This is a genomic window from Chitinophaga arvensicola, from assembly GCF_900110835.1.
In the GTDB taxonomy this organism is placed as follows: domain Bacteria; phylum Bacteroidota; class Bacteroidia; order Chitinophagales; family Chitinophagaceae; genus Chitinophaga; species Chitinophaga arvensicola.
In genome coordinates, this window is the sequence record NZ_FOJG01000001.1 from 3,132,897 (window position 1) to 3,190,567 (window position 57,671).

43 protein-coding genes (2 of these 43 cut by a window edge) are annotated in these 57,671 nt (G+C 48.3%); 25 read left to right on the forward strand and 18 right to left on the reverse strand.

Annotation, left to right across the window (positions count from 1 at the left end; genetic code table 11):
- The 3 genes from aspA to BMW79_RS13005 all read left to right on the forward strand — a co-directional run.
- A protein-coding gene (aspA, locus tag BMW79_RS12995) for an aspartate ammonia-lyase (RefSeq protein WP_089895345.1) crosses the window boundary here: on the forward strand, positions 1-789 show its 3' portion. It extends 615 nt beyond the left edge of the window; 789 of the gene's 1,404 nt are visible here — the last part of the coding sequence; its start codon lies beyond the left edge, outside the window; it ends in the stop codon at positions 787-789.
- 142 nt (positions 790-931) lie between these two features.
- A complete protein-coding gene (locus BMW79_RS13000) occupies positions 932-2,275 on the forward strand; it encodes an anaerobic C4-dicarboxylate transporter family protein (protein ID WP_218150308.1) in 1,344 nt (447 codons plus the stop codon).
- 41 nt (positions 2,276-2,316) lie between these two features.
- The gene (locus BMW79_RS13005) at positions 2,317-3,480 is read left to right on the forward strand and encodes a porin (protein WP_089895347.1); all 1,164 of its coding nucleotides are present in this window, start codon (positions 2,317-2,319) and stop codon (positions 3,478-3,480) included.
- 157 nt (positions 3,481-3,637) lie between these two features.
- On the opposite strand, the gene BMW79_RS13010 is transcribed toward BMW79_RS13005, so the two are convergent.
- Positions 3,638-6,094: an MG2 domain-containing protein gene (locus BMW79_RS13010; protein ID WP_089895349.1), complete on the reverse strand. Its 2,457-nt coding sequence runs from the start codon at positions 6,092-6,094 to the stop codon at positions 3,638-3,640.
- Positions 6,095-6,215: 121 nt separating this feature from the next.
- Here BMW79_RS13010 and BMW79_RS13015 point away from each other — a divergent pair, with 121 nt between their 5' ends.
- On the forward strand, positions 6,216-7,454 hold the full coding sequence (locus BMW79_RS13015) for a BaiN/RdsA family NAD(P)/FAD-dependent oxidoreductase (protein ID WP_089895351.1): 1,239 nt from the start codon (positions 6,216-6,218) through the stop codon (positions 7,452-7,454).
- Positions 7,455-7,509: 55 nt separating this feature from the next.
- Here the strand turns inward: BMW79_RS13015 and BMW79_RS13020 are convergent, their stop codons facing one another.
- Both BMW79_RS13020 and folK read right to left on the reverse strand, forming a co-directional pair.
- On the reverse strand, positions 7,510-8,139 hold the full coding sequence (locus BMW79_RS13020; protein WP_089895354.1) for a deoxynucleoside kinase: 630 nt from the start codon (positions 8,137-8,139) through the stop codon (positions 7,510-7,512).
- A 10-nt stretch (positions 8,140-8,149) separates the two neighbouring features.
- Positions 8,150-8,641: a 2-amino-4-hydroxy-6-hydroxymethyldihydropteridine diphosphokinase gene (gene folK, locus BMW79_RS13025; RefSeq protein ID WP_089895356.1), complete on the reverse strand. Its 492-nt coding sequence runs from the start codon at positions 8,639-8,641 to the stop codon at positions 8,150-8,152.
- A gap of 86 nt (positions 8,642-8,727) precedes the next feature.
- Between folK and sppA the strand changes: the two genes are divergently transcribed.
- From sppA to BMW79_RS13050, 5 genes are all read left to right on the forward strand, one after another.
- Entirely contained in the window at positions 8,728-10,482 is a 1,755-nt protein-coding gene (gene sppA, locus BMW79_RS13030; RefSeq protein ID WP_089895358.1) for a signal peptide peptidase SppA, read from the forward strand.
- A 147-nt stretch (positions 10,483-10,629) separates the two neighbouring features.
- Positions 10,630-11,736, forward strand: a complete 1,107-nt coding sequence (locus BMW79_RS13035) for an ABC transporter permease (protein WP_089895361.1) — start codon at positions 10,630-10,632, stop codon at positions 11,734-11,736.
- Positions 11,737-11,775: 39 nt separating this feature from the next.
- Entirely contained in the window at positions 11,776-12,300 is a 525-nt protein-coding gene (locus BMW79_RS13040) for an SRPBCC family protein (protein ID WP_089895362.1), read from the forward strand.
- Positions 12,301-12,316: 16 nt separating this feature from the next.
- Positions 12,317-12,847 carry an SRPBCC family protein gene (locus BMW79_RS13045; protein ID WP_089895364.1) on the forward strand — a complete coding sequence of 177 codons (531 nt, stop codon included), beginning with the start codon at positions 12,317-12,319 and terminating at the stop codon, positions 12,845-12,847.
- A 103-nt stretch (positions 12,848-12,950) separates the two neighbouring features.
- Positions 12,951-13,445, forward strand: a complete 495-nt coding sequence (locus BMW79_RS13050; RefSeq protein WP_089895366.1) for a DUF2911 domain-containing protein — start codon at positions 12,951-12,953, stop codon at positions 13,443-13,445.
- A 61-nt stretch (positions 13,446-13,506) separates the two neighbouring features.
- Here BMW79_RS13050 and bioA read toward each other — a convergent pair whose 3' ends face one another.
- The 6 genes from bioA to BMW79_RS13080 all read right to left on the reverse strand — a co-directional run bounded on the left by bioA (position 13,507) and on the right by BMW79_RS13080 (position 23,475).
- Positions 13,507-14,787 carry an adenosylmethionine--8-amino-7-oxononanoate transaminase gene (bioA, locus tag BMW79_RS13055; RefSeq protein ID WP_089895368.1) on the reverse strand — a complete coding sequence of 427 codons (1,281 nt, stop codon included), beginning with the start codon at positions 14,785-14,787 and terminating at the stop codon, positions 13,507-13,509.
- A 74-nt stretch (positions 14,788-14,861) separates the two neighbouring features.
- On the reverse strand, positions 14,862-17,333 hold the full coding sequence (locus tag BMW79_RS13060) for a hybrid sensor histidine kinase/response regulator (RefSeq protein WP_089895370.1): 2,472 nt from the start codon (positions 17,331-17,333) through the stop codon (positions 14,862-14,864).
- A 159-nt stretch (positions 17,334-17,492) separates the two neighbouring features.
- The gene (locus BMW79_RS13065) at positions 17,493-19,442 is read right to left on the reverse strand and encodes an LTA synthase family protein (RefSeq protein WP_089895372.1); all 1,950 of its coding nucleotides are present in this window, start codon (positions 19,440-19,442) and stop codon (positions 17,493-17,495) included.
- A gap of 52 nt (positions 19,443-19,494) precedes the next feature.
- A complete protein-coding gene (locus BMW79_RS13070) occupies positions 19,495-21,480 on the reverse strand; it encodes a TonB-dependent receptor plug domain-containing protein (protein ID WP_089895375.1) in 1,986 nt (661 codons plus the stop codon).
- 50 nt (positions 21,481-21,530) lie between these two features.
- Positions 21,531-22,793, reverse strand: a complete 1,263-nt coding sequence (locus BMW79_RS13075) for a sensor histidine kinase (protein WP_089895376.1) — start codon at positions 22,791-22,793, stop codon at positions 21,531-21,533.
- 10 nt (positions 22,794-22,803) lie between these two features.
- On the reverse strand, positions 22,804-23,475 hold the full coding sequence (locus BMW79_RS13080; RefSeq protein ID WP_089895378.1) for a response regulator transcription factor: 672 nt from the start codon (positions 23,473-23,475) through the stop codon (positions 22,804-22,806).
- 232 nt (positions 23,476-23,707) lie between these two features.
- On the opposite strand from BMW79_RS13080, the gene BMW79_RS13085 reads away from it, so the two are divergent.
- Positions 23,708-24,097 carry a hypothetical protein gene (locus BMW79_RS13085; RefSeq protein ID WP_089895380.1) on the forward strand — a complete coding sequence of 130 codons (390 nt, stop codon included), beginning with the start codon at positions 23,708-23,710 and terminating at the stop codon, positions 24,095-24,097.
- Between the two features lie 96 nt (positions 24,098-24,193).
- Here BMW79_RS13085 and BMW79_RS13090 read toward each other — a convergent pair whose 3' ends face one another.
- A complete protein-coding gene (locus BMW79_RS13090; RefSeq protein ID WP_089895382.1) occupies positions 24,194-25,459 on the reverse strand; it encodes a glycoside hydrolase family 71/99-like protein in 1,266 nt (421 codons plus the stop codon).
- A gap of 262 nt (positions 25,460-25,721) precedes the next feature.
- Positions 25,722-28,631 carry a two-component regulator propeller domain-containing protein gene (locus BMW79_RS13095; protein ID WP_089895384.1) on the reverse strand — a complete coding sequence of 970 codons (2,910 nt, stop codon included), beginning with the start codon at positions 28,629-28,631 and terminating at the stop codon, positions 25,722-25,724.
- A gap of 245 nt (positions 28,632-28,876) precedes the next feature.
- On the opposite strand from BMW79_RS13095, the gene BMW79_RS13100 reads away from it, so the two are divergent.
- The 7 genes from BMW79_RS13100 (at position 28,877) to BMW79_RS13130 (ending at position 40,567) form a co-directional block, all read left to right on the forward strand.
- Positions 28,877-30,640, forward strand: coding sequence for a glycoside hydrolase family 9 protein (locus BMW79_RS13100; protein WP_089895386.1), 1,764 nt, complete (start codon positions 28,877-28,879; stop codon positions 30,638-30,640).
- Between the two features lie 34 nt (positions 30,641-30,674).
- Complete coding sequence (locus BMW79_RS13105) at positions 30,675-31,847, forward strand: DUF5009 domain-containing protein (protein WP_089895388.1); 1,173 nt, start codon at positions 30,675-30,677, stop codon at positions 31,845-31,847.
- Positions 31,848-31,866: 19 nt separating this feature from the next.
- Positions 31,867-33,735, forward strand: a complete 1,869-nt coding sequence (locus BMW79_RS13110; RefSeq protein WP_218150309.1) for a glycosyl hydrolase family 18 protein — start codon at positions 31,867-31,869, stop codon at positions 33,733-33,735.
- 211 nt (positions 33,736-33,946) lie between these two features.
- Complete coding sequence (locus BMW79_RS13115; protein WP_089895389.1) at positions 33,947-37,027, forward strand: SusC/RagA family TonB-linked outer membrane protein; 3,081 nt, start codon at positions 33,947-33,949, stop codon at positions 37,025-37,027.
- A gap of 18 nt (positions 37,028-37,045) precedes the next feature.
- Positions 37,046-38,620, forward strand: a complete 1,575-nt coding sequence (locus tag BMW79_RS13120; RefSeq protein WP_089895391.1) for a RagB/SusD family nutrient uptake outer membrane protein — start codon at positions 37,046-37,048, stop codon at positions 38,618-38,620.
- A gap of 70 nt (positions 38,621-38,690) precedes the next feature.
- Positions 38,691-39,452 carry a ThuA domain-containing protein gene (locus tag BMW79_RS13125; RefSeq protein ID WP_089895393.1) on the forward strand — a complete coding sequence of 254 codons (762 nt, stop codon included), beginning with the start codon at positions 38,691-38,693 and terminating at the stop codon, positions 39,450-39,452.
- Between the two features lie 11 nt (positions 39,453-39,463).
- Positions 39,464-40,567, forward strand: a complete 1,104-nt coding sequence (locus BMW79_RS13130; RefSeq protein WP_089895395.1) for a redoxin family protein — start codon at positions 39,464-39,466, stop codon at positions 40,565-40,567.
- Here BMW79_RS13130 and BMW79_RS13135 read toward each other — a convergent pair.
- The 7 genes from BMW79_RS13135 to BMW79_RS13165 form a co-directional block, all read right to left on the reverse strand.
- Positions 40,523-41,665 (reverse strand): serine hydrolase domain-containing protein, encoded by a 1,143-nt coding sequence (locus tag BMW79_RS13135; RefSeq protein ID WP_089895397.1) that lies wholly within the window; start codon positions 41,663-41,665, stop codon positions 40,523-40,525. The two genes, BMW79_RS13130 and BMW79_RS13135, sit on opposite strands and share 45 nt — an antisense overlap.
- Positions 41,666-41,669: 4 nt before the next feature.
- Positions 41,670-42,467 (reverse strand): PhzF family phenazine biosynthesis protein, encoded by a 798-nt coding sequence (locus tag BMW79_RS13140; protein WP_089895399.1) that lies wholly within the window; start codon positions 42,465-42,467, stop codon positions 41,670-41,672.
- Between the two features lie 5 nt (positions 42,468-42,472).
- A complete protein-coding gene (locus BMW79_RS13145) occupies positions 42,473-43,669 on the reverse strand; it encodes an MFS transporter (RefSeq protein WP_089895400.1) in 1,197 nt (398 codons plus the stop codon).
- A 71-nt stretch (positions 43,670-43,740) separates the two neighbouring features.
- On the reverse strand, positions 43,741-44,325 hold the full coding sequence (locus BMW79_RS13150) for a TetR/AcrR family transcriptional regulator (protein ID WP_089895402.1): 585 nt from the start codon (positions 44,323-44,325) through the stop codon (positions 43,741-43,743).
- A 211-nt stretch (positions 44,326-44,536) separates the two neighbouring features.
- A complete protein-coding gene (locus BMW79_RS13155) occupies positions 44,537-44,749 on the reverse strand; it encodes a hypothetical protein (protein WP_089895404.1) in 213 nt (70 codons plus the stop codon).
- A gap of 46 nt (positions 44,750-44,795) precedes the next feature.
- Positions 44,796-46,559, reverse strand: coding sequence for an ABC transporter ATP-binding protein (locus BMW79_RS13160; protein WP_089895406.1), 1,764 nt, complete (start codon positions 46,557-46,559; stop codon positions 44,796-44,798).
- Complete coding sequence (locus BMW79_RS13165; RefSeq protein WP_089895408.1) at positions 46,543-48,285, reverse strand: ABC transporter ATP-binding protein; 1,743 nt, start codon at positions 48,283-48,285, stop codon at positions 46,543-46,545. Before BMW79_RS13165 ends, BMW79_RS13160 begins: the two co-directional genes overlap by 17 nt.
- Positions 48,286-48,462: 177 nt before the next feature.
- Between BMW79_RS13165 and BMW79_RS13175 the strand changes: the two genes are divergently transcribed.
- The 8 genes from BMW79_RS13175 to BMW79_RS13210 all read left to right on the forward strand — a co-directional run.
- A complete protein-coding gene (locus BMW79_RS13175; RefSeq protein ID WP_089895412.1) occupies positions 48,463-49,161 on the forward strand; it encodes a hypothetical protein in 699 nt (232 codons plus the stop codon).
- A 3-nt stretch (positions 49,162-49,164) separates the two neighbouring features.
- A complete protein-coding gene (locus BMW79_RS13180) occupies positions 49,165-49,611 on the forward strand; it encodes an AAA family ATPase (RefSeq protein ID WP_089895414.1) in 447 nt (148 codons plus the stop codon).
- Positions 49,601-50,359, forward strand: coding sequence for a tRNA(His) guanylyltransferase Thg1 family protein (locus tag BMW79_RS13185; protein ID WP_089895417.1), 759 nt, complete (start codon positions 49,601-49,603; stop codon positions 50,357-50,359). Before BMW79_RS13180 ends, BMW79_RS13185 begins: the two co-directional genes overlap by 11 nt.
- Positions 50,360-50,361: 2 nt before the next feature.
- Positions 50,362-50,973 carry a GNAT family N-acetyltransferase gene (locus BMW79_RS13190; RefSeq protein ID WP_089895420.1) on the forward strand — a complete coding sequence of 204 codons (612 nt, stop codon included), beginning with the start codon at positions 50,362-50,364 and terminating at the stop codon, positions 50,971-50,973.
- An 87-nt stretch (positions 50,974-51,060) separates the two neighbouring features.
- Positions 51,061-51,696, forward strand: coding sequence for an RNA polymerase sigma factor (locus tag BMW79_RS13195; protein ID WP_143059146.1), 636 nt, complete (start codon positions 51,061-51,063; stop codon positions 51,694-51,696).
- Between the two features lie 362 nt (positions 51,697-52,058).
- Positions 52,059-53,249 carry a FecR family protein gene (locus BMW79_RS13200; RefSeq protein ID WP_089895424.1) on the forward strand — a complete coding sequence of 397 codons (1,191 nt, stop codon included), beginning with the start codon at positions 52,059-52,061 and terminating at the stop codon, positions 53,247-53,249.
- 251 nt (positions 53,250-53,500) lie between these two features.
- Positions 53,501-56,710, forward strand: a complete 3,210-nt coding sequence (locus BMW79_RS13205) for a TonB-dependent receptor (RefSeq protein WP_177192151.1) — start codon at positions 53,501-53,503, stop codon at positions 56,708-56,710.
- A gap of 38 nt (positions 56,711-56,748) precedes the next feature.
- Positions 56,749-57,671, forward strand: the 5' portion of a protein-coding gene (locus BMW79_RS13210) for a RagB/SusD family nutrient uptake outer membrane protein (RefSeq protein ID WP_089895428.1). Its footprint extends 469 nt past the window's final position; 923 of the gene's 1,392 nt are visible here — the first part of the coding sequence; the start codon lies at positions 56,749-56,751; the stop codon falls past the right edge of the window.

Consider the following 57,671-nt stretch of genomic DNA (forward strand, 5'->3'; position numbering starts at 1 on the left):
ACTACCCTCCATGAAGAATTATCCAGGGTAGAAGAAAGCAAACGGCTGATCTCTGAAATCAATATGGGCGCCACTGCTATTGGTACCGGTGTGAATGCACCACAAGGGTATTCAGAACTGGTGACCAAACACCTGGCCGCTATCACCGGTCTTGATCTGATACTGGCAGCAGACCTGATTGAAGCAACCGTAGATACAGGTGCTTATGTGCAATTGTCCGGCGTATTGAAACGTACCGCCATCAAGGTATCTAAAATATGTAACGACCTTAGATTGCTTTCTTCCGGACCACGCACAGGGCTGAACGAAATTAACCTGCCTCCCATGCAACCCGGCTCTTCTATTATGCCAGGTAAAGTAAACCCGGTAATTCCGGAAGTGGTGAACCAGACCGCCTTCTATGTGATCGGCGCCGATCTGATGGTGACTATGGCTGCAGAGGCAGGACAGCTGCAACTCAATGTAATGGAACCAACCATTGCTTTCGCGCTGTTTACTTCCATTACTTATATGAGCAACGCCTGCACCACCCTGAAAGATAAATGTGTAGTAGGTATCACCGCCAATGCAGACCGTACAAAGGAAATGGTGATGCAGAGCATCGGTATCGTAACACAACTCAATCCGATCATCGGGTATGAGAAATGTTCTGCCATCGCCCGGGAAGCACTGGAAACAGGCAAGTCCGTTCACGATCTGGCCGTAAAAGAAAAGAAGTGGGTAACCCAGGAAAAGTGGGATGAAATCTTCACTTTCGACAACCTGATCAGACCCCAGTTTATTCAATAAAAATCGTCACTGCTTACCGGGAATAAAAACTTCCGGTAAGCAGTGATACCCTTGCAAACTCACTGCTGCAGCCTCGCAGCAGGAAGCATAAGACAGGATATATTTTGCCGGTTATTCACCTCTTGAGCTATACTATCTACTTATGATTATCTGGTTACAATTTGCTGTTTTATTAGCCGCTATTCTTGTTGGTGCCCGCATGAAAGGTATCGGACTTGGTGTGATGGGTATGGTGGCGCTGGCTATCTATATCTTTCTTTTCCGGATGCGCCCTGCAGATCCGCCGATTGATGTGATGCTGATCATCCTGGCAGTGGTGACTACTGCCGCTACCCTGCAAGCAGCCGGTGGTATGGATTACCTGGTACGACTGGCAGAAAAGATCCTGAGAAGTAAACCCGCATTGATTGTATTGCTCGGCCCGCTGGTAACGTATATGTTTACCCTGTTTGCCGGTACCGCGCATATTACGTATTCCCTTTTACCCATTATCGCAGAAGTATCTACCAAAAAAAGAATACGCCCTGAAAGAGCCCTGAGCATTTCTGTAATTGCTTCCCACCTGGCGATTACGGCCAGCCCTATTTCGGCCGCTACCGCAGCTATTCTTACTATATTAAGCGGTAAAGTGGAATTGCTGGAAATCCTGAAAGTGTGTATTCCCGCCACGCTGGTGGGTACATTGGCAGGAGTCGCCGTCTGCTGGAAGCAGGGGAAGGACCTCGATAAAGATCCGCTGTTCCTGGAGAAAATGAAAGATCCCGAATTTGCCAAAAGCATTAATGCAGATACAGAAGCGGCACAGGCGCCCTTGCAACCCGGCGCCAAAACTTCGGTGCTGATCTTTGGATTGGCGGTGCTGCTCATCGTGCTGGTGGGTGCTTTCCCGGATATGTTACCCTCTTTTGGGGAAGGCCTCAGTAACCTGGCGGTAGATGCTGCCGGGCGTATTAAAATGTCGGCCATTATAGAACTGGTAATGCTGGCCGCCGCCGCTGCTATCATGCTGTTGTGTAAAACATCCGCCGCCTCTGTGGCAAAAGCCTCTTTGTTTACTTCCGGTGCACAGGCCGTAGTATCTATCTTTGGCGTGGTATGGATGAGCGCCACTTTTATGCAAACAAATACCGCTGTCATTGAACATACCCTGGGCGATATGGTGCGCTCTGCTCCCTGGACATTTGCCATCGCATTGTTCCTGCTCAGTATCCTGTTGTTCAGTCAGGCTGCCACTACCAAAGCACTGATGCCGCTGGGCTTATCACTCGGCATTATTCCGCCCCACCTGGTGGCCATGTTCCCTGCGGTGAACGGCGATTTTGTATTACCCGGATATCCTACCCTGCTGGCTGCTATCAATTTCGACCGTACCGGCAGTACCCATATAGGTAAGTATCTGGTGAACCATAGCTTTATGATCCCCGGTCTGGTCAGTGTCAGTGTTTCTGTAGCCGTCGGGTTCCTGCTGGCTGGGATATTGTGGTAGCATCGGTTACCGCATATTTTAACTTCCGAAATCTAACAATTATGCATATCCGCAAATTGCTCATGGTGGGTGCACTGCTGTGCACATTTACTGCAACTGCACAACAGCAGGAAGCCGCCAATGATACGCTGCACACCCCGCTGATACCGGTCCCGAAACAATCGTTGCTCAATAATGTGGATGTAATCGCGAACATGCGCTTTGCTTTCCGGAATGACTTCGAAAACGGCACCTACACGGGGTCGCGGTTTGTGAATGAACAGTTCCGGCTGGAGATCAAAGGAAAGGTCGCTGATAAGCTGTATTTCCGTTTCCGCGATCGCTATACCCGCGACCCGGTGACCCAATCGGTCGATAACCTGAGCCGTTCTACTGATCTGGCTTTCCTGCGTTTCGATCCAAATGAAAAGTGGAAGATCTACGCAGGTAAATTGTGCGCCGACTGGGGCGGTTATGAATTCGATGCCAACCCCATCGACATTTATGAATACTCCGACATAATTGAATATGCGGATAACTTCCTGACCGGCGCCGGTGTTGGCTTTATGGCCAGCAAAAATCATGAATTTACTTTCCAGCTGTTGAACAGCCGCACCAAAACTTTCGAAGAACTATATGATTCCATCCCCGGCATCAATGAAAGCAAGTTTCCTTTTGCTGCCGTAGTTAACTGGCGGGGTAATATGTTTGACGGTAAGTTCAGCACCATCTGGTCTTACAGTGTTTTTAAAGAAGCGACGAGCCAGTATATGAATTACATCGCGTTGGGTAACCAGTTGTCTTTAGGCCGTTTCCGGCTGCAGTACGACTTTAAACTGAGCCTGGAGAACCTGGATCGCAAAATGATTGTGAGTAGCTTTACGGCCGATAAAAAGGCCGTGCAGGGGGTGCGGTATATGAGTCATTGGTTAAGCGCCGATCTGCAGATCAGCCGCATTGTACACCTGGCCTTTACCGGGATGGTGGACTATGCTTACTGGGATGGCAACCCCGATCCCAATAAAGATAAAAAGCTGCGGACTGCCTGGGGATATATTCCCGGCGTAGAAGTGTACCCGTTAAAAAGTGTGAACCTGAAAGTATATGCGAATATGATCGGCAGGATATACCGTTACACCGATTATGCGAAAACGGCGTTGGGAATGGTGAACAATGATAATTACCGTTTCTCTGTAGGGATTGTAACGCCGCTGCTGATATTGTAGGAGTACGCCTCCGGCACCAGCCCAATCCTTATTTGATGATCATCTGGTTTAAAAGATCCGGGGAGATAGAAGCGAATTTATCCGCTTTTATCTCCCCGAAATATTTAGCAACAAAAGGCAGGAGCGGCAAGACAAATGCCAGCGGCGCTCCCTTCACCTAGAACTCCTGCTCCAGGCGGCCTACACTGCCGTCTTCACCAATACCTTCCACGACTAAACGAAAACGTTTGGTAAAGTCATTGTTGTAGAACTCGACTCTGGCGGTATGCGTCAGGGTATCGATCGCTACGTTTGGATTCCAGTAAAGGGTGAGGCGTTTATCAGGTAGTGCATGTACTTCTTTCTTTACTGAATAATCAGGAGAATAGAATTGTTTTACTATCTGGTAGCCTGCTTTTTTATACAGTTTGAAACCACGGATGCTCGGATCATTTTTCGGTGTATTGTCGCCACCTTTTTTGGTGTATACCGCAATGGCGCCATTTGCGCCGCCTGCGCCGCCCATAAATGGAGGACGGAATACTTTGATGTACGCAATATCCTGGATGGAGAGTGTGCTGATCATACTCACGTCCGACTGCATTTCATTCAGATATAACCCCGGTGCGCCACCGCGCCAGGAGAGTGATGGATTGTTATAATCGCCGGTGATCTGCAGACCCGCCACTTTGGATTGCAGGTATTGGAATACGTTTAGTGCAATCGGTGTTTCCTTGGTGAGGTCAAAAGAGTAACCATCACCACCGGAGAACATGCCGGAAGCATAGCGTTTGTCGGTGGTTTCTTCCGGTTTTACTTTCTTCGCATCTACGTTTACTTCTTTGAGGTACACCGTTTTGTTATTGATAGAGCGGTTTACCTTATTACCTTCCGACGCATTGGCCAGGAATTGCTTCAGCGCATTGTTATCCACTGCCGGTGGTACCCTCAGTGGATAAGGAATTTTAACCTGGGTAGGACGTTCAAAGAAGTGATTGTCGAATTTCACATTCACATCTACGCCTTTTTTCACGAGATCATTTCCCTGGTAGTAGATATATGCCGTATCCGGGAATACCATGTTCGCCATTTCAAACTGTCCCTTATCATTGATCGGGGTAGAGGCAAACATGGAGGAGCTGTCTATCGGGAGACGGATAATCATATCCAGTTTACCGGTAGGCATCGGGCGGCCATTGAGCATGGTGGCCAATCCTTTCATTAGCAGTCCCTGCTCATAAGGGAACCTGATTTCAGGGAATTCGTTATTGAGGATCTTTTCCCAGCTGAAACGTCTCCATCCGTTGGTGAGCATGATCAGGTCCAGCCCTTTGAGCGTAGAATCCGCCTCATTGCGGAAATACCAGGATGGATTGTAGATATAGCCTTTCAGGTCGGAGGTGAGCAGGAAGGTAGAGATGATATTATTGGAATTTTTATCTACCGGTACAGCATCTGCATCTGTAATAGACATGGAGATGTTGGTTTGCATGGTATCCGGTAACCTCAGTTCAATGGCATTTTTTGCCCTGGGTTCCTTGTGGGTGTCGGCATCCAGTACATCCATCTGCATCAGGTCATTTTTGCGGACGAAGGCAAGCCTTTCTGCCAGCGGCTGACCGGATTTAGCGAAGAGGGTGATCTGGATGATACCGGAAGGAAGATGATCTGCGGGGATAAAGCCGCTGATACGGCCTTCACCGATATCGAGGTTTGCTTTATACACCAGTTGTCCGCCCATCTGTGCGATAATCACGAGATCATTGAAAGAAGTATCCGTTACATTTCCGGGAACGGCCTGGTAGAAGATGCGGTTGCCTTTATTGAATACTTTCAGGGATGCGCCTGTGGCAACGGCTGCCGGCAGGGCAATGGTTTTCGTTTGTCCTTTTGCGCTTTTCACCACGGCCTGGAATGCATCCTGTGCATCGGCAGGGGTGATGTCGATGGTACCCATACCATCGTGAATGCTTTTAAGGGGAACGGTTACACCTTTACTGTTTTTTACGGTACCGGATACTTCAATGGGATAGCCGTTGTTGTCGATGGCTTTAAAAGCCACTACGTTTGGCTGCCCCACGATGAGGTTACCGCCTTCGGGGAAAAACTGTACGGCAAAGTCGGGAGTGGTAACGCTGTCGGCGTCTGCCTGTGTTTTCTTTGCCGGATCAAAAATTTCTATGTTCCGGTTATAGGTGAATGCGGGATCGAAATTGAGCATCCAGGCAGTATAGGCACGGAGCTGGTATACGCCGGGCTTCTGCGTTTCGGGCAGGTCGAAATTACCCGGTGCGCCGGCATTACCTGCGGCAAACAGTTTCTTCTGTACAATGTTATTATTCTTGTCCAGCAGTTCTACGTAAAGGTTGGTGGCCGAAGTGGAGGGCATGCCCTGCAGGGTGATATATGCTTTGAACCAGATGGTTTCTCCTGCGGCGTAGTAATCTTTGTCGAGATGCAGATACACTTTTTCAGCCGGGAAGCGGCTGCTATGGGTCTGCAATGCTTTTATGATGCGGTCGGACCAGTCATTCGGATGTGGAAATATAGCCAGTGCACTCATTGCGCCGGTTAACATCACGGCTGGTATCATCCATTTCAGGTAACGTCGCTTTTTCTTCAGGTACGATTGCATGCAATATAGTTTGAGCGGGTATAATATATGTCAAAAATATAAACTTTGGAAGATTAATCAGTAAGATTACGGCAGGTTTGTTATTATTGCGTGGTCAAGCGACGGTTTTAACAAGATTTTAATGAGTTCAGGACAGAAACGTTTAGTGGTTGCTGGTGGCGGTGCTGCCGGTTTTTTTTGTGCGGTAAACGCGGCCCGCTTATGTCCGCAGCTGGAGGTAATACTACTCGAAAAAACAGGTAAGCTGTTATCAAAGGTAAAAGTAAGTGGCGGCGGCCGGTGCAACGTAACCCACAACGCCCCCGATATTACGTACATGGCTAAACGCTATCCCCGTGGACAGAATTTTGTAAAAAAATCGTTTTCCAGGTTCTTTGTTCCCGATACCATCTCCTGGTTTGGGGAAAGAGGCGTGAAGCTCAAAGCGGAAGATGACGGTCGAATGTTTCCGGTAACAGATAATTCCCAGACGATCATCGACTGCCTCCTGCGGGAAGCAGATAAATACCATTTGAATATCCGGACTAATACCGAAGTGACTGCCTTTAAAAAGGGCAGCGACGGCCGCTGGCAGCTGGAACTACAGCAGGGACCTGCACTTAAGGCCGACTACCTCTGCATCGCTGCAGGTGGTTATGCGCAGGCTGGAAAATTTGCCTGGCTGGAACAGAGCGGTCATACCGTTGTGCCACCGGCGCCGTCCCTGTTTACCTTTAATATGCCGGGTAATCCCATTACCAGCCTGATGGGCGTAGCCACTACCGCACAGGTAAAAGTGGCAGGCACCAAATTGTTGGAGCAGGGGCCGCTGCTGATCACCCACTGGGGCATGAGCGGTCCTGCAGTGCTGCGTTTGTCGGCCTGGGGTGCGAGAGAATTGCAGCAAATGCAATATACCTTCACCGCCATTGTGAACTGGCTGCCGGATTATAACGAGAATACCCTGCGGGAAGACTGGCCCAACCTGCGTTTAGAACTAGGCAAACAGAAATTATATAATAAAAATCCATTCAGCCTGCCACAGCGCCTGTGGCAGTTCCTGCTGCTACAGGTAGGTGTTACCGAAGAAATGCGCTGGGCAGATCTGCCGGCGAAAGACCAGAACCGCCTGATGAAATTACTGGTGAGCATGGAATTTCCGGTAAAAGGGAAAACTACTTTCAAGGAAGAATTTGTGACCTGCGGAGGTATTACCCTCAGCGAAATAGACCCGGCCACCATGGAGAGCCGAATAGTACCCGATTTGTATTTTGCCGGGGAAGTGATGGATGTGGACGGTATCACCGGAGGGTTTAATTTCCAGCACGCATGGACCAGTGGTTTTGTGGCTGCTAAAGCAATTGCACAAAAATCAGCATAATAAGGATCGTATAAAAGGGAAGGCAGACCATTGGTCTGCCTTCCCTTTTTATAGGTTACAGCTTGAGGTAGTGAACCCCTGGCGCATACTCTTTTTCCAGTGCTTCCAGCAAATGCTCAAAATCTTCCGGCTGCCGGAGAAAATCTACTTTGGTGGTATCTACCACGAGGGTACGTACCGGGTGCTGTTTGATATACTGCATGTAGGTATCATGTACATTCAGCAGGTATTCGTCCGGGATCTGCTGCTCATAGGAGCGATTGCGGTGACGGATGTTTTCCTGGAGCTTGTTGACCGGTGCATTGAGGAAGATCAGCAGTTCAGGTTGTACCAGTTGCGGGTTGATAATATCGAATAACTTCTGGTACAGGGAATATTCTTCTTCCGGGAGATTAATTTTGGCAAACAGCAGGCTTTTGATAAAGAGGTAATCAGAAATAATCACATTGCTGAAAAGGTCCTGCGATTGCAGCATTTCTTTCAGTTGCTTATAGCGTTCCGCCATAAAGAACAGTTCCAGCGGGAAAGCGTATTGCTGGGGGCGGTCATAAAAAAGCGGCAGAAACGGATTGTCGGCAAATTCTTCGAGGATCAGTTTTGCAGAGAAGTGTTTGGCCAGCATATTGGCCAGTGTTGTTTTCCCGGCGCCGATGTTTCCTTCTACCGTAATAAATTTATAGTGCATGAAGTAATGTTTAAAGTGAATGCCGGTAACGGCTTACCGGAAGTGTGTCGGGTGTGCTGGCAGCCAGTTCCCGGACAGTTTTATGCAATACCGGGTGTACATAATCCGGTACGATTTCCAGTAAAGGAACCAGTACAAATTGCCGTAAGTGCATACGTGGATGTGGTACCTTCAACTCCGCAAGGGAATGAACCTCACCGTTAAAGAAGATCAGGTCTATATCGATAACCCGGGAGCCCCATTTTTCCTGCCGGATACGGCCAATCTTTCTTTCTATCTCCAAAAGTGTATGCAATAACGTTAGTGCATCCAATGATGTGCGGATCTCCACTCCCTGGTTCAGGTAGTCTGGTTGATCCACGGCTCCCCAGGGAGCGGTCTGGTACAAGGCGGAGGTCTGTAGCACCTCTCCGGCGTTTTCAGCAATCAATTGTACCGCCTTTTGCAGGTTCCCGGTACGATCACCTAAATTGCCACCTATAAGTAATATTGCTGTATTCATGTATATTTCGAGCCCCAAAAGTAGCCATATTCCTTATTTTTGAAAAAATGTATCTTTCCACCTCAGTTTCATCTTAACCAAAAAGTATGCGTTTCTTCAAAGTTTTCCTGGCCGCTTTCCTGGCATTTGTAGCATTTTCCCTGCTATGTTTATTCATAGTAGTGTTCATGATAGGAAAGGCCCTCAGCTCCTCAGAGAAGGTAGCAATAGCCCCTAATGGCGTACTGGTACTCGAAACAGGGCAAACTTACAATGAGCAGAAGCTCGTTAACCCGCTCGGCGCCCTGATGAACAACGAGCCTGGAGAGGTACCCGGATTATTCCAGACCGTTCGCCTGATCAACAATGCTGCCGGTGATGATAACATCAAAGGCATCTACCTGAAAGTAAATGGTAACCCCAATGGCTTCGCCAGCACAGAAGAATTGCGTAATGCCATTCTCCGCTTCCGGAAGTCCAAAAAGTTTGTAGTAGCCTATGGCGAAGTGATGGACCAGAATGCCTATTACCTCGCCAGTGCAGCAGATAAAGTATACCTGAACCCTAAAGGCGGGGTAGACTTTACCGGTTTTGCCAGCCAGGTAATGTTCCTGAAAGGTACCCTCGATAAACTCGAAATCAAACCTGAAATCTTTTACTGCGGAAAATTCAAAAGCGCTACAGAGCCACTGCGCGAAACCCAGATGACAGAAGCCAACCGCATCCAGACCACCCAGTTTCTCGGTGAACTGTACGGCAACTTCCTGACAGGTATCAGCAGTACCCGTAGTATTGATACCGCCACTCTACATGGCTATGCCAACGAAAACCTGATCCAGGAACCGGCAGACGCCCTGAAATATAAGCTGGTAGATGGTCTGAAATATGATGATGAAGTAGTGGCTGAACTGAAAAGCAAAACAGGCGTAAAAGGCGATGACAAGGTGAACCTGGTCACTCTCGGAAAATATAACAGCGGCACAGAACTGTCGCCCGGCAGCGGAGAAGGCAGAATTGCCATCATCTATGCACAGGGAGATATCATCGGCGGAGAATCTGACCGGGATAATACCATTGCCAGCGAAAACTATATCCGCGAAATCCGTAAAGTACGCGAAGATAAAGACATCAAAGCCATCGTATTTCGTGTGAATTCAGGTGGAGGCAGCGCCCTGGCATCAGAAGTGATCTGGCGCGAACTGTCGCTGGCCAAAAAAGTGAAACCGGTAGTAGTGTCTATGGGTGATTATGCCGCTTCCGGTGGTTATTACATCTCCTGTATGGCCGACAGCATTTTTGCAGAACCTAATACCTTAACGGGTTCTATCGGTGTGTTTGGCGTAATGTTCAATATGCAGGACTTCTTCAAAAATAAAGTGGGCGTTACCTTCGACGCGGTGAAAACAGCACCTTATGCAGACCTGGGTTCTGTAGGCCGTCCGCTGAATGAAGCAGAGAAGCGTTTTATCCAGAACGGGGTGGACAGCACCTATGCATCCTTTAAATCACGCGTAGCTGCGGGCAGAAAGCTGAACCTGGCGGTGGTAGACAGCATTGCCCAGGGGCATGTATGGAGCGGTATCCAGGCAAAAGAACTGGGTCTGGTAGACCGTATCGGTGGTATCAACGAAGCCCTGGCCTGCGCTGCACGCCTGGCGAAGATATCAGAGTACCGCTTAAGGGAGTACCCGGAAGTAAAAGACCCGCTCAGCAAACTGATGAAGACCTTTGGCGCCGATGTAAGCGCGAAACTGGTAAAGAAAGAACTGGGTGTAAACTACGACATGTACCAGCAGATCAAAGAAGTACAGCAGTTACATGGCGATATCCAGGCAAGAATGCCTTTTAAGTATAACTTTTAAGTAGTTTTTAATATACCATAAGAAAGCAGCGGAAAGGGTGGAAATGCCACTTTTTCCGCTGCTTTTTTGGTGAATACGGGAAAGTAAAAGCTAAAAGCTGGAAAAACGTTGTAGTTTTACCGCCGGTTTTTAAAATAGCAGAATCAGATGAATGGAGCGAAGTACAGTCAGTTGAGGGCCATGCTGGCCATTACAAAAGGAAGTTTAAGGGGAATTTTCCGCAGTCCTTCCGCTGTAGTGTTTAGCTTAGGTTTCCCGCTGGTATTTATCCTGGTGTTTGGGTTTATCGGTAAAAGCACGGTGTCCGTAAAGGTAGGGGTAGACCGCCGCACGGATATCACCAGCAAGTATTACCAGGAACTGGCACATGCCGGTACCCTCAAACTGGTAACCGATCAGCCGGCAGCCGAAATGGAAGACGATCTGAAGAAAGGCCGCCTGGTAGCTATTCTGAATATTGTGCCTAAAGAAGGGGCAGACCATGTAACGGCATACGATATTAATATCCGGACTTCCACCGCTTCTGATGCGGCTAAAAAGGTGACTTTGATGTCCGTGCTGAAAAGCATTGCCGGTAAACTGGACGATGAAACCTATAAACGTCCTACGGTAGCCACTTTCACCCAGACGGAAGTACCTGGCCGCGAATTTAAGACCATCGATTTTATTTTACCCGGACAGCTGGGCTTTGCCCTTATGAGCGCCGCCGTATTCGGTACCGCTTTCCTGTTCTATAATATGCGCCAGACGCTGGTGCTCAAACGTTTCTTTGCTACACCTATCAAGCGTACCTATATTGTATTGGCGGAAGCCCTCAGCCGGATGATCTTCCAGCTGATCAGTTCTGTGGTGATCATTGCCCTCGGACATTTTGCTTTTGGCTTTACCCTGGTGCATGGTTTTGCTACCTTCCTGGAAATGCTGGTGTTGTCTGTATTCGGTCTGCTGGTTTTCATGGGCTTTGGCTTTGTGGTAAGCAGCCTGGCTAAAAATGAGAGCACTATTCCGCCGTTGGCCAACATTGTTACACTGCCACAATTCCTGCTGGCAGGTACCTTTTTCCCGATAGATTCCTTCCCCGGTTGGTTACAGCCGATCTGTAAGATTATGCCGCTGACCTACCTCATCGATGCCCTCAGAAAAGTGGCCTTTGAAGGCCTGCACCTGTGGCATGTGGGCTGGGATATTGCTATCCTGACCCTGTGGGGTGTTGTCGTATATGCGGTAGCCGTGAAAGTATTCAAGTGGGAATAAGGCGTTTTCGTTAGCTTTGTAGGATCTAAATCCAGTCAGATGCAAGCCTTTTTCATTATTCTGGGTGCTTTTATCGTCCTTGTACTGGGGCTTTTCATTTTTACTTTATTCCTGTCTTCCACCGTGAAGGTGGAACGCTCACTGGTGATACCAGCTGCCCCGCAACGCATTTTTCCCCTGATCAATGTAGTACGCAACTGGGAGCTATGGTCTCCCTGGCACGACCTGGACCCCAATATAAAGATTACCTACGGGGAAAAGGAAAGCGGCGCCGGCGCGGGTTATAGTTGGGAAAGCCGCAACCGGAACGTAGGTACCGGGCATATGACCCTCACCGAATCCAGGCCGGATCAGTATATCGCCACCAATACCGATTTTATGGGAATGGGACTGGCCAAAGGCTATTTCCGGCTCGATCCGGTGGATGCCGGTACCCTGGTTACCTGGGGAATGACCTGCGATATGGGACAGCATCCTATCCGGAAAGTAATGGGACTGATGATGGATAAGTGGGTAGGCAACGATTTTGAAAAAGGACTGGACAAAATGAAGCGCCTCCTTTAATGATAATATATCTGTTATGCGTTTGTTGAAGTTATTACTGATCAGTGTGATCATTTTAGGCGGTTTGATTTTCGGATTGTCGCTTGTTTTTCCCTCTACCGCAGTAGTAGAGCGTACTGGTGTGATCCATGCGCCCATTGATACGGTATATGCCCACATCAGTAACCTGAAAGCCTGGGAAAACTGGAATCCCTGGACCCGCCCGGATACCACCGCCACCCTCGTATATTCAGATCCACCATCCGGTGCAAATGCCTGGTATAGCTGGGATGGAAAGCTGAACAGCGGAAAAGTAACCGTACTCGACAGCGATCCGGCGAAAGGCATTCACTACCTGCTGGATATAAAGAGCGTACGACCGGTAAATGGTGGTATAGAATTAAAGCCTACGGCCGATGGAAAAGCCACCGCGATCTTCTGGCATATGGAAATTAAACTGGGCATGCTGCCCTGGTGGAAGCTGAGAGGATTTGTGGCCGACAGGATCTACGGACCTGCCATGGATAGCGGCTTAACAAAGCTCAGCCGCATTTGTGAAGGCAAATAATATGGAGTTATTTTACCATTGATCCAATAGTTTTGTTTGCACTGGTTTTTATGATTTAAATTGTTGTAGTATCTCAACACTTCTTACAGAAAAAACTAAAAAAATGAAACATTTCTTTTTGGCAACCTTATTTCTGGCCATGACCAGCCTCGTTTTTGCGCAGGAAAAACCACGTAAAAGCCCTCACGTTACAGCAGAAGCCAACGGTATTAAAGTAGTTTACGGACAACCTTCCAAAAATGGCCGTGTTATTTTTGGTACCCTGGAACCATTCGGTAAAGTATGGCGTACCGGCGCGGATGAAGCGACCGAAATCACCTTCAGCAAGGATGTGGTTTTTGGTGGTAAACCAGTAAAAGCAGGTACTTACACGCTCTTCTCTATTCCTGATCCTAAAACCTGGACCGTTATCCTGAATGGTAAACTGGGACAGTGGGGCGCTTATGACTACGATAAGAATAAAGGAGAAGATGTAGTTCAGGTGAAAGTTCCCCGCCAGAAATTATCTACCCCGGCAGAAAAACTCACTTTCACTTTACCCGCTAACGCTGTGGTATTTGAGTGGGACGATACTAAAGTTTCCGTACCGGTAAAATAATCCGGGCACCGTTTTTTACAGCAGGAGGGCTGACCGGTATACTGGTCAGCCCTCCTGCTGTTTATGCCAGTTGTTGCAGCAGTTCGCGGATACTGCCGTATACCTGGTCCAGTTGCTCATCGGTGATGCAGTACGGCGGCAGTATATAAAGCGTGTTCCCCAGCGGGCGCAGCATGATCCTCCTGGCTTTGAAGAAACGATGCAGTTCATCGGCCAGTGAATTCGTGTATCCATCTGCGTTAGCCGTCACTATTTCAAATGCCAGGATGGTCCCCAGCAGTCTTGGATTCTTAATAATAGTATGTGTGGATAGTTCCGCGAGAAAAGCCACGTGCTTTTCGTGTATGCGTTCGCGGTTAGCCGCACAGGCCGGATCGATAAACAGGTCCATGCTGGCCAGTGCTGCTGTACAGGCCAGCGGGTTGGCCGTGAAGGAATGGCCATGGAACAATGTTTTAAGTTTATCGGCAGAGAGAAACGCTTCGTAAATGGCGGCAGTGCTGGTAGTAACGCCCAGCGCCATGGTACCACCGGTTAGTCCTTTCGACAAACAGATAATATCCGGCTGCGTTTGTACATACTCCATAGCGAAATTCTTCCCTGTTCTGCCAAAGCCAGTCATCACTTCATCTGCAATCAGCAGGATATTGCTGGCAGCGCAGAATTGCAGGAGTTGTTCAAATACACCAGCGTCGTACATCACCATTCCCCCGGAGCCCTGTAGCAGCGGTTCAAAAACGAAAGCGGCGATATCTTCCGGGTCCAGTGCTTTAATATCGTTAATAATCCGGGAGATATTTTCCGCAGTGGGCACTTCCAGGAAATGAACATCAAACAGGCGGTCATCAAATACCCGGGTGAACACACTTCTGCCGCTTACACTCATGGCGCCGAAAGTATCGCCGTGATAAGCATTTTGGAAGGCCAGTAATTTATTTCTGCGGGTGCCTTTGTTATCCCAGTACTGGATCGCCATTTTGAGGGCTACTTCGATCGCCGTGGAGCCGTTGTCCGAATAAAAAACGCGGCGTTGATTATCCGGGAGGATTTTCAGCAGTCGTTCTGCCAGGTTTACTGCCGGCGGATGCGTGTACCCGGCGAAGATGCAGTGTTCCAGTTGTCCGGCCTGTAGGGCCAGCTGCTGCGCAATATGCGGATGCGCATGGCCATGGATATTGACCCACCAGCTGGAAGTAGCATCTATATAAGATTGATTGTTTTCGTCGAAAAGTAATGCGCCCTGACCCCGCACGATACCTATTGGTGCGGGCGCTGTCTGCATTTGTGTGTAAGGATGCCAGATCACGTCCAGATCACGGGCCGACAAAGAAGTTGTTTGCATAATTGCTGGCTGTTGGTGCAGGCGCGAAGGTACTATAAAAGCACCATGCAATGAACCCGTTGTGATGCATATGGTTATCCGTTACTGTATTGCGCCAGCATATTCAGCAGATCTTCTGCCGCATAAGGTTTGGGCAGCATATCCTTTATCTGTAGCCGCGCCAGCCGCGCTGTTACTTCCGGCATAATATCGGCGGTGAGTACAATGATAAATGCGTCCGGCTGTAATTGCTGGATATGCGGAATGGTTTCATAACCGTTCATTTCCGGCATATGCAGATCCAGGATGATGCCATCGAATGGTTGTTGCTGGATTTTTTCCAGTGCCAGCCGGCCATTGCTGGCGGTTTCTATCAATGCACCGGAATTTTTCAGTTGAAGTTCCAGAACACGGATGTTGATGGAGTTATCTTCCACTACCAGCAGTTTCATGTTTTTCAGGAAACCCGGAGGGCGTTTGTTTTTGCTACGGACAAGTGTATGTGCTGCTTCCGGTATGCTAAAATCAATCTGAAAACGGAAGGTGGTGCCTTCATTTTTTTTACTCTCCAGCATGATGGTACTTTTATGAAGGGCAACCAGTTTTTGGGTGATAGCGAGACCAAGCCCGGTGCCGCCGTGGTGGCGCGTGGTAGCAGAATCTTCCTGTACAAAACTATCAAATATTTTATCCTGCATTTCGGGAACGATGCCAACACCGGTATCTTTTACAGTAAAGAGCAGTGTACAGCTGGCGGCGGTAAGGGCTTCTTTTCTTATTTCCAGTTTTACCGCACCTTCACTGGTAAATTTGATGGCATTATTCAGCAGATTGCTCAGGATCTGGGACAATCTGACCGGATCGCCTTTGAGGGTAGCGGGGAGGAGATCCAGCCGGGTGATCAATTCAATCCCTTTGCTCTCCGCCATTGGCTGATAGTTACGGGCTATGCTGCGGAACAGTGCATCCGGATCAAACGGGATGTCTTCCAGTTCAATTTTACCTGCTTCCATTTTACTGAAATCGAGGATATCATTGATCAGGCCCAGCAGGTGTTGGGCAGAAAACTGCAGGTTTTGCAGGGATTCCGCCTGGTCAGGGACCGGATGATCTTCCAGGATACCAGCGATACCGATAATTGCATTCAAAGGTGTCCGTATTTCATGACTCATAACAGATAAAAAGTCACTCCTGGATTGTGCTGCTTTTTGTGCATGGTCGCGTGCGGCCATGAGCGCCAGTTCTGCATCTTTTTTATCAGTGATGTCCATAATAATGCCCCTGAAATGGGTAAGCTGACCGTTGGTATTAAATACTGCACGGCCGATACTGCGCACCCATATTTCTTTGCCTTTGGCGGAAACATGCCGCAGTTCCAGGTCGTAGGGCTTTTTTTGGTGGTATAGTTCGTCGCGCGCTTCAATAAAAGCGGGCTGGTCTTCCTGGTGATAAAAGCTGGCGGCCGAATGAAAAGTGATGGGGAAATCGTAAGGCACTTCCCTCATATCATATATTTCGCGGGTCCAGTAAGTTTCTCCGGTGGCGGTATTGAATTCCCATCCACCCATTTTGCCCATCTGCTGGCAAATACTGAGCAGCTGGTTACTCCGCCGTAGCTCCGACTGGGCTTGCAGATAGCTGTTATTTCTTCTTTCACTTTCCGAAATATTCCGGATCATCAGAAGGATACGCTTAGGCGCCGGGGCTTTATCCCGGATCAGGCGCATCTTGAGCTGGTACCAGTTCTGCGGGTCCTGGCGGATATCGGGGTAAACATATTCCTGGTCTTCCCCGGTCTGCAGCAGTTTGTCTGCCATCCGGTTGAAGGCGATGGCATGTTCGCCCAGTACTTCGGTAATGGTTTTGCCGATCACTTCTTCCCGGGGCCTGAACAACAGGTTTTCCTGACTACACCATACATGGGTGAAGATCTTCTGGTCATTCATCTCAAACAGGATGTCATCGAGCGTGAGCATCAGGGAATCCCATTCTGTTTTGAGGCGGGTGAAAGCGGTATGTAACTGACGGCTGTTCATTTCCCGCAGGGAATGCCGGTATATATGTCCAAGCACGGATAGGAGGGGCTGGAGAAAAGGAATGGTATCCGGTGCATATCCACCAGTGTTTCCGGCCAGGCCTATCACGGCCAGTATCTGTTGATTGTAAACGACGGGCAGCCCTATAAAGGGGGCGGGATTATCCGGCGTAACGGGCAAAATGGCTGCTTGCCCTTTTCCTGCCACCATTTGCAGGGCAGGTGTAAAGTTCCATCCACGCTCCGGCACATGATTGATAATGTTAATAGTATGAAGCTGGGAAGCGGGAGGGCCGGTTTTTATCTCTCCGATAAAACCCCAGGAGCTGCCGGTAAGTTCCATCAGTTGTTGCAGCAGCTGTTCCATGGCATGCGGGGGATGTTCGGGTGTAGTATCATCTGTAGGGAGACTACTAATGATGTCCAGCAGTTTTTGCTGGCGCAGTAGTTTATCCTGCAGGGAAGTATCCGCCGGATGCGTGTCACCGCCTGAGTCATTTTTGAGGGAACCAGTAATAGTATTTGCCAGCATGAGCAATGTTGGTGTTTATTATTGGTTGCTGAATAGAAGGCCAGGTTATGAAGCCGGTACGCGGTATTATTAGGGACCGGGGGGATAAATTTAGGGAATAAACCGGATAAAATGAATTAGGATTTACCGGGGATCGACCATAGTCGATCCCCGGTCCGTTTATTTGGCCATGCCTCCGTTTCTGAACAGGGAATAGGCTGTCTGATAGGTGGCAATACTGTTTTTCAGCAGTGCACTGTCCATCGGCGCAGCATGTTGTTCATTCTTCGCAGCATTCCAGCTAAAACATTCTGCTTTTTGCTGCGGGCTCAGAATGAGCAGTTTGCCTGGCTCCAGGTAGCCCAGTTTCTGGTAGGTGCTCACCATAGCGCGTGGCTGATAGCCCGGTTCCAGTACATTCCGGCCATATAACTTGCTGTTGTAGGTCCAGTGCAGCATGCCCAGCAGGGTAGGATAAATATCTATCTGGGAACACATCACATTTATTTCCTGTGGCGCTACATTGGGCACATTGTACAATATAGCCGGAATATGGTACTTGCTGATTTCAATTTCATTTTTACCGGCACTGCTGGCGCAATGGTCGGCCACAAAAATGATCACCGTATTTTTATACCAGGGTTTGGTGCTGATCTTTTTCAGGAACTGGCCAATGGCATAGTCGGTATATTTTACGGCGCCTTCCCGGCTGGTACCCGAAGGAATATCTATTTTGCCCGCCGGATACGTAAATGGCCGGTGATTGGAAGTGGTCATCACGAAATCGTAAAACGGTTTGCCGGCTGCATATTTTTCATCTGCACTTTTAATGGCTGCTGTATAGATATCTTCATCACATACGCCCCAGGCATTCTCAAATTGCACGGCGCTGTCGGGAATATTGGTACGGGTGGTGGTGATATGATCGTCTACCAGCTTATGACGCAGGCGGTCGGTAATATCATAGCCATTGTTGCCAAAGTATTTGTTCATGTTGTCGAAGTACCCGTCGCCACCATAAAAGAAAGTACTTTCATAACCAGCCTGTTCAAAAATGTGACCGATGGAATACAGGTTCTCATTCTTTTTACGGCGTACAATGCTTTGTCCGGGGGTAGGCGGCACTGCCAGGGTGAGTGCTTCCATACCTCTTACGGTACGGGTGCCGGTAGCATACATATTGGTAAACAGGATGCCCTGTTTTGCAATGCTGTCCAGCACCGGGGTGATATGACCGGTATTACCGAAACGCTCCATGAAGTCGGCACTGAAACTTTCAATGGTGACCATAATGACGTTAGGAGTTACACGTGTAGTCGTGTCAGTTATACTGCGAAAAATACTGTTCCCGTTTTCCAGGTAGTGGCTGTCGGGCGACTGCATCATATTACGCAGCCGGTTGAATGCCGTCGGCTCATCTTCCATCAGGTAATATTTATCATATGCCAGCTCATTGTTGAGATAAGCAGATACAAAGGAATATACACCTGCTTTGGCCAGTTCCTGTGCATAGCGGTTCTTGCCTTTTTCTGCCCAGGTATTGTTTACCAGGAAGATATGTAACAACATCAGTCCCAGTAATACTGCAAAGGTGAACAGTCTTTTGAAGAAAGGGGTGTTCGACTGGAAACTGCTGCGGAACGTGCCCCTGCGGCTCAGCCACCAGGTAACGAAGGCGGTAAACAGTAACACGCCGCCAATCAGTAAGGGGAGGGGGTACGACTGGTTAATATTGCTGATCACTTCATAGGTGTAAATGAGATAGTCGACGGCGATAAAATCAAACCGGCCGGCATATTCTCCCCAGAAAGTAAATTCGGCAAAGAAGGAAAATACCAGGATCATCGTGGCCAGGAAAAAGCCGGTGTAGGTGAAGGTCCGGTTAAATAAAGTATTGTTGAGCCGCTGTGGCAATATCAGCAGATACAGTGCATAGCCGATGGTAAAGAACAACGCGACCCCGATATCATACACGAGTCCCTTTAAATAAATAGCCGGTAAATCGGATATGTGCATGCCTGATTGCGGGAAGGCCCAGATCAGCAATGCGGTTCTAACGAGGAATGACAGTAACAGCAGTACAGTGCCAAAACCAAACAGAACGGCGTACCTGTTTTTTACAGATTTCATGGTGTATAGAAAATTAAAGACCGCGAAGGTACGCCGTTCCGGAAGAATTTAACTATAAGTTAACTTTTACAGACATATTAATAATTCTGCCATCAATGGGACCCCACAGCGGCGCGAATTCCGGGTGGGTCACCGTACCGGTGTAAAGCGGTGTATTTTTTCCCTGCCGGGCATCAAAAACGTTCTCAGCATTTAATACCAGGGTCACATGCTCGCCCAGTTGCCGGGAAACCATGGCCGCCCAGAACCAGTAGTTCGGGGTGCGTTGGTTCTGGTCATCGTATTGATGGCCTATCCAGCTGTTTTCGATGCCAAAGCGCCATTTTTCTTCGATTTCGTACGCAAGGGTGCTGGCAAACTTATCCTGTGGCGCAAAGGCTATGTTGGTATGTCCGTTATTATCATAGCGGGAAACGGTATGGTTATATCCCAGGTAGAGTTCCAGGTGGTCCAGTGCAAAACGCAGATAGGTATCTGTACCCAGGCTGTTGACCGCATAAGGCATATTCCGGAGCAGGTACATGCCTTCGGGGGCTGTTACCGGCACAATCGGATCTTTGATATGGGTATAATAAAAGGCCTGGTTCAGCGTCATGTCTACCTTGCCCAGGCTGGTATGATAGTTACCATCGAAATTAATGCCCTGGCTTCTTTCCGATTTAATACCTGCGCTCAGTGGTAAAAGGTTGCGGTAACCGAGGGTTTGCGTTTGCGCGGTAAAGATGGCAGGCGATTTATAACCGGTACCTGCGCTGAGGCGGAGGGATAGGTCGTCTATAGGTTTATATACAAAGGCGAGGCGTGGTAAAACATACCAGCCGAATTCGTTGTGATGGTCGGCCCGTAATCCGGCTTCGGCCATGAACTGATCGGTGATATGAAAACCATCCTGTACAAAAGCGCCTATGGTGTTGTATTGGTAATTATTCAGCAGGGTGCTGTCGCCTTTGGCGCGGTGGTATATTTCACCGGTGTTGTTGATACCGGCTACCCAGTCGTGCCGGCGGCTGCTTTTATGATAAGCTGCTTCCGCATAGGTGCTGGTCTGATTACCCAGTAGCGAAAACGTGTTCACGTCATTTTGCAGGTGAAAGAAACTGCCCACACCTTTTATGGTGAGTGTGCCGCCGCCCAGGTTTTTCTGTGTGTATTGTAAATCAACGCTATGGCGTTCACTGTTGTTTACTTCGGTATATTGGTGGATGGCATCTGCATGATGGTCCAGCACCTGCATATCGCCACCTTCCCTTTTTTCGATGGTACCGGTATATCCTGCTACAAAGGTGGTTTGCGGGTTCAGGTACCAGAAGAAGCGCGGATGCAGCAGGTACTGGCGGAGCCGGGGTACATCGCTGAACCCGTCTTTATTTACGTCGGTGGCATTTTGTGTGGTAACGCCCGCAAACAGGGTTAAGCCGGTTTTGCCATATTTTTCCGCGTAATAGGCGTTTACGTTGGTTTCTTTCAGCGTACTACGATTAACCAGTACCGTTAGTTCCGGTTTACTGCCGGGAGTTTTGGCTACGAAGTTGATGATACCGGCAATGGCGCCGCCGCCATAGAGCGTAGATACGGAGCCTTTGATGATTTCCACCTGTTTGAGATCCAGGGGAGGAATAGATAGTACGCCAAAGTTGCCGCTGAGGCCTTCATACACGGGTACGCCGTCGCGGAGTAACTGGGTGTATTTGCCGTCCAGTCCCTGCATACGGATGGCGTTATTACCGCTTACGGCGGAGGTGTTCTGAATATGGATCACGGAAAGATCGCCCAGGATACTGGATACGTTTCCTGGTTTAATGCCGCTTTCTTCTATCATTTCTTCTTTGCCAAGTACTTCCACTTTCATGGGGAGGTCCTCGATCCGGCTGTTGTTGCGGGTAGAGGAAATGATCACTTCTCCCAGGTCGGATACTTTACTGATGGTATCTTTAGGCGGCTGTTGCGTCGTGTCTTTAACGGCAACGGGTACACGATTCTGTGCCATCCCGGTAGCGCCTGCGCTGATAATGAATGCTGCCAGTATAAATTGTTTCATAGATTCCTTTATGCTGCAAAGAAAAGCAGAGAATCTGGAGCAAATCTGAGTTAGGCGCCTGTCGTGAAGGTATGTTCCCCGTTTTGATATTGATAGGAGAGATGGAAATGGTAGGAATCTGCCATTTTTTTCACAATGGCCAGTCCCAGTCCGTTGGAGTTGGTATAACCGCTGCTGTGTTTTTTAAACCGTTGAAAGAGCTCATTGGCGGGGATCTCCGGCAGCTGGCTGGTATTGGTGACAGAGAAGGTATCGGTGGTAATCTTTATCCGGATTTTGCCCTGTGGATAATTGTATTTGATGGCATTACCCAGCAGGTTGCTGACCAGAATGTCTGTGAGCGCCGGATGCAGGGGCCAGGGCGCGGTATCAGCCATATCAGTATGGATGTCCAGTTCTTTTTCTTTGATCAGTTCTTCAAAAAGCGATAAATACTTTTCCACTACTTTGCAAAGGTCCGGTGCTTCGGTGACGGGAAATTGCTGGTTTTCTATTTTGGCCAGCAGGAGCAGGTTATGATTCAGGCGCGACAGGCGTTGCAGTTCATCATAGCTGGTGAGGATGCTTTGTTGCTGGGATTCAGACAGGGTATCATCCTGCAGCAGTAATTCCAGCTTGCTCTGTGCAATGGCCAGCGGTGTTTGCATTTCATGCGCGGCATCTTCGGTCAGTTCCTTCATGCTGGTATAGTCCTGGTGAATGCGGCTGGTCATGCTGCCCAATGCGGCATTCAACTGGTTAAATTCATGCGTGGCAGTACGTTCAAACACAAGTGCCTCCAACTTATTGAGCTGCAGTTTTTGTATCTGGTCGAGCGATCTGTAAAACGGTTTCCAGATCCGTTTGCTGATCAGCCAGTTCGAAAGCAGTACAAAGGCGAGCAGTCCGCCGAAAGCGGCCAGCATTACATGTACAATATTCCTGATCAGGTCATCTTTTTCGATAAGGGATTTACGGAGTACGAGTTCGTAGTTTTTATTGTTGAGAGTAATCACCTGGGTGAGCTGACGGAAAGGCGCGTAGGTGTTTTCCGGCTCCTGATAAATACTTACGCCTTTTAGTTTATGTTTTGACTGGGCAGCTTTTTCGGTGGGCTGCAGGTTAAATTCGGGGGTATTGATGCTGAACACGGGATTATTTACACTGGCGCTATCCAGGTAGCGCATCCATTGCAGCTTATCATTCACCAGTTCTTCATCCGTTTCATGCTTTATTTCCTTATTGAACTTCGTATACAGGTAGAAGGCGCCTGCGGTGAAAACCGGCAGCATAATCAGCAGGAAGTATACGGTTGTTTTAGTCAGCAGTTTCATTGTATTGATTTTACCCGAACCGGTAACCCGTTCCGTATACTGTTTTGATATAATCTTCTCCACCTGCTTCCAGCATTTTTTTCCGGAGATTTTTGATGTGGGTATAAATAAAATCGTAGGATCCTGCCTGGTCGTACTCGTCCCCCCAGAGATGTCCGGCCAGTGCGGATTTGGTGACTACCCGGTGTTGGTTGGCAATGAAGTACAGCAACAGCTGGTATTCTTTTCCTGTGAGGGTGATTGATTTATTATGTACCAGCACTGTTTTCGATGCAGGTTTGATGGTGATTTCGTAGAAACTGACCGTTGTATTTCCCTCGAAATTTTTACGGCGTAAAATAGCGTTTACGCGGGCATTGAGTTCTGAGAGATGAAAAGGCTTGGTGAGATAATCGTCGGCGCCCAGTTCCAGGCCCTTGAGCTTATCTTCCAGTGAGTCTTTGGCAGAGATGATGATGATACCTGCCTTGGCTTCCAGGAACTTCAGTTCTTTGACGATATCGAGGCCACTGCCTTTTGGCAGGCCGATGTCAGCCACAATACAATCGTAGTCAAATTCATTGACCTTGTCAATGGCCTGTGGAAAATCCGCTGCCAGTTCACACACGTAGCCCTGGTGTTCCAGGTATTCCTGTATGCTGGCCCTGAGCGCAGGTTCATCTTCTATAATCAACACTTTCATGCGCTAAAAGTAGGGATAATTCCTAAAGGAATTCTGTAGTAGTTATTTTGGCTGTAGATGCCCGTTAATACTATGTTTTCGGCTGTTATGGTTAGGTATCCGTATTATGATATCGATTTGCAGGTACTATGCCTGCGGTTGCTTGATCATTTTCTTACCGGCCGGAAAACTATGCATGCTTGTATATCGTAGATACATTACCGATATCAAAACTATTCATACAAGCGTTCTTATGAATACTTATTTCAAAACGATGGCGGATAGGCTGTTACAGAAAAAAGCGCCGGAATTGACCACCAGCAGGCGACAAACATCAGATGATGATACGAGTGAACTTTTTGCATTAATGGATAACATACCGAATGCCAAATCAGTAGCGGCCATGTATCAGCAGATGATACGTACAGGCACCATGACCGCGCATTTCAGCAAGGGCGATCCTGGCAGGAGATGGTTGGAAATAGAACAGTTGATCCTGGACAGAGAAAGCCGGCGTAAAGGAAACCGCCGCAAAATAATGTGGATGCTGATTGTTTTTATGCTGGTAGGCGTGGCCTCTTATTTTGGTGGGGTTTACTTCCTGACAAAAGGAAAATACCTCGCCACACAAATGGCCGGATAAGCGTATTTATTACACCTTTTTTCATTATTGATAGATGCAAAAAAAACGTCCCATAGCAATATGCTACTGGGACGTTTTTGTTAGATATCACTTATATTATTTTCTTTCGGGCATTTTAACGCTCAGCGGTTTTTCATTCCGCAGCATCTTCGCCGCTTCTCCTGTTAACCAGAGATAATGATCTGAAGGTTTACCATCTAAATTAATAAAGGGAGTCGTGCTGCTTACCGGCGGCTGATCACTGCCTTTGAATATAGCGGTGGCTTCATTTACTTCGTCAAACATGGCTACATACAGCATAGTGGCACCGGCAGTTAAGGCAGTGGAAATTTGCTGCCAGTAGAAACGGCCACCCTGGCGTGGGATAGAACCTACCGGTTTTACATCATCCGGGAATTCGTAGCGGCTCAGGTTATGCCAGCTGAAACCGGGATAAATGCAGGGCACATATTCCAGGTGGTTGGCGCGGCACCAGGCCTGATCGTCAATGAGGGCGTCGCGGAAACGGTCCATATCGTTGTGCAGCAGCGGGGAGTAACGCTGTACATTCCATGGCAGCACAATATCCGCCTGTTTGATGATGGTATGCAGATAAGGGTCCGGAATACAATCGGCATTCAGTGTGCGCCATGCGGTAGGTACACCCAGCATCACTGCGCAGCCACCATACACCGGATCATTCTTCAGAAAATCGATCAGTTTTTCCAGTCCGATATTCCGCAGGTTATAAGGGCGGTCAGGGAAACCAATACCCCAGATAGCTACCACCGGTTTGCCATTCTGCTGCAGGTAGGTTTTAGTACCCGGCTGATTGGTTACTTTTAATTGATCTACCAGGTATTTCCAGTCGGCGATGATAGCAGAGCAATCTTCGTTGGTAGCGCTCAGGCCGGACAGGTCGTACATCACTGCAATGGCTCTTTTGTATTTGGAAGCAGCGGCAAACGCATTTTTCAGGATCACGGAAGAGCTGCTGTCGCGGTGTTTGGCATTACCAAAGAAACGCTGCATAAACACGCCATCTACGCCATACTCCTGCATCCATTTGAAGTGGATATCTACAGTGCTTTTATCATATGAACTGAAAAAACGTGCGGGCTGTCCGTTGGCCAGCTTAAAAGGTGTGGCGTAAGTCTTCTCATATTCACTTACATCGGGCCACATATCAATACCGCTGCGGGTTTCATCTCCATAAGAAAAACGGCGGGCGCCGGAACCATCGCCTTCGGCGCGGAACCAACCCTGGTAACCGGCCATCACCAATCCATGATAAGTAGGGTACTGGGATTCCTTGCTGTGTTTCCCCTGCCCCAGTGCGGGCGTGGTTAGCAGGAAAAGGAAAGCTGTCAAAATACGCTTCATATGTTTGCTATTTGTTATTAACGGTGGAATTATTCGTGCATAGCAGCCTATAGGTTATGATCCGCTGGCATCCGGTTTTAAAAAGAGGAGAATCCGGCTTGCCCGGATTCTCCAAAAGGTTTTGCATTCACCTTAGTTGTGTATTCCGGCTGTAACACCGGAACAAGCTGCAAGTAAGGCGGGAAGGACTAACGGGAGCGTTAACAAAGCATTAATTGATGCTATTAATAGCATATTAACACGATTAATTTCTTAAAAGGGACTATTCTGTTACTTTAATGAGGAAATCGAACAGGTTTACTTCTGTATCCAGCTGCAGTTTCTTACGCAAACGATACCGGGCAATTTCTACTCCTTTCACGGAAATACTCATCAGCTGGGCAATTTCCTTGGAGCTTAAATTCAATTTGAGATAGGCGCACAGTTTCAGATCTGTGGCGGTCAGCACCGGGTATTTCTTTTTGAGGTTACTGAGGAAGTTATGATGTACTTCATCGAAGTGCGCGGCAAACTGTTCCCAGTCGTTGTCGCCTTTCTCTGCGTCTTCCAGTAAACGGAGGATGGGTTTGAAATCACTGGCGGCGCCGGTTAAGCCGGTTTTCTTCAGCAACAGCGACAATTCCTCCCGGATCCGGGACACCAGCTTACCCCGGTTTACCATGTGCATGGTAATGGTAGCCAGCTCTTTATTTTTGAGATGTACTTCGGATGTCAGCTTATCATGCTGCAGGCTGATCAGCTCTTTTTCATTTTTGTAAAGTTCCAGCTGATGCAGGTAGTGCAGTTGCTTCTGGGCGGCATCATGTTGGTCCTGCATATGCCGCAGGCGTTTCTTATGCTGTTGCAATAACCAGAACAAGAGGCTGCCGGCGGCCATCAGATACAGCGCATAAGCCCAGCCCGTCTGATACCAGGCGGGCAGTACTTCAAAGGTATAACTCACGGCTTCGGAGATATTACCGGTATTGTTACGCGCTCTTACGGTAAATGTATACGTGCCGCAGGAAAGATTGGTATAATCCTTCTCGGTGCGTTGCGACCAGTCGGACCAGTCCTGATCCAGCCCGATCAGCTTGCAGCTGAATTCAATATTATCTTTTTGCGGGTATACGTTGGCGGTATATTCAAAGTGAAAGGAATTCCATCGTTTAGGCAAACGCACCAGGGGCACGGCTTCCGCACCTGTTTTAAGGTAGCCCCCAAATATCAGGCTGTCTTTGGGCGACAGCGCCGTTACACTACTGATCAGCACCCCCAGGTGGGTACTGGCATTCATATACTGCTGGTAATTGATATGATAAATGCCTTTGCCGGAACAAATGAAAATATTCTCTTTATCGTAAGGGTAAATGTAACCCGGACTGGTACTTGCCTGTGCAGGCAATGCAGGAAACCAGATCAGGGAAAAATAGCTGCTGTCGGCCGGGTGATTGAAATCTACCACCCCGATCAGCTGATTACTCACAAACCAGATATTTCCTTCTTTGTCTTCCGTAAGATACCTGACCGGCATCTCTTTGAAAAACGGCTTGAAGTAAGCGGATGGCTGCATTTTCCCGGAAGCAGCATTATATTCATACACTCCTTTTTCGGTAGCCACCGCAATACGGTTCTTGACTTTGTACACAAAATTATTGGTGCCGGCGGGCAGGCCGTCTTTCTGCGTCAGGATGGTTTTATGGACCACGGTCTTTTTGTCGGCGGACAATTCCATGCGGAAAACGCCCCGGTAGGGGTGGGAGCCCCAGATGATCCCGTGATCAGAAGCGAGGAAACGCATGGATTCATACAGGCTGTCCAGTTTTACGATTTGCTCCGGCTGCTGACTGTTGTTATAATTCAGCAGCATGATGCCGGTATAGGCGCCGGCCAGCACCTGTTGCTGGGAGGTGGCGTCGGGTTGCAGCGGTAAAAATGACCAGGTACCCTGCTTGTTGGCCAGGGGAGTGGCATTGCCGTTACTGATCAGGAAGGTGCCATCCTGGTGTCCCATGAGCAGCTGGTGATTGACTTCCTGCAGGCTCCATACCTGCCCTTTTGTATTTTTTACTTCTGTGAAGGTACCGCTGTTGGCGCTCATGTCTTTTTCTTCCGGGTTCACGGGCAGGGTAAACAGCCCGTTGGAAGTACCTACATACAGCTGTTGATTGAATACCGTAATAGCGCTGCCGGATACCTGGCTGCTTTTGTCGGGATAAATATGCCTTAGCGACGTACTGTAATTTACCAGGTCAATTCCATTTTCCAGTCCCAGCCAGAGATTCCGGTCGTTGTCGGTGAACATGCTGAGGATATTATTGTTCTGCAACCCTTCGCTGCGGGAGAAATGCTGAAACAGCCGGCCTTGTTCATCTACAATAAACAGCCCGTTGCCTGTGGTACCAATGGCGTATTGGTTATCCGTAATTTGCTGAGTGCAGTTGATGCGGTCATTGAAAAGGATGGGATCAATGCTGGTTTTGTGTGGTATCAGCAGATGGTTATACAGCAGGAACAATCCACTGGAGAGGGAGGCTACCAGCAGGGTATCTCCATGATAGGGGGTAATGCTCCTGATACGCAGCCCTTCTGTCGGGATATTATGACAGGCGGGTTCCCAGTTCCCGTTGTTCAGGGTGAGCAATCCCATACTGCGGTCGGTGGTATAGAGGCGATGGTTGACCCAGGTCATCATCAGCCAGCCACCGGGGGCATCAAAGAAAGTAATTTTATTGTTCCTAAGTTCGAAGATACTTTCGATAGTTCTGAAGTATACCACATCTCCCGAAACAATAATATCCCAGATATCGGCAAACTGATGGTCTACCGGTGGGATGAGATGCTTGAGAGAATGATACTCCAGCGTGCCATTGTCTGCCGGAAAAAAATAACCGATTTCATCATGACCGCCAACATATATCCTTCCGGAGGTGTCTAATGCTACGGAACGTACTTCTGCTTTGTTGGGCAGACGGTGCAGTTTCCAGTACCTGCCATTGAAAGTCAGCAGACCATCATTATTGGAGATGTAGAGGATCCCATTCTTTCCTTGTCTGATACAATTGATGCCGGCGCTGGCCCGAAAATCCAGGCTATTATAATTAATGATATCCGGAAGGCCGATGGTATGCTGTGCTCCGGCGTGTTGATGAAGGCAGATAAAAAGTAACAGGAATATCAGGACTCTATGCATAGACCAAAACAAAATAGGATTTTTCTGTGAAAAAAATCCGTTGTAGTGGTAATGTAGTGGTGGAAATTATCCGGAATCAATTGATTATCAGTAATGGTAGAGGCAATGTTTAGGTGAAAAAATAGGGTCTGAATGGATTATTCCGGATATTTGTTTTCACAGGAATAGCACTCAGGTCAACCGAATTTTATCCTGGTCCACGTAAAAGGTCACTGTAAAACCACTGTTTAAATTTAAGAACGCCTATGATTCGTTTGATGGGGTATATTATTTTAGGAGTACTTTTTTCTTTATCCGCCTTATCGCAACCTGTTATTCATGTAAACCAGGTGGCATATGATAGTTATAGCCCCAAAACAGCTGTAGTAGCTATTAAAGGTCAGCTGTCTGCCCCAACGTCCTATTCTTTACAGACAACAGACGGAAAAGTGGTATTTACCGGTAAACCGGGTAAAGCGGCGCAGGTGAAAGAATGGGCAGCAGATACCTTTTATTATCCGGTTGACTTTTCCCGTTTCACCACCCCCGGTACATTTCGTGTAACCGTACAGGTGAGTGGCGCCACTTATACTTCTCCATCCTTCGGGATTGGCGACCGCGCATTATCGCGTACAGCCATCCCGGCCATCTTACATTTCTATAAAGGACAGCGGGCCAATACCCCGGAAGAGGAAGATGCCGATAAAGCAGTATTATTATATGGTAGCAATAAAAGAGTGGATATCCGAGGGGGCTGGTGTGATGCTTCCGGCGATGTCAGTAAATATTTCTCCCACCTGGCCTATGCGAATTTCATGTCGCCCCAGCAGATTCCGCTGGTTACCTGGTCGCTGATCCAGCTGAAAGAGCGCACGCAGCGGATGCTGGACAGCTTACAGCAAACAGCTGCCGCTGAACAGGAAGCATTGTGGGGAGCGGATTACATTATGCGTGCGCTATCCGACAGCGATTATTTCTACATGACCGTATTCAGTTATTTTAATAAAGATGCCCATGCCCGGCGGATCGTCGGATTACTGGCCAACAGCGTCACTACCTCCGACTATCAGTGTGCCTTCCGGGAAGGCGGTGGGATGGGCATCGCCGCCCTGGCCAGGATTTCCACCTGGAAAAAAGATGGCGCCTTTACTTCCGCCCAATACCTGGATGGCGCCAAACGTGCTTTTGCACATCTGCTGATCCATAACAAGGAATACGATGATGATGGTAAGGAAAATATCATCGATGATTACTGTGCCCTGATGGGCGCCACGGAATTGTGGATCGCCACCGACAGTGCCCTTTACCGCGATGAAGCGCGGAAACGCGCTGCCAACCTGGGCAAACGTCTTTCACCGGAAGGTTACTTTATCTCCGACGATGGCAACCGGCCTTTCTTCCATGCCTCCGATGCAGGATTACCTGTGATCGCGCTGGTACGTTACCTCGATAAAGAAAAAGAAAGCAGCTACCGTAATAACGCACTGCACACCATCCGCAGGGCGCTTGATTATAATCTCGCGGTGAGTGGTAAGGTGAGCAACCCCTATGGGTATGCCCGCCAGCATTTCAAATACCGTGGCGAAATAAAAGATGGCTTTTTTATTCCACATGAAAATGAAACCGGCTGGTGGTGGCAGGGCGAGAACGCCCGCCTGGGGTCACTCGCAGCGGCAGCCATCGCCGGAGGGCGACTGGTATATCCTGCCAAAGGAAACTGGGGCGTAAAAGCGCCGCTGGCGCAATACGCTTCACAGCAGCTGTCCTGGATCCTTGGCGCCAACCCTTATGATATGTGTTTCCTCTATGGTTACGGCAAAAACAATGTGCCGTATATGCAGGCATTGTACGGTCATGGTACCGGCAAAGGCGGCGTGTCGAATGGTATCACGGGGAAAAAGGAAAACGGCGATGGCAGTGGCATCGACTTTAAAGAAGAAGATAATGGCAACGAATGGCGATGGACGGAACAATGGATTCCGCACTCTGCCTGGTTCCTGCAGGCCGTTACGATGATGGCAGCAGAATAATATTATCTTCCCGTACACATAACCTACATTTTTTATGTCAACCAAATCGAACAGATTACTATCAATTGATGCCTTCCGCGCCATTACGATGTTGCTGATGATTTTCGTCAACGATGTGAGCGGCGTTAGCAATATCCCTTCGTGGATAGAGCATGTACACGGAAATGAAGACGGGCTTGGTTTTGCGGATACGGTGTTTCCTACCTTTTTATTTATTGTCGGATTGTCTATTCCTTATGCGATCGGTTACCGTATCCAGCAGCAGCAATCCTTTATTAAAATTGAGACCCATATTATATTAAGATCGGTGGCGCTGATTGTGATGGGTTTCTTTCATGTGAACCTGGAAAGTTACAGCAGTGCAGCGGTGTTGCCATATGCGGTATGGGAAATAATTATCACGCTGAGTTTTTTCCTGATCTGGCTGGATTACCCGGCAACGCTCTCCAAAGCCTGGCGCTATACACTTACAGGCCTCGGTATTGTACTGCTGGCGTTGATGGCTTATCTCTACAAAGGAGGTGATGCGGCCAATCCGCATGGTATGCGTCAGTCGTGGGGAGGCATCCTGGGCATTATCGGATGGGCTTACCTGGTGAGCGCTACGGTGTATCTGCTGATCCGGGGACAATTTTTCTGGCTGCTGGCGGCAGTGCTGGTATTCCTGGTCATTAACCTCGGAACGCATGGTGGCTGGCTACATCTGTGGCTGCCGGTAGTGGGTGATGCGTCTTCTATTACACTGATCCTGGGCGGGGCATTTATTTCTGCATTGTACAGCCGTTTGTTACAACAGGGACGGGTAAACGCAGTAACACCGGTACTGGGCAGTATCGGCGCAGGCGCCATTGCACTGGGTTTCCTGGTAAGATCGTCTACCGGCGGTATTTCCAAAATTGGTTCTACACCAGCCTGGGTATTGATCTGTGGCGGTATAGGCATCCTGGTATTTGTGTTACTAATTTTCCTGGTAGATGTAAAAGGTAAATTTCACTGGTTCAAGGCGATCAAACCCGCGGGCACCAGCACGCTTACCTGTTACCTGATGCCTTATTTATTATATTCCCTTTTTTCCCTGGTACATTTTAATTACCCGGCCTGGTTCAACACGGGGATAGGTGGTATTATCCGGTCTTTTGCCGTAGCCTTCGCCGTGATCCTGTTTGTAGGTTTCCTGGAGAAAAGAAAATTAAGATTAAAGATCTAAAACAATCAAATCAAAAGATATGATGAAGTATTTGCATTCACCAAAGAAAGGAGGTATCTATTTATTAATGCTACTACTCCCGGCTTTCATTAACGCTACTACTCCTGTGCCACGGTTGTCTGAAAAGAAACCCGCGGCGCAGGCGAAGCCGGTGGTCATTGGCTATGTAGGTGGATTCCGTGGCCTGGTGAATACAGACAAAATTGCGGCCCGCAAATTAACGCATATCAATTATGCGTTTGTAAATGTGCAGCACAACCGGGCTGTGCTCACGAACGAAAAAACAGACACCATTAACCTGCGCAAGATCAACGAACTGAAGGCAATCAACCCCGACCTGAAAATACTGATCTCTATCGGTGGATGGGCCTGGAGTGAAAACTTTTCAGATGCCGTGTTAACGGATACGGCGCGGAAAGGCTTTGCAGCCAGTGCAGTAGAGATCATCCGTAAATACAAACTGGATGGGGTAGACATCGACTGGGAATACCCTGCACGTCCGGGAGAAGAAGGCAATGTGTATCGTCCGGAAGACAAACAGAACTTCACGCTGATGTTTGCAGAACTCCGGAAGGAACTGGACAAGCTGCAAAAAGAAACCCGTCAGCCGAAGCTGCTGACTACCGCAGTAGGTGGCTTTGAAGGCTTCCTGGAAACATCAGAAATGGGGAAGGCCGCTAAGTACCTGGACTTTGTAAACCTGATGACCTACGATTTTTACTCTGATAAGAATGCCTGGCATCATACCAACCTGTATACACCGGCCGGCAATCCCGGTGCACACTCGGGCGACAAAGCCGTGAAGGCCTACATCGCCGCCGGCGTACCCGCAGAGAAACTAGTGATGGGCATTGCCTTTTATGGCCGCCGTTTCAAACTGGCCGACAGCACCGGCACCGGACTGGGTGGAAAGATTGAATCGCAGTCTTTCGGTAAAGGCTATACGTTTACCAAAGATAGCCTGATCAATAAAAATGGTTTCCGCGCTTACCGCGATGAAAGCGCCAAAGCGCCTTATCTCTTCAATGCGTCTACCCGCGAGTTTATTACCTATGATGATGAATGGTCGGTACAGCATAAATGCGACTATGTAAAAACGCATAAAATGGGAGGGGTGATGTTCTGGGAATATTCTTCCGATGAAAAGGAATATTTACTGGATGAAATTAATACTACCCTGTACGCCTCTTATAATAATCCCACTTTTTCCGCCCTGGTATTGTATGAAGGCGGCGGGCATCACGTAGATTTTTCCAAAGCGGCCAAAGGCTGGCTCACACAGCTGGCAGCAGAGAAACATTTCAACCTCACGTTTATCAATAACACCGATTCTATCGATGACGCCTATCTGAAAAAGTACCAGCTTTTTATCCAGCTGGATTATGCCCCTTATAACTGGAAACCTGCTGCGGCAGCAGCTTTTGAGCGCTACATCGATGAGGGCCGTGGCGGATGGATTGGTTTTCATCACGCCACCCTGTTAGGTGAGTTCGATGGCTTCCCTATGTGGAACTGGTTTTACAATTTCATGGGCGGTATCCGGTTTAAAAATTATATCCCTGATTTTGCAGATGGCAAAGTAACAGTAGAAGATAAGAAACACCCGGTAATGAAGGGTATTACTTCTCCCTTTACTATTCAGAAGGATGAATGGTATACCTATGATAAAAGCCCCCGTGCACAGGTACATGTGTTAGCCACTGTAGATGAAAACTCCTACGTACCAGCTTCCGATAGAAAAATGGGAGATCACCCCGTGGTATGGACCAATGAGCATTATAAAGCAAAGAACGTATACATTTTTATGGGCCACGGCCCCTCGCTGCTGGATAATCCAGCCTATGTACAACTGTTTAGGAACGCTATTTTCTGGGCGGCCGGAAAGTAGGATCATATAATAAGCGCAGGGCAACCGCTGCAGCCATTCTGCCCTGCGCTCTTTTTTTCGTATAAACGTTAACGTGAATTTTTTTTGATGGGCTATACTGCCCCGGCCCCCTATTGCCTGTAACGATCGCTTGTTATTTATACTATCAGCCAATTTCTAAAGACACAACAGCTCTCTGAATCCGATTTGTTTTATCATCAACCAAATTATCATGACTCAGAAAACTATTCTCCTGTCGGCGCTGCTCTGTTTCTCCTGCAGCGCGTTGGCCAATCCCCGTCCGGCCACTTTTATGCCCCCGCAATTGTCACCTGTCCGGGAAAAAATACAAGGCACGGTGAAAGATAAAACCGGTGATCCCCTGCTTGGTGTGAGCGTATCCATCAAAGGCACACAGCGTGGAACGCAATCAGATGCCAGCGGACATTTTTCCCTGGAGGCCGATAAAGGCCAGACACTTGTTTTCAGCTTTGTAGGATATGCCCGGAAAGAAGCTGCCATCGGCGCTTCCGGCATTGTGAATGTGACACTGGAACCAGATAATGTGATGTTGAAAGACTTTGTAGTGACCGCCCTCGGTATCGAAAAACAAAGTAAATCGCTCACCTACGATATTCAATCTGTAGGCGGTAAAGAACTACAAACGGCGAAAGATGTGAGTTTTGTGAACAGCTTAACCGGCAAGGTAGCCGGCGTGGTGGTTAACCGCAGCTCCTCCGGTGCAGGCGGTTCTACCAAAGTGGTGCTGCGCGGAAATAAATCGCTGAATGGCTCCAGCAATGTACTCTATGTGGTAGACGGTATTCCGCTGGCAGACAATACCAGCGGTCAGCCAAACTCCGGTTGGTCGGGCCAGGATGGCGGAGATGGTATCTCCAACCTCAACCCCGATGATATTGAAAACGTCAGTATCCTGAAAGGTGCTTCTGCCAGTGCATTGTATGGTAGCTCGGCTGCCAACGGCGTGATCCTGATCACCACTAAAAAAGGCAAAGCCGGTGGTTTCAGTGTCAACCTGGTATCCAACACCACTTTCGAAAAGCCTTTCTCTTTACCGGAGTTCCAGAACAACTACGGCCAAAGTGCGCCCAGCACCAGTGGCGGCCTTTCCCAGGAATCATGGGGAGAAAAAACACCGGCAAAGAATAACCCGGCCGATTTCTTCAACACCGGTAAAACCCTGATCAATTCCATCTCTGTTACCAATGGTACAGAGAAGCAGCAATTGTATCTTTCCTACAGCAACACACATTCCGATGGTATCATTCCTTTAAATACCCTCAATAAACACAACTTTACTTTCCGCTCTTCTTCCAATTATTTCAATGAAAAAGTATCGTTGGATGTAAGCGCCAACTATATCACGCAGAACGTAAAGAACCGCCCCAGCATTGGCTTGTATTTCAATCCGCTGACAGGCGTATACCTGTTTCCCCGCAGCGCAGATTTTAATGCGTTCAAAACTTATGAAGTGTATGATCCCGTGCGGCAGATCATGGCGCAGAACTGGCCTTACATGAGCGATATACAGCAGAACCCTTACTGGATTCAAAACCGCAATCCCAATGTGCAAAAACTGGATCGTATCATGGGCGCGGTAGCCGGTAAGTATAACATCACGCCCTGGTTGAATTTACAGGCGCGTTTTAAAATAGATAAAAATAATTACTCTTCCGATCAACGCCTGTATGCCACTACTTCCAGTGTGGTAGCCGGTGTGCATGGCAACTATAATTACAATGAAGGCAGCGGCTTGCAAACTTATGCAGATGCCTTGCTGAATGTGAATAAAGATCAGGGCGATTTTACCATCCTGGCCACACTGGGCGCCAGCCTGATGGACAACAAATGGCAAAGCCTCGGCTTTGGCGGGTTTTATGGAAAATTACTGAAGATTGATAACTACTTCAATATCTCCAACATGGACCGCTCTGCCATGTCGTTGTTCCAGACCACCCCATCGCGGTCGCAGACACAGTCCGTGTTTGGCAGTGCGCAGGTTGGATGGCAGAATAAATTGTTTGTGGAAGTAACGGGTCGTAACGACTGGTCCTCTTCTCTGGCTTTTACCCCCAATCCCTCTTTCTTTTATCCTTCTGCGGGATTGAGCGCGGTATTGAGCAATATCGCGCATATGCCGGCCTGGATCTCTTTTGCAAAAGTACGGTTGTCCGTAAGCCAGGTGGGCAACTCCATCCCGGCTTATATCAGCACCAATCCGGCGCAGTTTTCTATGAACGATGGTAACCTGAACAACTATACGTATAAACCATTTGTGAACCTGAAACCGGAGAAAACGCAATCTATCGAAGGTGGTACAGAATGGCGCTTTTTCGCAGATGCGTTATCGTTGGATGTAACCTGGTATAAAACCAATACAAAGAACCAGTTCTTCTCGGTACAGGCCTCCCGTGGTACCGGTTACGACGGTTATTATATCAATGCGGGTAATGTACAGAACCAGGGATTGGAAGGAACGCTGAGTTTTAAAGGACCTATTACCGGTCAGCTGAGATGGAACCCCACGTTGAACTTTTCCATGAACCGGAATAAGATCATAGAGTTGTATGATTATATCGATGAGAAAACCGGTGCAGAAACAAAGATCGATCGTTTTGTATTGTCGAGCTTCGATAGCTATTCGCTCGAAGCCCGCAAAGGCGGCGCCTTTGGAGATATCTATGCGAGGGGATTTGTACGTGATGCCAGCGGCAAAGTGACTTATGATGCAGACGGACTTCCGGTATTACAGGAAGCCGGCAAGAATGACCAGTATGAGTTTGTGGGTAATTCCAATCCTAAATTCCTGCTGGGCTTCAACAATACTTTTACCTACCGTGATTTCAGCCTGAGCTTCCTGATTGATGGCCGTTTTGGTGGCAACCTGGTGGATATGACTGCCGCCTTCCTCGACTATTATGGGGTATCTGCTGCTACCGGTAAAGCGCGCGACAATGGAGGCGTAGATGTGAATGGTAAAAAGGTGGACCCGGAAACGTATTACAAACATATCGGTAACCGCACCGGCGCGCTGGCAGCATATGCCTATTCCGCTACGAATGTGCGTTTGAGGGAGTTGTCTTTCGGCTATACCATCCCGGGTAAACTGTTCAACAATAAGATTAAAAACCTGAAAGTGGCTGTGCTGTCGCGTAACCTGTTCTTCTTTTACAAGAAGGCGCCTTACGATCCGGATGTGGCTTTGTCGACCGGCAATACGCTGCAGGGCATCGACCTGTTTGGTATGCCCAGCACAAGAAGCATTGGCTTTAACGTTTCCGTTTCTTTCTGATCCTTTAAATCAAATGTCATGAACACACTCTTTTCAACTATAGGCAGGCTGTTTCTGCTGCTCGTGGTGCTTACTTACGGTATAGCCTGTACGAAGAACTTTGAAGATTATAATACGGACCCTAACAAAGTAACAGAAGATCAGCTAAAAGGCGATGGGCAGGATGTAGGGTCCTTTTTCCCGAATATGCAGACCTCGATTATGCGGGTGGTGGACTGGGAATACCAGACCCAGCAAAACCTCAATGCGGATGCGTATTCCGGTTACATGGCGTCGCGTAATCCGTTTATTGGTGGTAAGAACAACTTAACGTATTCGATGGTACCCAGCTGGAACACGACGGCTTTTGACCTTGGATACAGCAATGTGATGAGTAACTGGCTGGTGATTAAACAGAGAGCAGAAACGGTGAAGCCTGATTTCTATGCAGTGGCTACCATCCTGAAAGTGGCTTCTATTCAAAGGGTAACGGATCTCTACGGACCATTGCCGTATACCCGGTACGGTGAGGGTGGCTTCACGGCGGAGTATGATGCGCAGGATAAGATCTATGCCGCGTTTTTTGAGGAGCTGACCAAAGCAGCGGCTGTATTATCGGCTTATGTGAAAGAGCATCCGGGGGCCAAGCCTTTTCAGAACTTCGACCTGCTGTTCGACGGCGACTATATAAAATGGGTACAGTTTGCCAATACGCTAAAGCTTCGGCTGGCTATGCGTTTGACCTATGTAGATGCTACCACCGCCAAACAAAAAGCAGAAGAAGCGGTGGCCGCCGAAAATGGTTTGCTGGCAGGTGAAGGTGTATATGTGCACCAGGTAAATGGTACCACTTACATGAATCCGCTGGCCTCTATATCGAACTCCTGGACTGATATCAATATGGGCGCGCCGATGGAGTCGTACCTCGTAGGATATAAAGATCCGAGGCTGGGAAAATACTTCACTACTTCTATTGAAAGTACGAATGGTTACAAAGGTATCCGCAACGGGATCAACATTGTGGCTACGGACGATTATAAGAGTTTCTCCTATCTCAATATTAAAAATGAAGATCTGATGCGGCTGATGAGCGGGGCAGAAAGTTATTTCCTGAGAGCGGAAGGAGCGCTGCGCGGATGGAATATGGGTGGTACACCGCAGGCATTGTATGAAACCGGTATCAAGGCTTCTTTCGCAGAGGCCGGTGCAGGCGCCAGCGAAACCTATGTACAGGACAATACCAGTAAACCGGCAGCTTATATCGATCCGAAAAATAACGCTAATAACGCCAACGCACCTACGACTATCACCATTAAATGGGAAGAAACGGCCGCTTTTGAACAGAAGCTGGAGCGGATCATTACCCAGAAATGGATTGCCTTGTATCCCGACGGACAGGAGGCCTGGTCGGAGTTCCGGCGTACGGGTTATCCTAAATTATTCCCGGTGATAGTGAATTTCAGTGGAGGCACTATCCCGGCGGGCACTTATGTAAAACGCCTGCCTTTTCCACAGAGCGAGTTGTCGAACAATACAGCCGCAGTAGCAAAGGCAGTGCAGCTGCTCGGTGGCGCCGACAATGGCGGCACCCGGCTTTGGTGGGATAAGAAGTAAGTCATCTCCCGGAAAAAGCAGCAGCAGTTAACGGATCACCAGCATTATTCTTAAACACAAATACACAATTATGATGAAGAAAAGCCCATTGTTACTATTCCTGTTGTTAATGGCCGGTGCCGCAGCTGCTGCTGTTTCATCACCGAAATTTAAAGTACTGGCCTTTTACAATTTAAGGGTAGAGCCTGACCACGTTGATTTTGCAAATGATGCAGTGGTCTATTTCAAACGCCTGGCAGCAGAGAAACACTTCCAGTTTGATACTACTACCGACTGGTCGAAAATGAATACCGCCGTATTGAGTAAATACCAGGTGGTGCTATGGTTAAACTTTTTTCCGACAACGCCGGAGCAGCGCGCTGCTTTTACCGATTATATGGAACGTGGCGGAGGCTGGATCGGGTTTCATGTGGCGGGTTACAATGATAAATATACGCAGTGGCCCTGGTTTGTGAATTTCCTGGGCGGCGCGGTGTTTGTCAACAACAACTGGCCTCCCTTGCCGGCCAGGCTGCATGTAGACCCTACCAGTCATCCGGTAACCAAGCATTTACCCGCCGATTACCTGAGCCCGGCAAATGAATGGTATCAGTGGGAACCTAGTCCGAGGTTGAACAAGGATGTGGAAGTTTTAGTAACTTTAGATGCCGCCAATTACCCGCTCGGAAAAAAGAACCTGTTGACCTACGGCGATATCCCGGTAGTATGGACCAATAAAAGATACAATATGCTGTATGTAAATATGGGGCATGGCGACAAGATCTTCACGGATTCACTGCAAAATAAAATGTATGAAGATGCCCTGCTCTGGGTAGGTCGTAAGAAAAAATAAACTGGTACTGTATGAAAATATTCCTTCGCACCTGGCTGGTTGGTATGTTGTTACTGCCACAGCTTTTATTGGCCCGGCAACTGCCTATTGGCGCCGCTGCGCCCGACTTTCATCTGCCGGCGACAGACGGGAAAAATTATTCATTGTCCTCCTTTTCCACCGCCAGTATTCTGGCGGTGGTTTTTACGTGTAACCATTGTCCTACGGCACAGGCTTATGAAGGGAGAATTAAAAAGCTGACTTCCGATTATGCCGCAAAAGGTGTACAGGTGGTGGCGATTATGCCTAATAATGCGGAAGCATTGCGGTATGATGAGCTGGGCTACACAGATCTCGGTGATTCTTTTGAAGACATGCAGCAACGCGCAAAGGACAAGCAGTTTAATTTTCCTTATCTCTACGACGGCGATAGTGAAGTAGTATCGCGGGCGTATGGTCCTATTGCCACCCCGCATATCTTTATTTTCGACAAAAGCCGTAAGCTGCGCTACCAGGGCCGCATCGATGATATGGAAAACCCGGCAAAGAAGCCCGGCTCCACCGATGCGCGCAATGCCATTGAAGCATTGCTGCAGCAACGTGAGGTGCCGGTTGCCATCACAAAGGTGTTTGGCTGTTCGGTGAAATGGAAAGAGAAAAGTAAAGTCGCACATACAAGAACAAAAGAACCTGTGAATGTAGATACCTTGTCGGTGGGTGGTATTAAGGACTTGCTGAAGAATAACTCCTCCAATCTGCGGCTGATCAATATCTGGGCTACCTGGTGTGTGCCCTGTGTAGCAGAGTTCCCGGAGTTTATTATCCTGGGACAAACTTTCAGTCAGCGTGATTTTGAGTTTGTAAGCATCAGCGCCGATGATCCGGAGCGGAAAGATAAAGTGCTGCAATTCCTCGATAAGCAGCATGCTACTGGTAAGAACTATCTTTTCAGTGGTACGGATAAGTACCAGTTGATGGAAGCCGTAGATCCTAAATGGCAGGGTGCATTGCCTTATACTGTTTTAGTGGAACCGGGTGGCAAAATCGTATATGCGCAACAGGGAGAAATTGATCCGGTGGCGCTGCGGTCCTTAATTTTTCATCACCCGATGATTGGTCCCTTGTACAGGGAATAGATCCACGTTGGGCCATTTGGTGGCGGGGTTATTGACTGCTTTCCAGAGCAGGCCGTCCAGGTCGTTGAAGAAGCTGCTATCCGTGCGGGTATTACAGAGCATGACCCAGTTAAACCCTTTCTCACTCCGGATGATTTCGGTGGCGGTACCGGGGAGTGAACCGGAATGCCACCAGTTGTGCCATTGATTCACCGCCCATCCGAGTGCATAACCCGGATTGGCTGTGGAGCCGGTGGTCATTTCTTTGATAGAAGCGGCGGATAAGATATCCGTTGGTAACGGAACCCCATCTGCGTGTACCAGCAGGCGGGCAAGGTCGGTAGCGCTGGCAATCCAGCCTCCGTGCGCATCCATGCGGGTGATGTTATAGATATAGGGTTGCTCGCCATGTTGACCGTAATATACTACTTCGCCGGATTTCCGCTCTGCAGCGGTATTACCGCCAATCTGCATATCGGTGATACCACAGGGGAGCAGGATCGCTTTTTTTACATATGCTTCATAAGACTGGCCCGATACTTTTTCAATGACGCGGCCGAGAATACAGTAGCCGAAATTGGAGTAGGCGTATACTTCGCCGGGTGTGTTGGTTAAAGGTTGATGCTGAATGGTCCAGGAAATCAGTTCATCAGCGCTCATGCGCGGGTGACTGAACATAGGATCTTCGCCGTTATTGCTCCAGCCACCGCTGGTATGTTGCAGCAGTTGCCGTACCGTAATTTTCTGCAGGTTTTCCGGATAGGGTTGTTGACCGTAGATAGTATCCAGCAATGCGTTCGGACCAAACACATGATCATCCAGCGATAATAATTTTGCTTCCGCCAGTTTTAGTATAGCCATAGCAGTTATACACTTGGATACGCTGGCGATACGGAATAAATGTTGCGGTGTGACAGGAGTATGTGTGGTCGTATCTGCGTTACCGTAGCCACGCGCATATACCAGTTTACCATGCCGGGTAATGGCAATGGCCATGCCAGGCACCCGGTATTGTGCCATGAAGGCTTTCACGGTATTGTCTATCTGCGGTATGCGGGGTTGTGCAATGGCATTACCAACTGCCAGCAGACAGCAAAAAAAGAGCGATAGATATCTCATGAAATTAAGGTACAAAAATATTGCCTTCCAGGTAGGTTTTGCACATGCCACCGATCAGCACTCTTTCGCCGGCATCTTCGCAGTAGAGTTTTCCCGTTCTGGCAGATACCTGTAACGCCACCATTTCTTTCTTATCCAGTTGTTGGCTCCAGAAGGGGATAAGCGAGCAGTGGGCCGATCCGGTAACAGGATCTTCAAAGATACTGGCCTGTGGCGTGAAGAAACGGGATACAAAATCAACATGCTTTCCTTTGGCGGTAACAATGATACCGCCGGGGTCCAGGTTAATCTGGTCGAGCAGGGCTTTATCCGGTTGCAGGTTTCTCACGATGGCTTCGTCATGATACACAAGTATATAATCCCTTGCCTTGAGCACTTCCATAGGATATACGCCTATGCCTTTGAGTATTTCCGGGGGCAGGGAAGCCGGTACGGGTGGTCTGGATGGAAAGTCGAGCGTAAGGAGATCATTATTTTTTGAGACCACCAGCGGGCCGCTTTGTGTATGAAACGTGAGCTGGTGCATATCCCAGCCGAGGTGATTGAACAGCACGTGTGCGCTGGCCAGGGTGGCATGCCCGCAGAGATCCATTTCAATATCGGGTGTAAACCATCGCAGTTCGTAGTGGCCCTGTTTTCCGGCAGGAATAAAGAAGGCGGTTTCCGGCAGAAAGTTTTCAGCAGCAATTTTCTGTAAGATATCTGTTGGCAGCCATGCTTCCAGGATACACACTGCTGCCGGGTTTCCACCAAACAGTTCATTCGTGAAAGCATCTACCTGGTAAATGGGTATATGCGGCATGACGGTTATTTTTGGTAAGCTACTGTAAAGGTATTGCTTTTCTTCCTGGGAAGGGTTACCGCCCAGAAAAGCAGTCCCAGTAAGCTGATAGCGGCGCCCAGTATGCACACGGCGGTCCACCCGGCATAGGCATATACCGTGGTGGCGGCAATACTGCCGATACCGCTGCCAATGGAATAAAAGAGCATGTACCCGGCTACCATGCGGTTGCGTGCTTCCGGCCGTATGCTGTACAGCATGCTCTGGTTGGTTACATGCACCGCCTGTACGGCCAGGTCGAGCAGGATGATGCCTGCTATCAGTGCAGTGAGCGAGCTGGTGGCAAATCCAAGTGGAATCCAGGAAAGGAATAACAAGGCGAGTGCCATACCGGTGGTCCACTGCCCGCGACCTTTATCGGCCAGTTTACCTGCCCGTGCTGCTCCCAATGCGCCTGCCACTCCAATTAATCCAAACAGTCCGATGACAGCAGGCGTAAATCCATAAGGCGGTGCGCTGAGCGGCAATACCAGTGACGACCACAATACGCTGAATGCAGCGAAAATAAAAAGCGCCAGCATGGCACGGACCCGTAACACCGGTTCCTGTATAAACAATTGAAATACCGACAGCAGCAATTGCGGATAACGCAAGGTCGTTTTCTCCGGGTCCTGGCGGGGTAATACACGGTAGAGCATGACGGCGGTGATGAGCATGAGCAGGGCGGAAAAGCCGTACACCGCCCGCCATCCGGCAAGATCTGCAAGCACACCGGAAACAGTACGTGCCAGCAGGATGCCCAGTACTACACCGCTGGTGACCAGCCCGCTGATCCGGCCCCGTTCTTCCGGAGCAGCCAGTGTGGCAGCATAGGCGACCAGTGTTTGTGTAACTACCGCCAGCAATCCAACTGCGGCCATGCCGCCCAGGAAGGGTATTTTCGACGGCGCCCGGGACACTACCAGTAAAGCGATGACCGCCAATATTAATTGCGTAACGATCAGCTTGCGCCGGTTCAACAGATCTCCCAATGGCAGCAACAGCAGGAGGCCCAGTGCATAGCCGGTTTGCGTAATAGTAACAATGATTCCCAGCGAAGGGGCAGGGATGTGTAAATCATCTCCCATGGTGTGCAACAGGGGTTGTGCATAATATACATTGGCAACTGCGAGTCCGCAGGCAGCGGCAAATAATAAAGCAGTAGTGCGGGATAGTTTATCCATATAAGCGTATGTTTTTTGTACTATTCGGTACAAAATAAGTGTGTAAAAAAGGTAATATCTCCCGGGAGATATTACCCCAGTATTTTTAATTGTGATTCAATCAGTTCCCCGAGAGCCTCATTATCGGGATATATGCGGCGGGTGATACCCAGGCCGTTCCAGTTGTTGAGCAGTATACGTGCCAGCAAAGCTGGTTCCAGCTTTGAATGGAGGGTACCTTGTTTTTTACCACGCAGCAATGCATCCAGGAAAAGTGTTTCCAGTTCCTGTAAATGAACGGCTGCTTTTTTCATCATCGGGTTTTCGATATTGGACAATTCTGCTACTGCGTTGCCAAAGATGCAACCCTTCTGGTGGCGGCTTTTGGTGCTTTGTGCCACGTTGCGGAAAAAGGTTCTGATATATTCTACCGGATCAGCGCTGGCATCGAGTTCTCTTCTGAACTGGGCAATGGCCTGGTCGCTGTGCTGGCTGAGTGCTTTTTCATACAGTTCTTTTTTACCGCCTTTGAAAGCGAGGTAAAAACTGCCTTTCCCTATGCCCATGGCGGCGAGCAGGTCTTCCGTGGAAGTGGCCTCGTATCCCTGCCGCCAGAAGATTTCTGCGGCTTTGTTGAGTACTTCCTCGTCGTCGAATATTTTGGGTCTGCCTGACATATCACGGTTCGTTTATGGCCCAAAGGTATATTGTTTACTAAATAGTACAAAATTTTATTGCGTGAGTGTATGGTCAGACAGGAGTCGCAGATTGAAGGGAATTGGTATAGGAAAACGGATTAGACGAGGTGAATATTTATGAGGTCTATAAAAAAGAGCGCTGACCAGATACCATCTGATCAGCGCTCTTTTATTCAGTGTTCAATACATTTTACTGATGCGGTGTCTGCGGATGCAACAGCTGAAACAGTGCCTTCTGCAGATCATCGTTATGTAAATTATTTAACTGCTCTGTTGCGATCTCGTAAAAGGCCGTTTTCTTGCCTAATACGCCTATTACAAACGTGTGCCCTGCCTGTACCGGCTCCGCAGTCTGGGGGTGCTTTTTTGATAGTGTTACCACTACGTCTTTGAATTTTGACATGTAGTGAATATAACAAAAAATCCCGACTTCCGGGAAAAATACCGCATCAGCTCATTCTTACGTCCTGCTGTAATTTCTCCATCGCATTCTGGAAAGACCCTGCGCGCGTCACTTCGCCGGAATTCACAAAGAATATTTCATCTGCATTTTCAATGGTGTTCAACCGGTGTGCGATGATCACTCTCGTGGTGCTTTCCGGCAACTTCTCCAGGATCTCGCCCAGCAATTGTTCGGTCACCGTATCAATATTGGCGGTGGCTTCATCGAGGATCAGCAGGTCTGGTTTGCGCAGTACTGCCCGCATAAAGGCGATCAGTTGTTTCTGTCCGAGGCTTACACTATCGCCGCCGGAAAGCACTTTTGTCTCCAGCCCGTTTTCAAAGATGGCCAGCAACTTTTCGAGGTTGGCTTCTCTGATCACTTCGATCAGTTGTTCATTGGAGAAATCTTTATATGCCGGGTTGCCGTAGAGGATGTTTTCTTTTACGGTGCCGGTGAATAAGAAAGGTTCCTGTAAAATAAATCCTATTTTCTGTGAACGCTCATCGGCGTCATAGCTGCGGATATCCCTGCCGTTCAGCAATACTGTTCCCTGTGTGGGATCGTAGAGCCGCGCAATCAGGGATGCAGTGGTAGTTTTACCGCCACCGGTAGGGCCTACCAGCGCATAGGTTTTACCTTTTTCCAGCGAGAGACTGATATTATGCAGGATCTCTTTTCCTTCAGGATAACCGAAATGTACGTTACGAAACTCCAGCAGTGCCGGATGCATACCCGGTGCATTGGTGGAAGGTACGGTTACCAGGTCTGTTTCAAGTCCGAGAATCTCTGAGATGCGGTCCCAGCCAGCCATCGCCACCTGGAAGTTGGCCCATAAAGTCGCCAGTTGTCTTAACGGATTATAGAAATAAGTAGCATATGCCAGGTAACTAACGAGTAAGCCTATACTAAATTCTCCCTGTGTAATCAGGTAGATTCCACCGGTGAGTACCAGCAATTGTGCGATACTGGCACACATGGCATAAAAGGGCAGAAATACGTTGTTGGCAAGACCCGTACCTATTGCGCTTTCATAGTTTTTTTCATTGGCATCCTGGAAACGCTGCCGGAAATAATCGCGGCGGTTGAAGGCTACAATCACTTTGAAATTACTCAGGCTTTCCTGGATTTCCGCGCTCATATTACCCACTGTTTTCAGGTTGGCGGCATTCTTTCTTTTTACCCAGGGCGATAGTATGCGGGTGAAGATCAATATGAGCAATGCCGGCGCCAGTGCGGCAATACCAATCTTGTAATTGATCACCAGCAGGAAAATACCCGCACCAATCATGGTAGAAATATTACCCACAAACTGCATCAGCGATTGGGAAAAAAACTGGTTCAGTTTATCGGTATCATTATTTACCCGGGAGATCAGATCGCCTGCTTTATTCTGGTTAAAGAAAGCCACAGGTAATTGCTGGATCTTACTGAAAATGGCATTACGCAGGGTAAATAAGGTACGTTGACCCACACCGCCCATCAGTTTGGTCTGGAAGTAACTGGTGAATAATGCTACCAGGTAAATCCCGAGCAGGATACCGGAGAAAATGAGTACGCCGTGGTATTGCTTATGCTGTACATAATGATCGATCGTGTAACCTATCAGGAACGGTCCCAGCAGGTTGAGCACCGAGTTAAGCAGGATGGCGATCAATGCTACTGCCAGGTTTTTTCTTTCCTGTGAGATCAGCTTCAGCAGGTTACTGAATGCGGAGTAGTTGGATATTTTCTGTTCCTTCTCCGTAAACTTATTAAGATTGTAATTCATAGTTGCTGGTGCTTTGTTGGGAATTAAAGATCTGCATGTACTCAGGACTGGAGTGCAGGAGCGATTCATGCGTGCCGGCGGCTATGATTTCACCCTGCATCAGCAGGATGATCTGGTCGTAATGGGTCACGGAAGCAATCTTCTGTGTCACCGACAGCAGCGTGATGCCCGGGTATTCTGCCTGTACATTGGCCAGAATTTTCTTTTCCGTATTGGTATCTACGCGGGCGGTGAAATCATCCAGCAGCAGGATCTTTGGGTTAATAGCCAGCGCGCGGGCCAGCATGATACGTTGTTTTTGTCCGCCGGAAAGACTGGCGCCTCTTTCTGACACCACCGTCTCCAGTTTCTCCGGAAGGGCTTCGGTAAAGTCTTTCAGCTCCGCAGTATATAAGGCTTTTTCCATCGCCGCCTGGGTCACGGTTTCATTAAAGGCGATGTTTTCGCGGATACTCATATTGAATATGATACTATCCTGGAATACAAAGCCCACCTGGCTGTGGAAGGATTCACTTTTATATTCGCTTACCGGGCGGTCATCTATCAGCACGGTACCCGAAGTGGGCTTTATGAGGCCGGTGAGCAGGTACAGCAGCTGTGTTTTCCCCGCCGCCGTAGGCCCGATGATAGCGACCTTCGATCCGGCTTTAATAGAAAACGAAATATTTTTAAGCACCGGTTTCTGACCGTAGTTAACGGTTACTTCCCGGAATTCGATATCTCCCTTAACAGGGGTAGTAAGATCACCCTCCGGCATAATATCCGGCATATTGATCACGTTGCTGATCCTTTGATAGGAGGCGGTGGCCTGCGCAATGATATTGCTCATAAAGCCAATGACCAGTATCGGGAAGATGAGTAACGCGAGGTAGCTGCTGAATGCCGCAAAATCGCCCAGGCTCATACTGCCGGTGATCACAAAATGTCCGCCGAGCGCGAGGATAATCAGGTTGGCAATACCGGCGGTGAAGGTGATTACCGGGATCAGTCCTGCAAAGAGTTTCACGATAGAAAGACCAAAATCCATGGCCTTGCCGTTGGCATCCAGGAATTTCTGGTATTCCAGCTGCTGGGAATTGATGACGCGTATCAACGCGGCGCCCAGGATACTTTCATTGATTACCTTATTCAGCCAGTCCATAACCTCCCGGCTTTTAATAAACAGGGACCTCACTTTGCGCAGTACCAGGAAAAAGGTAACGCCTATCACCGGCAATGTGGCAATTACAGCCAGCGCCAGTTTCCAGTCGATCGTGATCAGCAGTACGCTGGCGCCGATAATGATAAACAGGGAAGATACCAGCGATACAATTGCCTGTGATACAAACAGCTTGATAGAGTCTACGTCTGCAATGAGATTGGTGAGCAACCGCGAAGGGTTGGCCTGTTCTACCCAGGCATAACTCTGTCCGGATATCTTATCAGATATTTTGGTACGCAGGTTACGCGCTACTTTTTCAGAGACATATGTTTGAATGATGTTCTGGAAATAAGTAAACAGCAGGATGATGACAACCGCAACGGAGAATTTAATGACCAGCGGGTTTAGCTGGAAGGTACCATGCTCATAGGCATCGATACCGTTTCCGATAATTTTGGGCAACCACAGGTTGAGTCCATTGCTCAGCAGTGTAAACAGTATCAGCAGAAACACCATACCAGAATATGGCCGCAGGAGACTGAATATGCCGGCTTCTTTCTTTTTACTACCTTCTTCTTGTTTCATCTTTTAACAGGTACGTTTAGCAGTGCGGCTTTTAAGGATTTCCAAATGAAGACGGATCCGCTCTGCAAATATTGTATAATATCGGGGCAAGTTATTATTTTTTTAGCGGTTCCCGGTAAGCCGGATAACACAGAAATCATAATTGTTTTATATATTGGGGCGACTAGATCCTGTACTATGAATCTCATCCAGCTATCTGCCCGCTTTATTATTCGTCAGTCTTTCCATTTGTCCGTAAAAATTATTGAAAGTTGTAGTGATACCAGCACCTGCCGGGAGCAGTTGCAGGCACTGAAGCAGTTACCACCGGGTACGCTTGGCCATGACATCGCCAGCTGCCTCGAACAGCACCGGTTGCGGCTCGTTCCGGGTTTTGAAAGTCACGACCTGAAACACGTATTGCTTGGATTTAAAATGACGCCGGAAGATGAGATCCGCCTGCAGGCATTTATGATCGGTAACGGCAACTATACCATGGCCAGCTTTGCGATCTTTATTTACGGGGCACTGCTATTACCGGACCGGTGGAGCACTTTCTACAGCGATTGGTGCAAAGGCCGGGAAACTGTGCCGGTAAGTACCTGGACCCTGGAAAGCCATGCGTACTGTGATACAGTTGCCATTCAGCAATATATTGCCCATCCTGTACCGCAAATTCCTTTTATGAACAGATTTGTAAAATTCGGCGCTATGGCCGCCATCGTAGCCGGTGTATCCGGTATGCTCTTTTGCCTGCCCTTCCTGTTTTCAGCCTCGGTAGCCGACCTGGTGGGCGCCGGGTTTCCTTTTGTAGGTGGTGCAGTTATCGCCAGCGCAGGATTGATAGCATTGTCGAATGTAACAGGTATAAAGGCGAAGGAAGTATTAGCAGTGTAATTTATGCAAGCCATCATTTTTTGCGGCATTCAGGCCAGCGGCAAGACTTCCTTTTACAAAGCGAATTTTTTTGATACCCATATGCGGATCTCCATGGATCAGCTGCATACCCGTAATAAGGAAAGTCGCTTCCTGGAAGTCTGCTTTTCCATACAGCAGCCCTTTGTGGTGGATAATACCAACCCTTCCCGGGCAGACCGGGAATCGTATATCCGGCTTGCCAAACAGCACAAGTTTAAAGTCACCGGTTATTATTTTCAATCGGCGTTAACCACGGCTATCCAGCGCAACAGCGGCCGTTCCGGAAAAGCAAATATCCCGGAAGCGGGTATCCGGGGTACGCATAAAAGGCTGGAACTGCCGGCATATGACGAAGGGTTTGACGAGTTGTACTATGTGGCCATTCAGGATAATACCTTCATTATTAAACCATGGAACAATGAAATTTGACGACCTTGATGTGAAAATGCGGGCGTTTGAAACAGCACATGATCAGCAGGTGCTGCCGGAAATGTATATGGTAGCCCGGATCGATGGCCGTGGTTTCACCCGTCTGACCAAAGAAACACATTCTTTTGAAGCGCCGTTCGACGCGCGTTTCAGGGATTATATGATCGATACCACTGCGCATCTGATGAACTGTGGCTTTAAAGTAATATACGGTTATACCCAGAGCGATGAGATCTCGTTGTTGTTTGATGTCAACGAATCTGCCTTTTCCAGGAAGCACCGGAAATATATTTCTATACTTGCGGGGGAAGCCAGTGCAAAGTTTTCTACCTTGCTGGGGGATGTGGCGGCATTTGATTGCCGGCTCAGTGAATTTCCCAATGAAAGGCTGGTCGTGGATTATTTCCGCTGGCGCAACGAAGATGCACACCGGAATGCACTCAATGCCCATTGCTACTGGCGTTTGCGGCAGGATGGGCTGAACAGGGCCGACGCGACCAAAAGAATAGAAGGACTAAGCACTGCGGAAAAGAACGAGCTGCTTTTCTCCTTTGGCATTAACTTTAACGACCTTCCCCTCTGGCAGAAAAGAGGAACCGGCCTTTACTGGGCGGATACGGAGAAAGAAGCATTTGATATAAAACAACAGACAACCGTTACTGTTAAAAGAAAGCAGCTGCAACGGAACATGGAATTACCCATGAAAGATGATTACAGCAATTTCATCAACACTATTATAAACGCCTGACTATGCCCTGGATCCAGCACCCGATACGCCTCGATGGCCAGCATGCACTCCTCACACCGCTGGAGTATCTTCACTTCAATGAGCTGATCAATGTAAGCCATGATCCGCGCATATGGGAGTTTATGCCGGTGATGGGACATGATCCGGCCACTTTGCGTAATGCATTGGAACAGGCCATGGAGGCAAGAAATAAAAATGAACGTTATCCATTTGTGATCATTGATAAAGCCAGTAACAAAGTAATCGGCAGTACCAGCTACCTGAAAATCAACCCGGAATACAAAAGCCTGGAAATCGGGTGGACCTGGTATCATCCTGATTACTGGGGCACGGGCGTCAATGAAGAATGTAAGCTGATGCTGCTCACCCATTGCTTCGAAACATTGGGGACCATCCGGGTAGAAATCATCACCTGGGATAAGAACCTCCGTTCCAGGAAAGCCATAGAACGTATTGGAGGCCAGCTGGAAGGTATCCGCAGAAATGCGGCGATCCGGTACAATGGCAAAAGGAATTCGGTTATTTACAGCATCATTGATGAGGAATGGCCGGCCACCAAAGTGAAGCTGACCGACCTCAAAAACCAGCGCTATCAACAGTTGAAGACCAGGTAGCCGGTGTATTTTTCGCAGCGATTATAAAATAATCATCTTTTATCGGTATTTTTATACCGGTAAATCATCGTTTATATTGTCAGGAGGGTGTTTCCAGGGATGATAGAGGAGTATTCAAACAAGGAGCATATTTTACTGCGAAAGTTCGCTGGCGGAGAACAAACCGCCTTCCAGTTTATATTTAACCAGCATTACAGCGCCCTGTGTTATTTTGCCTTTACCATTGTGGCAAATGAGCAGGAGGCGGAAGATCTTGTACAGGAAACCTTCTCAAAGCTGTGGGATAAACGCAGCGATTTTAAATCTGCCACCAATATAAAAGCCTTTCTTTTTATTGCCACCAAAAATGCCTGCCTCAATTTTTTGAAGAGCAGGGAGCGGCTGCAGATAAAGGAAAAAGAGTTTTCTTACCTGCAGGACGATCAGGTAACGGACGATATGACCGGCTTTGATCCGGTGCTGACGGAAACAGAAATTATTCAGCAGCTGTATGAAGAAATTGAACAGCTGCCCACCCAATGCCGGCGCATCTTTAAAATGAGCTATCTCGAAGGGCGCAAAAACGAGGATATTGCCAATACCCTGCAAATCTCCTATAATACGGTAAGGGCGCAGAAATTAAGAGCATTGAAACTTATCAGGAGCAGCCTGATAAAAAAGAACATCATTCCATTGTTGGGCGTTTACATCACCCTCCTCAAGCATTATTATAATTATTACTGATCATCGTTGCTCCGGTAAAACCGCGTACCAACCAGTACCCGCTATGCCATAGCGGGTATGCCGGGCTTATTTCCGGCCCGGAAGATATTAGGTCAAAATATATATATAAGAGGCCGTTTCAATGAAGATCGGCTGTAGATAAGCCCTATCTTATAGGTAGCGGTTATAGGGCGCTCACATGGGTGGGGGATAGGGCTTAGATAGGGCTTACCTCCTGAAACGCTTACTGGTATTGATGTTGAAAACACGTTTTGGGAGATTTAATACCGTTTATGGTAGTGATCGTTTTTAGGCGGAAAATATTTTTCGCGATTTCTTTAATCGAAAACAATTTTTCATTGTTTCTATACTAAAAGAGGGAAGTGGCAGCAGATCAACACAGTGGAACAAATCCGGTATTGCAACGAATCGCTTATCTGATCAATCGTTATCAGCAGGGCATATTGAGCGCAACAGAGGAGGCTGAATTGCAGGAATGGACCGCCGCTGCGGAGGAGAACCGGGTTTTCTTTGAACAGTTGACGGATCCGGTGATCCTGCAACAGAAGCTGGCGCAATACGAAAAATTTGATGCAGCAGCAGGTTGGGCCACCTTCAGTGCCCGCCAGTTTCCCGCCGCCACACCAGTGAAGGTTCGCAGCCTGTACCGGTGGAGCGCAGCAGCAGCCGTGTTATTGCTGCTTGGCGCAGGTGTTTATTTTCTGCGACCCGCCGGTCACACTAGCCAGGTAGCGGAAAAAGCGGTCACAAAACCGGTGTTACCCGGCTCCAGCAAGGCATTGTTAACACTGGCAGACGGCTCTGTAATACCGCTGGATAGCAACGGTAACCAGGTGATTTCGCAGCAGGGCGCACAGATTCATCTGAATAACGGCCAGCTGCAATACAATTCGCAGGACTATTCGGCACAAACAGCGTTGAATACCCTCACCACACCCAGAGGAGGACAGTTCCGGCTCACCCTCCCCGATGGTACACGGGTATGGCTGAATGCCGCTTCCGCTATCACGTATCCTACCGCTTTCCCGCAGGGAACAAGGGAAGTGGAAGTAAAAGGAGAAGTATATTTTGAAGTAGCGGCCCTGGCAAAAATGCCTTTTAAGGTGAAAGTCAGCCCGCACACCAGCATAGACGTATTAGGCACCAGTTTTAACATCAATGCCTATACCGATGAACCAGGCATTCAAACGACCCTTATACAAGGCGCCGTAAAAGTAAATGCAGGTAACGTTTCCAGGGTATTATTACCCGGACAGCAGGCCCTTGTAAGCGGCCCTGATCAAATGAAGGTAGTGGCACATGCAGACACTGCCGCCATACTGGCCTGGAAGAAAGAGGAGTTTTATTTCCGCGACGCAGACATCCCCACCGTGATGCGTCAGCTGGGCAGATGGTATGATGTAACAATTGTTTATGCAGGAGCTGTTCCTGCAGGCAGATTCCAGGGAGAAATCCAGCGTAATCTGCCACTGTCGGATGTGCTGGAAGGACTGGAAAGTACCGGCATCCACTTCCGCCTGCAGGGACGCAGCATTATAGTAGAACCGAAGTAACAACCATTTTTTAGCTATTGTCAACGGAAACATTTATGCACCACCAACTTTAGCAATTGTAATGCGGCTATACGGATAAAAACCGGAGGTGATTGGACCCACCCCCGGCGAATGTCCGGACGATATAGCACTAAGCTTGTACATACTGAATACTGATTATCCATCCTAACAAATGCAAATTTATGCAATTGACTTATCATGGTAAAGTCCTTTCTATGCCCGGACTTTCCCCAACCAAAATTGCACTTACTATGAGATTAACGATTGTTCTCATGATTGTGGCGACATTAAAAGTATCTGCGGGTGCTTTTGCGCAAACGGTGTCTGTATCAGTAAAAAATGCGCCCATGGAGGACGTGTTTTCATCGGTGAAAAAGCAGACAGGGTATCTCTTCTTCTACGACAGAGACCTGCTGCACACGTTGAAACCCGTGACCATCAAAGCAGAGAATACAGCACTGACAGATTTTCTGACGCAGGTTTTCAACGGCCAGCCAGCTACTTACATTATTAAAGACAAAACGATCTTTATTATGAAGAAGGCATTGCCGCCTGCCGGCAATAATCCATTGCTCAATATGGAAGCTACCCAGCAACCCGTTACCGGCGTGGTGAAAGATGCTGCCGGTAACCCATTACCCGGCGTTACCGTGAAAGTAAAAGGTACCAATACCGGTACCATTACAGACGCCAATGGCCGCTTTTCTATTGCAGCCGGCCCCGGCGATGACCTGGTGGTGACCTATGTAGGGTTTGAAGCACAAACCTTTCATATCGGTAACTTTGGTCCTTTTCAGTTGTACCTGAAGGAAAAACCAAGCAGCCTCGATGAAACGGTGGTCATCGGTTACGGTACCACCAGCAAACGTAACAATACCGGCTCTGTATCCAGTATCAAATCCGGTGATATCGCATCCCAACCGGTACTGGACGCTATCGGCGCCATGCAGGGACGTGTATCCGGCGTATTTATCAATTCTTCCAGCGGTCTGCCAGGCTCCAATTTCAAGGTAACCGTAAGAGGACAAAGCTCTATCCTGAATCCCAGCGATCCATTGTATGTGATCGACGGCGTACCTTTTTATTCAGATCCCATTAACCAGTTTACTTCTGCCAACGGCAGCCAGAGTCCCCTGGCTACTATCAACCCGGCGGATATTGAGCGCATTGACGTACTGAAAGATGCCGATGCAACCTCTATCTACGGTTCCAGAGGCGGTAATGGCGTAATTCTCATCACCACCAAAAAAGGGAAGGCAGGTAAAACACAAACTAACTTCAATGTATACACGGGAATAGGTAAAGTAGTCAATACCGTAAAGATGCTCAATACGCCAGAGTATATCGCGATGCGTAAAGAGGCATACGCACACGACAACGTAGCTTACAACCCCGATAATGCCCCGGATCTCACGGTATGGGATCAGCAGCAAACAATGGATTGGCAGAAATACCTGATGGGTAGTAATGCACACATCACCGAAGCACAGGGATCTGTATCCGGTGGTAATGAACAAACACAGTTCCTGTTCAGCGGTACCTATCATAAAGAAACAACCGTAATGCCCGGTAGCCTTGGCTTCCAGCGTGGCGCCGGTCACCTGAATGTGAACCACTCCAGTACGGATGGCAAATTCAATATCACGGCGTCTGCCAGCTACTCCGCCAGCGTAGACAATTCACTGGCCACGGACCTGGCTACCTTTTACAATCTTCCGCCAAACTATCCTTTATATGATTCTACCGGAAAATATTACTGGTTTTCTATGGCACAGAACCCGGCTGCTTACCTGATCCGTAAGTCGGAAGTACGCACCAATAACCTGGTAACCAACAGCACCATGCGTTACACCCTGCTGCCCGGACTGAACCTGAAAGCCAACCTGGGTTACACCAGAACGGATATGAAGCAGATGCGCATTACGCCCAATGCCAGCTTCAACCCGATGGATGCTACCGGCAGCCAGTCGTACTTTGGTAATTCCAGCTTCGGCTCCTATATCGTAGAACCACAGGTAGATTATAACCGCAGGATATCCAAAGGTGACCTGCAATTACTGGCAGGCGCCAGCTGGCAGCAAAGTATCACACAGGGACAATCAGTGATTGCCGATGGCTTCTCCAGCGATGCATTGCTGGAAGATCAGCAAGCCGCCAGTGTGATCACTCCCCGCCCTTCACAGTACGCATTTTACCGTTACACCTCTGTTTTCGGCAGGGTGAATTATAACTGGGAAGGGAAATACATTGTCAACGCTTCCTTCCGCCGCGACGGTTCTACCCGTTTCGGACCGGGCAACCGTTTTGGTAACTTCGGCGCTGTAGGCGCTGCCTGGATTTTCAGTAAGGAAGAATTTATGAAAGAGCTTTCTTTCCTGAGCTTCGGTAAACTCCGGGCCAGTATCGGTAACTCCGGTAATGATAAAGTAGGCGACTACAGATACCTGGACAGCTGGGCTTCTACCAACTTCCCCTACAATGGCGTGCCTGGCCTTTCTCCATCCCGTCTCCCCAACTCATTGTATCGCTGGGAAGAAAACCGGAAAAAAGAAGTAGGACTGGAACTGGGTTTCCTGAACGACCGGATTCTCTTTAACACCAACTACTACTATAACATCTCAGATAACCAGCTGGTAGATTTTCAGCTGTCGCCACAGGTAGGCTTCCCTTCCATTACCGCCAACCTGCCTGCCAGTGTGGAAAACAAAGGATGGGAATTTGAATTGAATACAGTGAATGTCAGACAAGCACATTTTAAGTGGAACTCCTCGCTGAACCTGACCATCAGCAGGAATAAACTGAAATCCTTCCCGGATATTGAAGCATCTGCGTATAAGGATATATATGTAGTAGGACAACCATTGTCTATTGTAAAAGGATACCAGTTCCTGGGCGTAGATCCGCAAACAGGCCGTCCTACTTTCTTCAGCAACAGTGGTAGCCCTACGCCTGCAGAATTCGACGACTATGTTATTTTGGGTAACAGCGATCCCCGCTTCTATGGTGGTTTACAGAACTCGTTTACCTGGAAGGAAATAAGTCTCGATTTCCTGTTCCAGTTTGTAAAACAGGAAGGGCCAAACATTAACTATGGCTACAATTCACCGGCTATCGGTACCATGGCCAACCAGGACATCAGTGCCCTGGACCGCTGGAAGAACAAAGGCGATAACACCAGTGTACCCGGCGCTTCTACTGCTTCCGGCGCAGCAGATTTCAGGAATTACAGTCTTTCTACGGCCAACTGGGGTGATGCGTCCTATATCCGCCTGAAAAATATCTCCCTGAGATATGATCTGTCGAAGTACACAAAGAAATGGAAAGTGAATAACCTGAGTGTATATGGCTTAGCGCAAAACCTGATCACCATCACCAACTACAGTGGCCTGGATCCTGAAACACAGGGCAAAATTATGCCGCCACTGAAATCTTATGTGGTAGGATTAACGCTTGGTTTATAATGAAATATTTCTGTTCAGCAGTTAATAAAAGGATTAACATGAAACGTATTCATATATTATTAGTCGGCCTGATTTTCATAAGTGCTGCTTCCTGCAAAAAATATGTAGACACGCCGTTACCAAAGAATGAACTGGTATCCGAACTGGTTTTTACGGATGATAAAACCGCTACGGCAGCCGTTACCGGCCTGTACAGCACCATGAACGCATTCAACTACCAGTTTGCCAATGTGCTGGGAAATTACCTGCCTTCCATGCAGTCGGATGAAATGTATTACTATGCCAGCTACGCAGATTATGATGTATTCCGCGAAAACCGGTTACTGCCCAGCAGCACCTTTGTACAAAGGATGTTTGCGGATATTTACAGCTATGTATACCAGATGAATGCCTGTATTGAAGGCCTTTCTGCTGCTACCGGGCTGACGCCTGCTGTGAAAAATCAGTTGTTGGGTGAATCTTACTTCACCCGTTCCTTCCTGTATTTTTACCTGGTGAATATGTATGGCGATGTGCCGATGATTACCGGAACGGATTATAAAGTGAATGGCGTAAAGCCCCGTGCTCCAAGAGCAGAAGTATACGACACTATTATCAGTGGTCTGAAACAGGCCGTGGCACTGATGGGTGATGCGTATCCTACCGGTTTGCGCTTACGTCCGAATAAAGCAGCAGCTAATGCTTTACTGGCAAGAACCTACCTGTATAATCAGCAATGGGCGCTGGCAGAATCTACGGCATCACTGGTGATCGGCGATAGCCGTTATACCCTGGTGAAAGATCTGAACACCGCGTTCCTGGCCAACAGCCAGGAAGCCATCTGGCAATTGCAGCCGGTAAACGTGAGTGGTGGCCGCAATACCTGGGAAGGATTTACTTCTACTCCTCCCAATGCTACTGCTACGGCTTTATTCAGACTGGATACACTACAGCTGATCCGGAAATTTGAACCGAATGACCT

Coding starts and splice junctions, on each gene's coding strand:
- BMW79_RS13005 (WP_089895347.1), top strand. CDS start 2,317: ATGCATATCCGCAAATTGCTCATGGTGGGTGCACTGCTGTGCACATTT.
- BMW79_RS13100 (WP_089895386.1), top strand. CDS start 28,877: ATGATTCGTTTGATGGGGTATATTATTTTAGGAGTACTTTTTTCTTTA.
- BMW79_RS13010 (WP_089895349.1), bottom strand. CDS start 6,094: ATGCAATCGTACCTGAAGAAAAAGCGACGTTACCTGAAATGGATGATA.
- BMW79_RS13175 (WP_089895412.1), top strand. CDS start 48,463: ATGAATCTCATCCAGCTATCTGCCCGCTTTATTATTCGTCAGTCTTTC.
- BMW79_RS13085 (WP_089895380.1), top strand. CDS start 23,708: ATGAATACTTATTTCAAAACGATGGCGGATAGGCTGTTACAGAAAAAA.
- BMW79_RS13130 (WP_089895395.1), top strand. CDS start 39,464: ATGAAAATATTCCTTCGCACCTGGCTGGTTGGTATGTTGTTACTGCCA.
- BMW79_RS13145 (WP_089895400.1), bottom strand. CDS start 43,669: ATGGATAAACTATCCCGCACTACTGCTTTATTATTTGCCGCTGCCTGC.
- BMW79_RS13190 (WP_089895420.1), top strand. CDS start 50,362: ATGCCCTGGATCCAGCACCCGATACGCCTCGATGGCCAGCATGCACTC.
- BMW79_RS13000 (WP_218150308.1), top strand. CDS start 932: ATGATTATCTGGTTACAATTTGCTGTTTTATTAGCCGCTATTCTTGTT.
- BMW79_RS13050 (WP_089895366.1), top strand. CDS start 12,951: ATGAAACATTTCTTTTTGGCAACCTTATTTCTGGCCATGACCAGCCTC.
- BMW79_RS13150 (WP_089895402.1), bottom strand. CDS start 44,325: ATGTCAGGCAGACCCAAAATATTCGACGACGAGGAAGTACTCAACAAA.
- BMW79_RS13020 (WP_089895354.1), bottom strand. CDS start 8,139: ATGCACTATAAATTTATTACGGTAGAAGGAAACATCGGCGCCGGGAAA.
- BMW79_RS13120 (WP_089895391.1), top strand. CDS start 37,046: ATGAACACACTCTTTTCAACTATAGGCAGGCTGTTTCTGCTGCTCGTG.
- BMW79_RS13035 (WP_089895361.1), top strand. CDS start 10,630: ATGAATGGAGCGAAGTACAGTCAGTTGAGGGCCATGCTGGCCATTACA.
- BMW79_RS13080 (WP_089895378.1), bottom strand. CDS start 23,475: ATGAAAGTGTTGATTATAGAAGATGAACCTGCGCTCAGGGCCAGCATA.
- BMW79_RS13160 (WP_089895406.1), bottom strand. CDS start 46,559: ATGAATTACAATCTTAATAAGTTTACGGAGAAGGAACAGAAAATATCC.
- BMW79_RS13015 (WP_089895351.1), top strand. CDS start 6,216: ATGAGTTCAGGACAGAAACGTTTAGTGGTTGCTGGTGGCGGTGCTGCC.
- BMW79_RS13105 (WP_089895388.1), top strand. CDS start 30,675: ATGTCAACCAAATCGAACAGATTACTATCAATTGATGCCTTCCGCGCC.
- BMW79_RS13045 (WP_089895364.1), top strand. CDS start 12,317: ATGCGTTTGTTGAAGTTATTACTGATCAGTGTGATCATTTTAGGCGGT.
- BMW79_RS13165 (WP_089895408.1), bottom strand. CDS start 48,285: ATGAAACAAGAAGAAGGTAGTAAAAAGAAAGAAGCCGGCATATTCAGT.
- BMW79_RS13065 (WP_089895372.1), bottom strand. CDS start 19,442: ATGAAATCTGTAAAAAACAGGTACGCCGTTCTGTTTGGTTTTGGCACT.
- sppA (WP_089895358.1), top strand. CDS start 8,728: ATGCGTTTCTTCAAAGTTTTCCTGGCCGCTTTCCTGGCATTTGTAGCA.
- BMW79_RS13180 (WP_089895414.1), top strand. CDS start 49,165: ATGCAAGCCATCATTTTTTGCGGCATTCAGGCCAGCGGCAAGACTTCC.
- BMW79_RS13125 (WP_089895393.1), top strand. CDS start 38,691: ATGATGAAGAAAAGCCCATTGTTACTATTCCTGTTGTTAATGGCCGGT.
- BMW79_RS13070 (WP_089895375.1), bottom strand. CDS start 21,480: ATGAAACAATTTATACTGGCAGCATTCATTATCAGCGCAGGCGCTACC.
- BMW79_RS13205 (WP_177192151.1), top strand. CDS start 53,501: ATGAGATTAACGATTGTTCTCATGATTGTGGCGACATTAAAAGTATCT.
- BMW79_RS13060 (WP_089895370.1), bottom strand. CDS start 17,333: ATGCTGGCAAATACTATTACTGGTTCCCTCAAAAATGACTCAGGCGGT.
- BMW79_RS13095 (WP_089895384.1), bottom strand. CDS start 28,631: ATGCATAGAGTCCTGATATTCCTGTTACTTTTTATCTGCCTTCATCAA.
- folK (WP_089895356.1), bottom strand. CDS start 8,641: ATGAATACAGCAATATTACTTATAGGTGGCAATTTAGGTGATCGTACC.
- BMW79_RS13110 (WP_218150309.1), top strand. CDS start 31,867: ATGATGAAGTATTTGCATTCACCAAAGAAAGGAGGTATCTATTTATTA.
- BMW79_RS13115 (WP_089895389.1), top strand. CDS start 33,947: ATGACTCAGAAAACTATTCTCCTGTCGGCGCTGCTCTGTTTCTCCTGC.
- BMW79_RS13090 (WP_089895382.1), bottom strand. CDS start 25,459: ATGAAGCGTATTTTGACAGCTTTCCTTTTCCTGCTAACCACGCCCGCA.
- bioA (WP_089895368.1), bottom strand. CDS start 14,787: ATGCAAACAACTTCTTTGTCGGCCCGTGATCTGGACGTGATCTGGCAT.
- BMW79_RS13135 (WP_089895397.1), bottom strand. CDS start 41,665: ATGAGATATCTATCGCTCTTTTTTTGCTGTCTGCTGGCAGTTGGTAAT.
- BMW79_RS13185 (WP_089895417.1), top strand. CDS start 49,601: ATGAAATTTGACGACCTTGATGTGAAAATGCGGGCGTTTGAAACAGCA.
- BMW79_RS13040 (WP_089895362.1), top strand. CDS start 11,776: ATGCAAGCCTTTTTCATTATTCTGGGTGCTTTTATCGTCCTTGTACTG.
- BMW79_RS13140 (WP_089895399.1), bottom strand. CDS start 42,467: ATGCCGCATATACCCATTTACCAGGTAGATGCTTTCACGAATGAACTG.
- BMW79_RS13155 (WP_089895404.1), bottom strand. CDS start 44,749: ATGTCAAAATTCAAAGACGTAGTGGTAACACTATCAAAAAAGCACCCC.
- BMW79_RS13075 (WP_089895376.1), bottom strand. CDS start 22,793: ATGAAACTGCTGACTAAAACAACCGTATACTTCCTGCTGATTATGCTG.